At 69.7% G+C, this 56345-nt stretch carries 47 protein-coding genes and 1 other RNA gene (1 of these 48 cut by a window edge); 19 read left to right on the top strand and 29 right to left on the bottom strand.

The window, feature by feature from the left end; all coding sequences use genetic code 11:
- Positions 1–132 precede the first annotated feature (132 nt).
- The 5 genes from ACT54R_RS11055 to murD form a co-directional block, all read right to left on the bottom strand.
- Positions 133–2613: a DNA translocase FtsK gene (locus tag ACT54R_RS11055; protein ID WP_476326184.1), complete on the bottom strand. Its 2481-nt coding sequence runs from the start codon at positions 2611–2613 to the stop codon at positions 133–135.
- Positions 2614–2627: 14 nt separating this feature from the next.
- Complete coding sequence (locus ACT54R_RS11050) at positions 2628–3878, bottom strand: aminotransferase class I/II-fold pyridoxal phosphate-dependent enzyme (RefSeq protein ID WP_476326182.1); 1251 nt, start codon at positions 3876–3878, stop codon at positions 2628–2630.
- A 56-nt stretch (positions 3879–3934) separates the two neighbouring features.
- Positions 3935–4888, bottom strand: coding sequence for a bifunctional riboflavin kinase/FAD synthetase (locus tag ACT54R_RS11045; RefSeq protein ID WP_476326180.1), 954 nt, complete (start codon positions 4886–4888; stop codon positions 3935–3937).
- 133 nt (positions 4889–5021) lie between these two features.
- A complete protein-coding gene (locus tag ACT54R_RS11040; protein ID WP_168458665.1) occupies positions 5022–5915 on the bottom strand; it encodes a TIGR01459 family HAD-type hydrolase in 894 nt (297 codons plus the stop codon).
- A gap of 107 nt (positions 5916–6022) precedes the next feature.
- Positions 6023–7579, bottom strand: coding sequence for a UDP-N-acetylmuramoyl-L-alanine--D-glutamate ligase (gene murD, locus ACT54R_RS11035; protein ID WP_476326178.1), 1557 nt, complete (start codon positions 7577–7579; stop codon positions 6023–6025).
- 227 nt (positions 7580–7806) lie between these two features.
- On the opposite strand from murD, the gene ACT54R_RS11030 reads away from it, so the two are divergent.
- Positions 7807–8028, top strand: a complete 222-nt coding sequence (locus tag ACT54R_RS11030) for a YgaP family membrane protein (RefSeq protein WP_476326176.1) — start codon at positions 7807–7809, stop codon at positions 8026–8028.
- Positions 8029–8096: 68 nt separating this feature from the next.
- Here ACT54R_RS11030 and mraY read toward each other — a convergent pair whose 3' ends face one another.
- The 7 genes from mraY to ACT54R_RS10995 form a co-directional block, all read right to left on the bottom strand.
- Positions 8097–9182 carry a phospho-N-acetylmuramoyl-pentapeptide-transferase gene (gene mraY, locus ACT54R_RS11025; RefSeq protein ID WP_168458660.1) on the bottom strand — a complete coding sequence of 362 codons (1086 nt, stop codon included), beginning with the start codon at positions 9180–9182 and terminating at the stop codon, positions 8097–8099.
- Positions 9183–9189: 7 nt separating this feature from the next.
- Positions 9190–10638 (bottom strand): UDP-N-acetylmuramoylalanyl-D-glutamyl-2,6-diaminopimelate--D-alanyl-D-alanine ligase, encoded by a 1449-nt coding sequence (locus ACT54R_RS11020; protein ID WP_476326173.1) that lies wholly within the window; start codon positions 10636–10638, stop codon positions 9190–9192.
- Positions 10635–12113 (bottom strand): UDP-N-acetylmuramoyl-L-alanyl-D-glutamate--2,6-diaminopimelate ligase, encoded by a 1479-nt coding sequence (locus ACT54R_RS11015; RefSeq protein WP_476326171.1) that lies wholly within the window; start codon positions 12111–12113, stop codon positions 10635–10637. The genes ACT54R_RS11020 and ACT54R_RS11015 overlap by 4 nt, the downstream gene beginning before the upstream one ends.
- 90 nt (positions 12114–12203) lie before the next feature.
- On the bottom strand, positions 12204–14150 hold the full coding sequence (locus ACT54R_RS11010) for a peptidoglycan D,D-transpeptidase FtsI family protein (RefSeq protein WP_476326169.1): 1947 nt from the start codon (positions 14148–14150) through the stop codon (positions 12204–12206).
- Between the two features lie 11 nt (positions 14151–14161).
- Entirely contained in the window at positions 14162–14770 is a 609-nt protein-coding gene (gene ftsL / locus ACT54R_RS11005; RefSeq protein WP_168458657.1) for a cell division protein FtsL, read from the bottom strand.
- A 5-nt stretch (positions 14771–14775) separates the two neighbouring features.
- The gene (gene rsmH / locus ACT54R_RS11000; RefSeq protein WP_476326167.1) at positions 14776–15813 is read right to left on the bottom strand and encodes a 16S rRNA (cytosine(1402)-N(4))-methyltransferase RsmH; all 1038 of its coding nucleotides are present in this window, start codon (positions 15811–15813) and stop codon (positions 14776–14778) included.
- A complete protein-coding gene (locus tag ACT54R_RS10995; protein WP_476326165.1) occupies positions 15810–16283 on the bottom strand; it encodes a division/cell wall cluster transcriptional repressor MraZ in 474 nt (157 codons plus the stop codon). The genes rsmH and ACT54R_RS10995 overlap by 4 nt, the downstream gene beginning before the upstream one ends.
- A 323-nt stretch (positions 16284–16606) precedes the next feature.
- Here ACT54R_RS10995 and ACT54R_RS10990 point away from each other — a divergent pair, with 323 nt between their 5' ends.
- Positions 16607–17626 (top strand): SPFH domain-containing protein, encoded by a 1020-nt coding sequence (locus ACT54R_RS10990; protein ID WP_476326163.1) that lies wholly within the window; start codon positions 16607–16609, stop codon positions 17624–17626.
- 4 nt (positions 17627–17630) lie between these two features.
- Positions 17631–18077: an NfeD family protein gene (locus ACT54R_RS10985; protein WP_168458653.1), complete on the top strand. Its 447-nt coding sequence runs from the start codon at positions 17631–17633 to the stop codon at positions 18075–18077.
- 9 nt (positions 18078–18086) lie between these two features.
- On the opposite strand, the gene ACT54R_RS10980 is transcribed toward ACT54R_RS10985, so the two are convergent.
- From ACT54R_RS10980 to ACT54R_RS10970, 3 genes are all read right to left on the bottom strand, one after another.
- Positions 18087–20738 (bottom strand): TIGR02302 family protein, encoded by a 2652-nt coding sequence (locus tag ACT54R_RS10980; protein ID WP_476326160.1) that lies wholly within the window; start codon positions 20736–20738, stop codon positions 18087–18089.
- A gap of 92 nt (positions 20739–20830) precedes the next feature.
- Positions 20831–21622 (bottom strand): RluA family pseudouridine synthase, encoded by a 792-nt coding sequence (locus ACT54R_RS10975; protein ID WP_476326158.1) that lies wholly within the window; start codon positions 21620–21622, stop codon positions 20831–20833.
- Positions 21582–22151 (bottom strand): O-acetyl-ADP-ribose deacetylase, encoded by a 570-nt coding sequence (locus tag ACT54R_RS10970; RefSeq protein ID WP_476326156.1) that lies wholly within the window; start codon positions 22149–22151, stop codon positions 21582–21584. Before ACT54R_RS10970 ends, ACT54R_RS10975 begins: the two co-directional genes overlap by 41 nt.
- An 85-nt stretch (positions 22152–22236) precedes the next feature.
- Between ACT54R_RS10970 and ACT54R_RS10965 the strand changes: the two genes are divergently transcribed.
- The gene (locus ACT54R_RS10965) at positions 22237–22764 is read left to right on the top strand and encodes a hypothetical protein (RefSeq protein WP_476326154.1); all 528 of its coding nucleotides are present in this window, start codon (positions 22237–22239) and stop codon (positions 22762–22764) included.
- Positions 22765–22816: 52 nt separating this feature from the next.
- Here ACT54R_RS10965 and ACT54R_RS10960 read toward each other — a convergent pair whose 3' ends face one another.
- Both ACT54R_RS10960 and ACT54R_RS10955 read right to left on the bottom strand, forming a co-directional pair.
- On the bottom strand, positions 22817–23857 hold the full coding sequence (locus ACT54R_RS10960) for a patatin-like phospholipase family protein (RefSeq protein WP_476326152.1): 1041 nt from the start codon (positions 23855–23857) through the stop codon (positions 22817–22819).
- Between the two features lie 16 nt (positions 23858–23873).
- Entirely contained in the window at positions 23874–24656 is a 783-nt protein-coding gene (locus ACT54R_RS10955; protein WP_476326150.1) for a 3-hydroxybutyrate dehydrogenase, read from the bottom strand.
- A gap of 310 nt (positions 24657–24966) precedes the next feature.
- On the opposite strand from ACT54R_RS10955, the gene ACT54R_RS10950 reads away from it, so the two are divergent.
- From ACT54R_RS10950 to ACT54R_RS10935, 4 genes are all read left to right on the top strand, one after another.
- Positions 24967–25458 carry a Fur family transcriptional regulator gene (locus ACT54R_RS10950; RefSeq protein ID WP_476326458.1) on the top strand — a complete coding sequence of 164 codons (492 nt, stop codon included), beginning with the start codon at positions 24967–24969 and terminating at the stop codon, positions 25456–25458.
- Between the two features lie 116 nt (positions 25459–25574).
- Entirely contained in the window at positions 25575–26900 is a 1326-nt protein-coding gene (ispG, locus tag ACT54R_RS10945; RefSeq protein ID WP_476326148.1) for a flavodoxin-dependent (E)-4-hydroxy-3-methylbut-2-enyl-diphosphate synthase, read from the top strand.
- Between the two features lie 104 nt (positions 26901–27004).
- Positions 27005–27892: a DUF2076 domain-containing protein gene (locus ACT54R_RS10940; RefSeq protein ID WP_476326146.1), complete on the top strand. Its 888-nt coding sequence runs from the start codon at positions 27005–27007 to the stop codon at positions 27890–27892.
- A gap of 181 nt (positions 27893–28073) precedes the next feature.
- Positions 28074–28439: a helix-turn-helix transcriptional regulator gene (locus tag ACT54R_RS10935; RefSeq protein ID WP_168458644.1), complete on the top strand. Its 366-nt coding sequence runs from the start codon at positions 28074–28076 to the stop codon at positions 28437–28439.
- 105 nt (positions 28440–28544) lie between these two features.
- Here ACT54R_RS10935 and ACT54R_RS10930 read toward each other — a convergent pair whose 3' ends face one another.
- The 8 genes from ACT54R_RS10930 to ACT54R_RS10895 form a co-directional block, all read right to left on the bottom strand.
- A complete protein-coding gene (locus tag ACT54R_RS10930) occupies positions 28545–28991 on the bottom strand; it encodes a hypothetical protein (RefSeq protein WP_476326144.1) in 447 nt (148 codons plus the stop codon).
- 136 nt (positions 28992–29127) lie between these two features.
- The gene (locus ACT54R_RS10925) at positions 29128–29571 is read right to left on the bottom strand and encodes a Crp/Fnr family transcriptional regulator (RefSeq protein WP_476326143.1); all 444 of its coding nucleotides are present in this window, start codon (positions 29569–29571) and stop codon (positions 29128–29130) included.
- Between the two features lie 21 nt (positions 29572–29592).
- Positions 29593–32241, bottom strand: a complete 2649-nt coding sequence (locus tag ACT54R_RS10920) for an ABC transporter ATP-binding protein (protein ID WP_476326141.1) — start codon at positions 32239–32241, stop codon at positions 29593–29595.
- A gap of 62 nt (positions 32242–32303) precedes the next feature.
- Positions 32304–34490 (bottom strand): CHASE2 domain-containing protein, encoded by a 2187-nt coding sequence (locus tag ACT54R_RS10915; protein WP_476326139.1) that lies wholly within the window; start codon positions 34488–34490, stop codon positions 32304–32306.
- Positions 34491–34733: 243 nt separating this feature from the next.
- The gene (locus ACT54R_RS10910; RefSeq protein WP_476326137.1) at positions 34734–35747 is read right to left on the bottom strand and encodes an esterase-like activity of phytase family protein; all 1014 of its coding nucleotides are present in this window, start codon (positions 35745–35747) and stop codon (positions 34734–34736) included.
- A complete protein-coding gene (cobT, locus tag ACT54R_RS10905; protein ID WP_168458638.1) occupies positions 35744–37642 on the bottom strand; it encodes a cobaltochelatase subunit CobT in 1899 nt (632 codons plus the stop codon). Before cobT ends, ACT54R_RS10910 begins: the two co-directional genes overlap by 4 nt.
- 124 nt (positions 37643–37766) lie before the next feature.
- On the bottom strand, positions 37767–38750 hold the full coding sequence (gene cobS / locus ACT54R_RS10900) for a cobaltochelatase subunit CobS (protein WP_476326134.1): 984 nt from the start codon (positions 38748–38750) through the stop codon (positions 37767–37769).
- A gap of 104 nt (positions 38751–38854) precedes the next feature.
- On the bottom strand, positions 38855–39466 hold the full coding sequence (locus ACT54R_RS10895; protein WP_476326132.1) for a J domain-containing protein: 612 nt from the start codon (positions 39464–39466) through the stop codon (positions 38855–38857).
- Between the two features lie 253 nt (positions 39467–39719).
- Between ACT54R_RS10895 and ACT54R_RS10890 the strand changes: the two genes are divergently transcribed.
- The 3 genes from ACT54R_RS10890 (at position 39720) to gyrB (ending at position 43313) form a co-directional block, all read left to right on the top strand.
- Positions 39720–40019 carry a BolA family protein gene (locus ACT54R_RS10890; RefSeq protein WP_476326130.1) on the top strand — a complete coding sequence of 100 codons (300 nt, stop codon included), beginning with the start codon at positions 39720–39722 and terminating at the stop codon, positions 40017–40019.
- Between the two features lie 30 nt (positions 40020–40049).
- Complete coding sequence (queC, locus tag ACT54R_RS10885) at positions 40050–40766, top strand: 7-cyano-7-deazaguanine synthase QueC (RefSeq protein ID WP_476326128.1); 717 nt, start codon at positions 40050–40052, stop codon at positions 40764–40766.
- A gap of 120 nt (positions 40767–40886) precedes the next feature.
- Positions 40887–43313 carry a DNA topoisomerase (ATP-hydrolyzing) subunit B gene (gene gyrB / locus ACT54R_RS10880; protein ID WP_476326126.1) on the top strand — a complete coding sequence of 809 codons (2427 nt, stop codon included), beginning with the start codon at positions 40887–40889 and terminating at the stop codon, positions 43311–43313.
- A gap of 45 nt (positions 43314–43358) precedes the next feature.
- Here the strand turns inward: gyrB and rnpB are convergent.
- Positions 43359–43727, bottom strand: an RNA gene (rnpB, locus tag ACT54R_RS10875) — RNase P RNA component class A.
- Between the two features lie 60 nt (positions 43728–43787).
- Positions 43788–45926: an NAD-dependent DNA ligase LigA gene (ligA, locus tag ACT54R_RS10870; protein WP_476326124.1), complete on the bottom strand. Its 2139-nt coding sequence runs from the start codon at positions 45924–45926 to the stop codon at positions 43788–43790.
- 140 nt (positions 45927–46066) lie between these two features.
- On the opposite strand from ligA, the gene ACT54R_RS10865 reads away from it, so the two are divergent.
- Positions 46067–48097 carry a c-type cytochrome gene (locus ACT54R_RS10865; RefSeq protein WP_476326122.1) on the top strand — a complete coding sequence of 677 codons (2031 nt, stop codon included), beginning with the start codon at positions 46067–46069 and terminating at the stop codon, positions 48095–48097.
- A 183-nt stretch (positions 48098–48280) separates the two neighbouring features.
- On the opposite strand, the gene ACT54R_RS10860 is transcribed toward ACT54R_RS10865, so the two are convergent.
- Together ACT54R_RS10860 and ACT54R_RS10855 are read right to left on the bottom strand one after the other, a co-directional pair.
- A complete protein-coding gene (locus ACT54R_RS10860) occupies positions 48281–48583 on the bottom strand; it encodes a hypothetical protein (protein WP_168458631.1) in 303 nt (100 codons plus the stop codon).
- A gap of 163 nt (positions 48584–48746) precedes the next feature.
- Positions 48747–49472 carry an arylesterase gene (locus tag ACT54R_RS10855; RefSeq protein ID WP_476326120.1) on the bottom strand — a complete coding sequence of 242 codons (726 nt, stop codon included), beginning with the start codon at positions 49470–49472 and terminating at the stop codon, positions 48747–48749.
- Here ACT54R_RS10855 and ACT54R_RS10850 point away from each other — a divergent pair.
- The 7 genes from ACT54R_RS10850 to ACT54R_RS10820 all read left to right on the top strand — a co-directional run.
- Positions 49471–50190 carry an ABC transporter ATP-binding protein gene (locus ACT54R_RS10850; RefSeq protein ID WP_168458629.1) on the top strand — a complete coding sequence of 240 codons (720 nt, stop codon included), beginning with the start codon at positions 49471–49473 and terminating at the stop codon, positions 50188–50190. The two genes, ACT54R_RS10855 and ACT54R_RS10850, sit on opposite strands and share 2 nt — an antisense overlap.
- Positions 50187–52733 (top strand): ABC transporter permease, encoded by a 2547-nt coding sequence (locus tag ACT54R_RS10845; RefSeq protein WP_476326117.1) that lies wholly within the window; start codon positions 50187–50189, stop codon positions 52731–52733. Before ACT54R_RS10850 ends, ACT54R_RS10845 begins: the two co-directional genes overlap by 4 nt.
- Positions 52734–52923: 190 nt before the next feature.
- On the top strand, positions 52924–53424 hold the full coding sequence (locus ACT54R_RS10840; RefSeq protein WP_168458627.1) for a Spy/CpxP family protein refolding chaperone: 501 nt from the start codon (positions 52924–52926) through the stop codon (positions 53422–53424).
- On the top strand, positions 53424–53714 hold the full coding sequence (locus ACT54R_RS10835; RefSeq protein ID WP_476326115.1) for a GCG_CRPN prefix-to-repeats domain-containing protein: 291 nt from the start codon (positions 53424–53426) through the stop codon (positions 53712–53714). The genes ACT54R_RS10840 and ACT54R_RS10835 overlap by 1 nt, the downstream gene beginning before the upstream one ends.
- Positions 53715–53822: 108 nt before the next feature.
- Positions 53823–54077: a GCG_CRPN prefix-to-repeats domain-containing protein gene (locus tag ACT54R_RS10830; RefSeq protein WP_168458625.1), complete on the top strand. Its 255-nt coding sequence runs from the start codon at positions 53823–53825 to the stop codon at positions 54075–54077.
- A gap of 134 nt (positions 54078–54211) precedes the next feature.
- Positions 54212–55555, top strand: a complete 1344-nt coding sequence (locus ACT54R_RS10825; RefSeq protein ID WP_476326113.1) for a DUF3422 family protein — start codon at positions 54212–54214, stop codon at positions 55553–55555.
- A gap of 36 nt (positions 55556–55591) precedes the next feature.
- Positions 55592–56345, top strand: partial view of an alpha/beta hydrolase gene (locus ACT54R_RS10820; RefSeq protein WP_476326111.1) — the 5' portion only. 77 nt of this gene lie beyond the right edge of the window; the window shows 754 of its 831 coding nt (coding positions 1–754); the start codon lies at positions 55592–55594; its stop codon lies beyond the right edge, outside the window.

The following is a 56345-nucleotide window of genomic DNA, read 5'->3' as shown; positions in this document are numbered from 1 at the left end:
CGGCCGGGCTATGGCGAACCTGTGGCCTTGCCGGCGCCCGGGGGAAACCGCCCAGCACCGCTTCTGTTCCGGTTCGGCCGAAGCTTCAACCGGAACCGGGAACCGCTCAGGCAGGACGATGACGCGGCACGCTCATTCGGCTGCCTGCTCGGGCAGCAGGATCTCGCGCTTGCCGGCGTGGTTGGGCGAGCCGACGAGGCCCTCCTTCTCCATGCGTTCGACCAGCGAAGCCGCGCGATTATAGCCGATCTGGAGCCGGCGCTGGATATAGGAGGTGGAGCATTTGCGGTCGCGCATCACCACAGCCACGGCCTGCGAATAGAGGTCCATGCCCTCGTCGCCCATGCCGCTTTTGTCGAACACGGCGCCGTCGCCGTCCTCGTCCTCCGCATCCTCGGCGGTCACCGCCTCCACATAGGCGGGGGCGCCCTGGGCCTTGAGGTGCTTCACCACGCTCTCCACCTCCTCGTCGGAGACAAAGGGACCGTGGACGCGGCTGATGCGTCCGCCGCCGGCCATGTAGAGCATGTCGCCCTGGCCCAGCAGTTGTTCGGCCCCCATCTCGCCGAGGATGGTGCGGCTGTCGATCTTCGAGGTCACCTGGAAGGAGATGCGGGTGGGGAAGTTCGCCTTGATGGTGCCGGTGATGACGTCCACGGACGGGCGCTGCGTCGCCATCACCAGATGGATGCCGGCGGCGCGGGCCATCTGCGCGAGGCGCTGGATAGCACCCTCGATGTCCTTGCCGGCGACGAGCATCAGGTCGGCCATCTCGTCCACGATGACAACGATGTAGGGCAGCGGTTCGAGGTTCATCTCCTCGCGCTCGTAGATGGCTTCGCCCGTCTCATGGTCGAAACCGGTCTGCACGGTGCGGGCGATGGATTCACCCTTCTCGCTGGCGTCCTTCACCCGGGCGTTGAAGCCGTCGATGTTGCGCACGCCGAGCTTCGACATCTTCTTGTAGCGGTCTTCCATCTCCTTCACCGCCCACTTCAGCGCCACCACCGCCTTCTTCGGATCGGTGACGACCGGGGCAAGAAGATGAGGGATGCCGTCATAGACGGACAGTTCCAGCATCTTGGGATCGACCATGATGAGCCGGCACTGTTCCGGCTTCAGCCGGTAAAGCAGGCTCAGGATCATGGTATTGATGGCCACCGACTTGCCCGAGCCGGTGGTGCCCGCCACCAGCAGATGCGGCATGCGGGCGAGATCGACGATTACCGGATCGCCGCCGATGGTTTTGCCCAGCGCGATGGCGAGCTTGTGCCCGGTATCGCCGAAATCCTTGGTGGCGATCAGCTCGCGCAGCAGCACCTTCTCGCGCCTCTGGTTCGGCAGCTCGATGCCGATGGCATTGCGGCCCGGCACCACGGCGACGCGGGCGGAGATGGCGCTCATGGAACGGGCGATGTCGTCGGCAAGGCCGATCACGCGGGACGACTTGATGCCCGGCGCCGGCTCCAGCTCGTAGAGCGTCACCACGGGACCGGGGCGCACCTGGCCGATCTCGCCGCGCACGCCGAAGTCCTGCAGCGTCGCCTCCAGTTCGCGCGCGGTCCCGGAGAGCGCCTCCGGGCTCAGGGCCGGGGCCTTGGCGGGGGGCGCGGGCGTCAGCAGGTCGAGGGAGGGATGCTGGTAGCCAGGGCGGCGGCCACCCCGGCGCGCCGCACGGCGACGGGCGGCGGCGCTTTCGGGGGCGACATCCAGCGGGATGTCGCTGGCGTCGTGTGTCGGTGGCGCGCCGGCACCCTCCAGACGCGGTTCCTGCCGCGGGCCCGGCCCTTCCGTAGGAACGGCCGAAGCTACGGCGGGTCCGGCCCGGCGGGCGAGCCCGGCGCCGGAGAGGCGCGCCTTCCACGACAGGAAGGTGTGGGTGAGGGCGCCGAGGGAAACGGCGGTGCCGTCATCCTCCTCGTCTTCGTCGCCCACCTCTCCGGGTAGCTCGGAGGCGGGGGCGAGCTTCAGCGGCGTGCGCCGGCCGCCGCTCAGGGCGAAGAACAGGCCTGCGGCCCCGATCGCGAGGCCGGCCGCGCCGATCAGCATGGAATCAAGGGCCGCAAGCGCGCCGCCGCGCATCACGCCGAAGGCGCGGGGAAAGAGATCGCCCAAAGCGCCGCCGAGGCCGGTGAGCCCCGGCCAGTGGTCCGGCTGTGGAATGGCGCCGAGGAAGGCCGTCGTACCCAGCACTCCGATGAGCCAGCAGGTGATGCGCAGCCGCTCGCGGGCGAACGGTCGGTGGGTCAAGAGCCGCCAGCCGGCATAGAGCGGCGGCAGCAGGACCGCGAGCGCCGCGAGGCCGAACAACTGGACCAGCAGGTCGGCGATGATCGCGCCGGGCCGGCCCAGGAGGTTCGTGACCGGAGCGTGGGTGGCGTTGGAGAGGCTGGGGTCGGCCGCGGACCAGGTGCCGAGTGCTACGAAGGAGGTCAGCGTTGCCAGGATGAGTCCGGTGCCGACGATCTCCCGCCCGCGCCGGCGCACCACGAGGCGGATGCTCTCCGGGATCAGTTCGAGGCGCGGCACCTGATGGGGATGGGCGTCCATCCGGCTGTTGATGACGGCATCGGCGGTGGCGGCAGCCTTCGGGCGTCGGCGGGCCATGGGCATGGGCGCGGCTCCCTTCAGAGGGCCGCGACGAGGCGCTTCAGCACCTCCTCGCAGGTGGGCAGATCCTGGACCAGCGCGACGCGCAGGAAGCCGGCGGAGGGGTTGGCGCCGGTGAGGTCGCGGCGCGCGAGATAGCCCCCCGGCACCGTGCGCAAGCCCTGCTCGCGCCACAGCTTCACCGCCGCCGCCTCGCCGCCGGTGAGGCGGTCGTCAGCGAGGTGGGACACGTCGAGCCAGAGGAAGAAGCCGCCGCCGGGCCGCTCATAGCCGAAGCGGCCGGCGAGCATGCGGTCGGCGAGGTCGAACTTCGCGGCATAAAGGTCGCGGGAGCGGGTGACGTGGGCCTCGTCCCCCAGCGCCGCGACGGCCACCGCCTGCAAGGGCTCCGGCACCTGTGGCGCGGCCACCCAGCGGAAGGCGAGGAAATCCTTCAGGAAGGCGGGATCGCCGGCGCAGAAGCCGCAGCGCAGGCCGGGCAGGGACGAGCGCTTGGACAGGGAGTTGAACGCCACCACGCGCGAGAGGTCTGTGCCGGCCACCTCGAGGATGCCGGCCGGCTTCTCCGCACCCAGATAGATTTCCGAATAGCATTCGTCCGAAAACAGGAACGCCCCGTTGCCCCGCGCCAGCTCCAGTGCCTTGCCGAGATAGTCGGCCGAGGCGATGGCGCCCTGCGGATTGGCAGGCGAGGCGATGTAGATCGCGACCGTCCGCTTCAGCAGGTCCGCGTCGAGTGCGTCGAGGTCAGGCAGCCAGCCGCTTTCCTTGGTGGTCGGCACGACCACGGCCTCGCAGCCGGCGGCCTCCGCGCCCGCGGCATAGGCGGCGTAGAAAGGATTGGGCAGCAGCATGGCCGGCTTGCCGTTCGCCCCCTTCGCCGGATCGGCGAGGCGCTGGGCGACGATGGCGGCGGAGAACAGGCCCTCGCGGGAGCCGTTCAGCGCCAGCACCTCGCGGTCCGCATCGAGCGGCTTCGCGAGCTTGTAGCGCTGCGCCAGCCAGCGGGCGGCGGCGGCGCGGAAGGTGGGCGTGCCTTCGGCGCGCGGATAGCGGCCGAAACCCGAAAGATTGCTGGTGAGAACCGGGCCGACGAAATCCGGCATGGCGTGCTGCGGCTCGCCCACGGCGGCGCTCAGCGGCTGGCGCCCCGGCTCGATCCCCGCAAGGAGGTCGGCCAGCCGGATGAAGGGCGAGCGGCGGTCTTCCGGGGGAGCGGCGGGAGCGGATGGCACGGCTTTGCGGTCTTCTCTGGCGGCTTTCGTCATCCGCTCCAGAATGGGACCAGCCGGTTAAGGTGTGGCTAACTTAACCCGGCGATCCGTCAGACTTCGCGCAGCAGCACCTCGCGCGCCTGCCGCGCATCGGCCTTTATCTGCGCGACGAGCGCATCGATGCCGTCGAACTTCAGCTCCGGCCGGATGTAGGCGTGGAATTCCACCTCGATGGACTGGCCATAGAGATCGCCGGAGAAATCGAACAGGTGGACTTCCAGCAGCGCCCGGCCATTGTCGAAGGTGGGGCGCCGGCCATAGTTCGCCACGCCGTCGAACCGTCCGGCCGGCGTCACGGCACGCACCGCATAGATGCCGAAGGCCAGTTCCAGATCCTGCGGCAACGCGAGGTTGGCGGTGGGGAAGCCGATGGTGCGGCCACGCTTGTCGCCGTGGATCACCTCGGCCGTCACCGCGAAGGGCCGCCCCAGCATATGGGCGGCATGGCCCACCTGTCCCGAAGCCAGCGCCCGGCGCACGGCGGTGGAGGAAATCGCGTCGTTCTCGTCGCGCATGGGCTCGACCACGGTGACGGCGAAGCCGTGCCGTTCTCCCGCCTCCTTGAGAAAGGCGGGCGATCCGGCGCGCTGGCGTCCGAAGTGGAAATCGAAGCCCACCGCCACGCCGGCAACGCCGTAGCGGCCGACCAGCACCTCGCGCACGAAGTCCTCCGCTTCCATGGCCGCGAGGGCGGCGTCGAAATTGAGCACGATGGCGCCCTGAAGGCCGCTGTCGGCGATGTGACGCAGCTTCTCCATTGCCGGAGTCAGGCGGAAGGGGGCGGTGGCGGGATTGAAGAAGGTGCGCGGGTGCGGCTCGAAGGTGAGAGCCAGGGCCGGCCCTCCTGCCTCGGCCGCCATGGTCCGCGCCGCCGCGAACACCGCCTGATGGCCGCGATGCACGCCGTCGAAATTGCCGATGGCGATGACGGGCCGCGCCAGCGCCGGGGGCAGGGGCTCGGGGCCGCGGACCAGCACGAAATCAGGGGGAAGGGAAACGGTCATCGGCGGGCGCAGGCCTTGCCTTGGTGTTCGGCGGAATGCCCGGAACCTCGACGGCACCGGGACAGGATATTCGGCCTTCGAGATCGGTCAAACCACGGGCAAATTCAAGGAACCGAATGTCGCCCGGATGCACCTACCACGCGAGGCGGGGCATGACGCCACGCGGGTGGGCATGGCCGGTGAAGAGATCGGCGAGGGATTCGGTGTCGGGAATGGCGCCGTCGATGGATTTCAGCTCCTGCGCATGGATGCCGCCGGAGATGAACAGGCTGTCGAAACCGGCATCGTTGGCGCCGGCGATATCGGTACGCAGCGCGTCGCCGATGCCGAGCACGCGGGAGCGCTCCACCGCCTCGCCACGGATCACCTCGGCGCGGGCGAAGGCGGTGTCGTAAATGGGGCGGTATGGCTTGCCGCACCAATAGGCCTTGCCGCCGATCTGCTCATAGGCCTGGGCGATGGCCCCGGCGCAGAAGATGAGCTTGTCGCCGCGCTCCACCACGAGGTCCGGATTGGCGCAGATGAACGGCAGTTCCCGCGCCTTCATGGCGGCGAGGGCGTCGGCGTAGTCCTCCGGCGTCTCCACGTCGTCGTCGAGGAGGCCGGTGCAGACCACGAGGTCCGCGTCTTCAAGGCCGGTGAGGGTGAGGTCCAGCCCGTCGAACGTGCCCACGTCCCGCGCAGGACCCAGGTGATAGACGCGAGCGCCCGGCCGCGCCTCCAGCATGTCGCGCGTCACGTCGCCGGAGGTGACGATGGCGTCATAGGCGGTGCGTGGCACGCCGAGGCCGTCGAGCATGCCCATGATGAAGCGGTTGGGCCGCGGCGCATTGGACACCAGCACCACCGTGGCGCCGCCCGCCCGCACCTTCGTCAGTGCCTCGCAGGCGGAGGGAAAGGACGCGACGCCGTTGTGCAGCACGCCCCAGACGTCGCAGAGGATCAGGTCGTAGGCGCCGGCGAAGGCGGAGAGGCCTTCCACCAGCGGCGGGGCGTGCAGGGGCGTGCGGGTGCCGGTCTCGGCCATCGATCTCTCCATTGTGCGGCGCACAAATGCCACGGAAGGCCTTGAATCACAAGGCCAGCCGCCGGCTCGGGGTGGATTGGGGGCGGCGGACGAAGCCGGGGCGGGGGTCAGGGATGCCCCTTGCCGGGATGGCCTCCGGGATGTCCGCCCATGTGGCCTCCCGCACCATGGGGGTGTCCACCGCCATGCGGGTTGCCATGGGGATTGCCGTGCGGATGGCCGCCGCCCTTGGGCGGCTCCTTCTGCGCCGCCGGCGTAGTGGACCGGGTGCGGGCCTCGATGCCCGGCAGCGCCTGCACCAGCGTGCGGAACGCGTCGCCGCGGACCTCGAAATTGGGATATTGGTCGAAGCTGGCGCAGGCCGGCGAGAGCAGCACCACCGCATCCGGGCGCCCGGCCGCTTCGGCGTCCCGCGCGGCGGCTTCCACCGCCTTGTCGAGGGTGCCGACGATCTCGTGGGGCACCGTGTCCCCCAGCGTCGCGGCGAAATCCTGCGCCGCCTCGCCGATCAGATAGGCCTTGGCGACACGATCGAAGAAGGGCGCGAGCGGCGCGATGCCGCCGGCCTTCGGCTTGCCGCCGGCAATCCAGAAGATGTCGGTAAAGCTCGTCAGCGCCCGCTCGGCGGCGTCCGCATTGGTCGCCTTGGAATCGTTGACGAACAGCACCTTGCCCTTGTTGCCCACCTCTTCCATGCGGTGGGCGAGGCCGGGGAAGCGCTTCATGGCCACCGCGATGACCTCCGGCGCGACGCCGAGCGCACGGCAGGCGGCATAGGCGGCGGCAGCGTTCTGGGCATTGTGCGCCCCGCGCAGGGAGCCGATGCCGCCCAGCGGCAGGCGGAAGACCTCGGCTCCGCCTTCGGACACCACCAGGCTCTCGCCCTCGCGCCAGATGCCGTCCGGCAGCGGCCGCCGAACCGAGATTCGCACCACATGCTTGCCGGCGCGCTCTGCCCGGTCGGCCATGGCGGCGGAGAAATCGTCGTCCACGCCGACCACGACGGTGCCGGTCTGCTCGACCCCGGTGACGAGGCGTTCCTTGACCGCTGCGTAGTTCTCGATGGTGCCGTGGCGGTCGAGATGGTCCGGCGTGATGTTGAGCATCACCCCCACGGAGGGGTCGAGGCCGGGGGCAAGGTCGATCTGGTAGGAGGAGCACTCCACCACATGCACGCGGCCGGGCTTCGGCGGGGCGAGGGAGAGGATGGCGGTGCCGATGTTGCCGCCCATCTGCACGTCGCGTCCGGCAATGCGCAGGATGTGGGTGATGAGCGCCGTGGTGGTGGACTTGCCGTTGGTGCCGGTGATGGCGATGAACGGCGAGCGGCGCGCGATGGCCTGCCGCTCGCGGCAGAACAGTTCGATGTCGCCTATGATCTCGACGCCCGCCGCCTGCGCCAGCTTCACCGACCAGTGCGGCTCGGGATGGGTGAGCGGCACGCCGGGGGCGAGGATCAGCGCCTGGACGATGGTCCAGTCGATGTCGTGGAGATCCTGCACGAGGATACCCGCCTCGCCGGCCTTGCGGCGGGAGGCTTCGGAATCGTCATAGGCGACAACGGTGGCGCCGCCGGCCTTGAGCGCCTCTGCGGTGGCAAGGCCCGAGCCACCCAGCCCGAAAAGGGCGACGGTTGCATCCTTGAAGACGGTGACGGGGATCATGGCGGTAAAATCGTCCGTTGCGGCAATGCAGTCCGGGCTTCCGTCTAGAGCATGATGCGAAAAAGTGCGAACCCCTTTCGTAGGCAGAGGCCGGCGCGGCGCGCCTTAAGGGAAATCCCCTGCTTGCCCGTTTCGACATTCATATTATTGAATGTAGCTGGCGGGATCGCTTGCGTGCTGCGCTGGATTCGCCCGCTGAACCTGGATGCCGGAATCGGGAGAGTGAGATGGTCGCGAACGTTGGTGGGATCGACCGGGTGCTGCGCTTCGTTGTCGGGGTCGTGCTGATCCTGGCGCCCTTCGTGGCTCCCTCCGTGCCGGCGCTGGCCGGGCTCGGGCATTGGACGTGGCTGATCGGCGCTGTAGGCGTGGTAATGCTCCTCACCGCCGCGTTCCGCTTCTGCCCGGCCTATCCGCTGCTGGGCATCAATACGTGCGGGCGAGGGTGAGGTAGGCAGGCGCATGAAAAAGGCCCGCAGATCGCTCCGGCGGGCCTTTTCATTGAGCAATAGCGTCCTCACCGCAGCTTGAGCGTCGCGAGGCCCGCGAGCGCCAGCACCACGGCGACGATCCAGAAGCGGATCACCACCTGCGGCTCGGTCCAGCCGAGCTGCTCGAAATGGTGGTGGATGGGTGCCATCTTGAACACCCGCTTGCCGGTGAGCTTGAACGACGCCACCTGCACGATCACCGAGACCGCCTCCAGCACGAACAGGCCGCCCACCACCGCGAGCACGATCTCGTGCTTGGTGGCTACCGCGACCGTGCCGAGCAAGCCGCCCAGCGCCAGCGAGCCGGTGTCGCCCATGAACACCTGGGCGGGCGGGGCGTTGAACCACAGGAAGCCGAGGCCGGCTCCCATCACCGCGCCGCAGACCACCGCCAGCTCGCCGGCGCCGGCGACATAGTGGATCTGCAGGTAATCGGCGAACCGCACGTTGCCGGACAGATAGGCGATGAGGCCGAAGGTGCCGGCCGCGATCATCACCGGCACGATGGCGAGGCCATCGAGCCCGTCGGTGAGGTTCACCGCATTGCCCGCGGCGACGATGACGAACACGCCGAACACCGCGAAGAAAACGCCGAGGTTGAGCAGCAGGTCCTTGAAGAAGGGGAAGGCCACGGAGGTCGAGAGGCCCGACTTGCCCATGGTCATGATGATGACCACGGCAACGCCGGAGATCACCGCCTCGATGGCAAGGCGCGTCTTGCCGGAGAGGCCGTTGTGGGTCTGCTTCGTCACCTTCAGGTAATCGTCATAGAACCCGATCATGCCGAAGCCGATCATCACGAGCAGAACGGCCCAGACGTAGACGTTGAAGAGGTTCGCCCACAGGAGCGTCGCCACCGTGATGCCGGCGAGGATCATCAGCCCGCCCATGGTGGGCGTGCCCTTCTTGGTGAGCAGATGCGACTGCGGCCCGTCGGTGCGGATGGGCTGGCCCTTGCCCTGCTTCAGCCGCAGCATGGAAATCATCGCCGGGCCGAACAGGAAGACGAACAGCAGCGCCGTCACCACGGCCCCGCCAGTGCGGAAGGTGATGTAGCGGAAGACGTTGAAGGCCGTGAAGGACTGGTGGAGATCGGCAAGCCACTGGAGCATCTGAATTCTATCCTTCGAGCAGCGCATCCTCGGCGGCGCGGAAGCGCTCGGCGAGGCTCTTGACCAGCGGTCCCATGCGGCTGCCGTTGGAACCCTTGACCATCAACGTGTCACCGCCCCGGATGGCGGACGCCACCATGGGCTCGAGGTGGGAGGCGTGGATCGCATAGCCGCCCCGCCGTTCCGAGGGGAGGGCCTGCCAGAGCGCATGCATCTGCGGTCCGCAGCAGAACACCACATCGATCTTCGCCGCGCGGATCGCCTCGGCGAGTTCGGCATGGTGCGCCTCGCCGTCGGGCCCCAGTTCCAGCATGTCGCCGAGCACCGCGATGCGGCGGCCGCGCGGGCCCACCGGGGTGCGGCTGAGCACGTCGAGGGCGGCGCGCATGGAGGCGGGGTTGGCGTTGTAGCTCTCGTCCAGCAGTGTCGCCTGCCCGCCCTTCACCTGCAGGCGCAGCGCGACGCCGCGGCCGGGGGGCGCCTTCATCTGCGACAGCGCGAGGCCCACCAGCGCGAGATCAGCGCCGACGAGCTTCGCCGCGGCGAGCACTGCCAGCATGTTCTGCACGATGTGGCGGCCCGGCATGCCCACCTTGAAGGTCACCGGCGTGCCCATCACGTCCGCCACGCCCACCGAGCAGTAAGATTGCAGCGCGGCCTCCTTCAGCCGCACGTCGGCGCCCGCTGTCTCGCCGAAGGTGACGATGCGGTCGATGCCCAGCGCCTCGGCGGCGGCCTTGAGGCGGGGGAAGAGGGGATTGTCGAGGTTCAACACCACCGCGCCGCCCGCCTCCAGCCCCTGGAAGATTTCCGCCTTGGCGTCGGCGATCTCCTCGATCCCCGAGAACTGGGCGATGTGAACCGGCTCCACGGTGGTGATGATGGCGACCTGCGGGCGCACCAGCTTCACCAACGGCGTGATCTCGCCGGGATGGTTCATGCCGATCTCGAAGACGCCGTAGCGCGCCTCGCGCGGCAGGCGGGCGAGGGAAAGGGGCACGCCCCAGTGATTGTTGTAGGAAGCGGCGGAGGCGTGGGTCTCGCCATCGGCGCCGAGCGCGATGCGCAGCGCCTCCTTGGTGGTGGTCTTGCCCACCGATCCCGTCACCGCGACGATGCCCGCCTGCGAGCGCGCGCGGCTGGCGCGGGCGAGGTCGGTCAGGGCAGCAAGCACGTCGTCCACTACGAAGAGGGGGGCGTCGGCGGGGAGTTGCGCCAGCTTGTCGCGCGCCACGACGCAGGCCGAGGCGCCGGCCTCCAGCGCCTTGCCCACATAGGCGTGGCCGTCGCTGTTCTCTCCGGCGATGGCGAAGAACGCGTCGCCGGTCGCCAGTGAGCGGCTGTCGATGGAGATGCCGGTGGCGTCGCGCGGCGTGCCGCGCACCTCAGCCCCCATGGCCGCCGCCATTTCCGCGACGGAGTGGAGGACCCGGCCTTCCGTTTCGCCCGCATTCATGCCGCGACCTCCTTGAGGGCGGCGAGGACTTCCGCCGCATCCGAGAATGGATATGTCCGGTCGCCGATGATTTGGCCCGTTTCGTGACCCTTGCCGGCAACCAGCAGCGCATCCCCGCTTTCGATGAGGGCAACGCCGGCCCGGATGGCCTCCGCCCGGTCGCCGATCTCGCGCACATTGTCCCGGCCGGCGCCGCGGGCGCCTTCCAGGACCTCGGCGCGAATCGCCGCCGGGTCCTCGCTGCGCGGGTTGTCGTCGGTCACGATCACCGTGTCCGCCTTCATCGCGGCGATGGCCCCCATGATGGGCCGCTTGCCCCGGTCGCGGTCACCGCCGCAGCCGACCACCACCACCAGTCGGCCGGGGATGGCGGCGCGCAGGGTGTCGAGCACGGTGGCGAGGGCTTCCGGCTTGTGGGCGTAGTCCACGAACACCGGGCGGCGCGGGTCGTCGCCCATGCGCTCCAGCCGCCCCGGAACGCCCTTGAGGTGGGCGAGGGCAGCGAACGCCTCGGCGCGATCCGCCCCGCAGGCGATGGCGAGGCCGGCGGCGAGCAAGGCGTTGTCCAGCTGGAAACGCCCGACCAGCGGCACGACGGCGCTGGAGCCATCCGCGAACATCACCTTCTGCCCGGCTGGCGAGCCCGTCGCGGCGGCAATGTCGATGCCGTCCGCCCGTCCCTCGCCGATGGGCAGGAGCCGGAGGCCGCGCGTCTGCGCCCACGCGAGCGCGGTCGCGGCGAAGGGGGCGGAGGTGACGGCCACGGCGGCGGCGTCCGGCGGCATCACCTCGGTGAAGAGGCGGAGCTTGGCGCGGAAATAGGCGTCTATCGTGGGGTGGTAGTCGAGATGGTCGCGGCCGAGATTGGTGAAGCCGCCGGCGGCAAGGCGCACGCCGTCAAGCCGCTTCTGGTCGAGGCCGTGGGAGGAGGCCTCGAGCGCCATGTGGGTGACGCCCTCTCCCGCCAGCGCATCCAGGGTGGCGTGCAGCTCCACCGGATCGGGCGTGGTGAGGCTGCCATAGGTCGCGCCGTCCGGCTTCACCAGCCCGATGGTGCCGAGATACGCCGCGCGATGGCCGAGCCGCTCCCAGATCTGCCGCAGGAAGAAGGCGACCGAGGTCTTGCCCGCGGTGCCGGTTATGGCGGCGATGGTCTGCGGCTGGCGCGGATAGACGCGAGCGGCGGCCAGCGACAGGGAGCGCCGGGCGTCCAGCGTGAAGGCGAGGGCCACCTGCGGCGGCAGGATGGGGGCCGGCGCGGTCGGCTCCATCAGCACGGCGGCGGCACCGCGCGCGATGGCGTCGGCGATGAAGCGGGTCCCGTCCGCATGGGTGCCGGGGATGGCGACGAACAGGTCGCCGGGCGTGATGCGGCGGCTGTCCGAGGACAGGCCGGTAATGGGCTCTTGCGCGCCGTCGGGCGTCAGGATGCGGGCGTGGCCGTCGAGGATCTGTCCGAGGGAATGTATGGTCATCGGACCCCTTTCTGGCATTCGCCCGCCCCGGTTGTCACCCCGCGCGGGCTGCCGCTGCGGTGGCGGTAACGCGATCCCGCAGCGGTGACTTCAATGGCGGTCGGCAACCTTGAGCGGCATGCGGAGCAGCTGTTCCGCATCGGGCAGGTTCTGGCGCGGCGCGATGTTGAGCATGGGGGCAATCCGCTCGACGATCTTGCCGGCCGTGGGTGCGGCGTTCCAGCCCGAGGTTGCGAAGCCGTAGGTCTCCGACGTCGCCTTAGGCTCGTCCAGCATGACCAGAACGAGGTAGCGCGGCTTGTCCATGGGGAAGATCGCGGTGAAGGACGTGAGCAGCTTGTTGTGCGCATAGCGCCCGTTCACCACCTTCTCGGCGGTGCCGGTCTTGCCGCCGACGAGGAAGCCGGGCACCTCGGCCTTTTTGGCCGAGCCCTTCTCGGCATTGAGGCGCATGACGTAGCGCATCTTGTCCGAGGTCTCGGGCTTCAGCACGCGCACCGCCAGCTTCTGCGCCTCTTCCGGCGTGCGCTTGATGAAGGTGGGCGGAATGAGGAAGCCGCCGTTGACCATGGAATTCACCGCCATCACGGCCTGCAGCGGGGCGACGGAGAGACCGTGGCCGAAGGCGATGGTGGCCGAGTTCAGTTCACCCCAGCGCTTCGGCACGATGGGTTCGGAGCTTTCCGGCAGCTCGGTCTTGAGCCGGTCGAGCTGGCCCATCTTCTTCAGGAACGCCTTGTGCGCTTCCACGCCGAGGGAGAGCACCATCTTCGCGGTACCCACGTTGGACGAGACGAGGAAGATCTCGGGCACCGTGAGGACGCGGTTCTCGGCGTGGTAGTCGTGGATGGCGAACTTGCCGAAATGCAGCGGCGCACGGGCATCGAAGGTCGAGTTCAGGCCGATCTTGCCCGAATCGAGCGCCATGGCGAACGACAGCGCCTTGAAGGTCGAGCCCATCTCGTAGACGCCGGTGGTCAGCCGGTTGAGATAGGCGTCGTCCTTGGGGTTGCCGGAGCTGTTGGGGTCGAAATCGGGGATCGACACCAGCGAGATGATCTCGCCGGTATTCACATCGGTGACCACGCCCATGGCGTGCAGCGCCTGGAACTTGTTCTTCGCCTTCACCAGCTCGTCGCGCACGGCGTGCTGCACGCGCACGTCCATGGCGAGCTGAACCGGCTCCTGCTGGCGGTCAGTGGCGAAGCCGGCGAGGTGCAGCTCGGCGAGGCCCCGGCTGTCGATCCACTTCTCGATGCCGGAAATGCCCTGGTTGTCCACGTTCACCCCGCCCATCACGTGGGAGATGATCGGGCCGTCGGGATAGATGCGGCGGTTTTCCTTCAGGAAGCCGATGCCGGGAAAGCCGAGGCGGTGGATGGCGCGCATCTGCGCCGGCGTGATCTCGCGCTTCAGCCAGGCGAAGCCCTTGCCGGAATTGAGGCGCTTGCGCGCTTCCTCCACGTCGAGGTCGGGCAGCACCTTGAGCAGGCCTTCCAGCGCCTCGTCGGGATCGATGAGGCGGCGCGGCTCGGCGAAGAGGGACGGGGACTTCACGTCGATGGCGACGATGTCGCCGTTGCGGTCGATGATGTCGGGGCGGGCGGAGGCCACCGCATCCGAGCCGCGCCCGCGTCCGCCGCCGCCGTCCGCGGTCATGGCGAGGTGGGAGAGCTGCATCGCGATGGCGACGAACAGGCAGCAGAAGGCGGCCATCACCAGCTTGATGCGCCCGCGCGCCACCGTATCGGGATCGGTGCGGTCGAGGCCGAAAAGCCCGCGCACCACATGACGGACGCCGCGCCAGGCGAGGTGGCCGAGATGCACCGTGAACGGCCACAGCACGTTCCAGCTTGCGACGGCGGCCCGCGCGGAGCCGCGTGCGGTTGCGCGGCCGGCGGCCTTGCTGCCGGCGCCGAGACGATCGAGCAGCACCGCGCAGGAGGCGTCGGCATCCCGGAGCACGGGGCCGACGGCGGCGACGATGCCGGCCCACATGCGGGCGAGGCGGGCGGAGATGGAAGACAGATCAGCCATTTCGGACCTCGTCAGCGGAAACCGGCCAGGAATCCGGAGAGCTTTTCGAGGGGATTGGTGGGCTCCGGGGGCGGCGCGGGTGCCGGTGCGGCGGCGGCCGGCGCGGGCTGCATGGGGGGCAGGGGCCGCGGAGCGGTGGGACGGGGTGTGGCGGACGCGCTCGCGGCTGGCTTCGACACCGGCGCATTGGCCGGGCGCAGCGCCGAAGTGGCCGGCACCGTGGCGCCACCCGAGCTCGTGGGGGCCGTGGTAGAGGCCGAGGGCTTCGAGCCGGCGGAAGACGTGACGAGCGGGGCGTCCACCAGCGCCTCGATCATGCCGCCGATGCCGTCGCCGCTGGAGGCGGGCTTGGCGGGCAGGTCGTCGAGGCTGGAAATCGAATCGACATCCAGCCGCTTCATGTCGAGATGGCGCTCGGCGAGGCCCTGGATGTAGATGGGCGAGGTGCGGCGCGCCCATTCCGCCCGCATCAGGGCGATGGAATCACGCTCCTTGCGGATCTGGGTGCGCAGGGTGGCGAGCCGCTCGGCCTCGGCGGTGGACGAGACCTTGAGCTGGTAGACCACCGCGGCGGTCACCAGAAGCGCGACGACCATCACGACATTGGCGACCCGAAACATCTCGACTAGCGTCTCCGCCCTGGGCGTTGCGGTGATGGGGGCGGAAGCAGCCCCATCAGGTCACCGCCCGGATGCGCCGGGGCGTCCGTGCGCTCGGCCGCGCGAAGCTTCGCGGACCTTGAGCGCGGGTTGCCTGCCACTTCGTCGGGACCGGGCTCTATGGCTCCCTTCGCCACGAGGCGGAAGGAGGGCTCCGGCCCTTCCGCTTGCGGCTGGTGGCGCGAGGCGGACGGTGCCTTTGACCGGTGTGACAGAAAAGTCTTAACGATCCTGTCCTCTAGGGAATGGAAGGTGACGACCACCAGCCGCCCCCCCGGCCTGAGCGCCCGCTCGGCGGCGGCGAGAGCGTCCACAAGCTCCTGCAATTCCTCGTTCACGGCGATGCGCAGGGCCTGAAACGTGCGGGTGGCGGGATGCACCTCGCCCGGCTTCGCCCAGACCACGCGCGAGACGATCTCGGCAAGTTGTGCCGTGCGGGTGATGGGCGCCTCTTCCCGCGCCTTCACGATGGCCTTGGCGATGGCGCGCGAATGCCGCTCCTCGCCGAAGGTCCAGATGATGTGGGCGAGGCGGACTTCATCGAGCGTGGCGCAGAGGTCGGCCGCCGAAAGGCCGTCCGCGCCCATGCGCATGTCGAGCGGCCCGTCGCGGCGGAAGGAGAAGCCGCGTTCCGCCTCGTCGAGCTGCATGGAGGAGACGCCGATGTCCAGCACCACCCCGTCGAGCGGTCCGAAATCCTGCTCGGCCGCGATCTCGTCGAGCCTTGAGAAACGGTCCTGCACGAGGAGAAGGCGCTTGCCAGAGGCTTCCACCAGCGTCTGCCCGGCGGCGATGGCCGTGGGGTCGCGGTCGATGGCGAGGACTTGGCAGTCCGCCGCGGCGAGGATGGCGGAGGTGTAACCTCCCGCGCCGAAGGTGCCATCCACATAGTGGCCGGCGTCCTTCGGCGCGAGGTGCGCGAGAACCTCGCGGAGCATCACCGGCAGATGACGGGCCGGTCCGCCAGCGGCGTCGGCGGGGCCGACCCCGTGGCCCGTCGTCATGTCCGTTCGCCCCTCGGGTTCTCCGCTCGGGAGCCGATGGCCTGGCGCAGCTCGCGCACCCTTCGGGTGGCCTCCGCGAGATGTGCCTTCAGCCGCTCCGGTTCCCAGATCCGGAACTTGTGTCCCATGCCCACGAACGCCACCTGGTCGGTGATCGCCGCATGGGCCTTCAACGTCTCCGTCAGCACCACCCGGCCCTCCGGATCGATGCGCAGGGTCTCGCTGGTGCCGTAGAGGGCGGCGGCCAGCTCTTCGCGCGCCTCGGAATAGGGCGGGTAGCTGTCGATCAGCGCGTCGATCTCGCCGACCAGACGGTTACCGCCGGCATCCAGCGCCGGTTCCGCAAGGCTCGGATGGCAATAGAGGCCGTCCGTGCCGTCCTTCATCAGCACCGTCCGATAGGGCGCGGGGATGGAGACCCGGCCCTTGGCGTCAAGGCGCATCGTGTAGGTGGACACGAAGCGGTCCATGGCGCCCGGGTGCCCTCGTGTTGCAACGGGCGCCGTTCAAGGCCGCCCGCGTGACGGTCGAGACCGTCCATCCTGTTTATGGGTATCTATGGGTTATCATGGGCTGACATGGGCCGTCAATGAAACGGCATGGGTGCCGCTGTCCCGGAATGGGACCTTCTCGGCGCTCCACGGAGAACATGGCGCGAACGAATCGCGTGCGAATCGGAGGAGGTCGTCTCTTCTCCTTCCGTTCCCGCCCGCCGGCGGCCGCCTTGCCCCCGCCCCCTTGCCCATGGCCATATGCGCCACCGGCCGCAGGGGGCCGGCCATAGGGGCGTCCCATGATCGAGATCGGTCCCAACCTGTTCGTGCTGGTGCTGCTGGTGCTGGCGGTGGCGGTGGTCTTCTCCGGCGTGAAGACGGTGCCGCAGGGCTACCAGTACACGGTGGAGCGCTTCCGCCGGTACACCAAGACGCTGATGCCCGGCCTCAACCTCATCGTTCCGTTCATCGATCGCATCGGCAACCGCGTGAACGTGATGGAGCAGGTGATCGACGTTCCGAGCCAGGAGGTCATCACCAAGGACAATGCCACCGTGACGGTGGACGGCGTGGTGTTCTTCCAGGTGTTCGATGCCGCCCGCGCCTCCTACGAGGTCGCGCGGCTCGACACTGCAATCCTCGCGCTCACCATGACCAACATCCGCACGGTCATGGGTTCCATGGACCTCGACCAGCTCCTGTCACACCGTGACGAGATCAACGTGCGCCTGCTGGCGGTGGTGGATGCGGCGGCCTCGCCCTGGGGCATCAAGATGACCCGCATCGAGATCAAGGACATCGTGCCGCCCCGCGATCTGGTGAACGCCATGGCCCGCCAGATGAAGGCCGAGCGCGAGAAGCGCGCCGTGATCCTCGAGGCCGAGGGCCAGCGCCAGTCGGCCATCCTGAAGGCGGAAGGGCAGAAGCAGGGGCAGATCCTGCAGGCCGAGGGCCGCCGCGAGGCCGCCTTCCGCGATGCCGAGGCGCGCGAGCGGCTGGCGCAGGCCGACGCCAAGGCCACCGAAATGCTGTCGGTCGCGGTGGCGAGCGGCGATCCGGCGGCGCTCAACTATTACATCGCCGAGAAATACGTGAAGGCGTTCGAGACGATGGGTGCCGCGCCCAACCAGAAGGTGGTCCTAATGCCCTATGAGGGAACGGCGCTGCTCTCCTCCCTCGCCGGCATCGGCGAGATTGCCAAGGGCGCGTTTGGAGGGGGCGCGTTCGGACCCGGTGTTGCGGCGACCTCCGCCGGGCCGGAGCGCCCGGCCAGCCGGCGGCCCACCGGCCCCGCGACCCTGCCGCCCCGGGAGGATTGAGCCCATGCCGCTCCTCACCCATCTCGGGCCCTGGGCCTGGTTCGTCCTCGGCGGCGTGCTGCTGGTGGCGGAGATCGCGGCGCCGGGCGCCTTCCTGCTGTGGCTCGGCCTTGCCGCGCTGGTCACCGGCGCCATCGCCTATGGGGTCGCGCTCGCGTGGCAGGCCGAGGTGCTGGTGTTCGCCGCGCTGGCGGTGGTGGCGGTCCTCGTCGGCCGACGCATCAGCCCGGCGCCGGGCAAGGCCTCCGACAGGCCGTTTCTCAACCGGCGCGCGGAAGGGTTCGTCGGCCGGGTGTTCACGCTGGATGCCCCCATCCTCGGCGGGGTGGGGCGGGTGCGCATCGGCGATACGGTGTGGCGGGTCGAGGGCCCCGACGTGGCCGCGGGGCATGATGTGCGCGTGGTCAGCGCCGACGGCGCGACGCTGAAGGTGGAGCGGGCGGAGGGGTAAGTCTCCGCCTCAGTTCAGCCCGCGCAGCAGGCGCTCCAGATAGTCGAGCTCGATCTGCGGACGCTCCGGCTGCTCCAGCCGGCGACGCAGCTCTTCCAGCACGCGGCGGGCGCGCTGGGCGTCCACCTCGTCCGGCACCTTCACGGTGAAATCGTCGCCATAGTCCTGGCTGCGCAGCGGGCGGCCGAGGGGATCAGTGCGCTGCGCGCTCTCCTCGCCGGGACCGCCGGGGCCTTGGCCGTTCTGGTTGCCCTGCTGCGCTTCGGCCATGGCCTGCGCCCCCTGGCGGAGCGACTGGAGGGCACGGCCCTCGGCGTCAAGCGCGCCCTGTCCCTCGCCGCGGCCGAGGGCTTCCTCCGCCTCGCGCATGGCCTGTTCCGCCCGGCCCATGGCCTCGCCGGCCCGGCCCATGGCGTCGCCTTCCCCGCCTTCGCCGTTCTGGCCCTGCTGACCCTGTCCCTGCTGGCCTTGCCCCTGTCCCTCTTGCATCCGGCGCATCTGGTCGAGCATGCGGCCAAGGCGCTTGCGCAGCTCCTGCTGGCCCTGCTGCAAGTCCGAGAAGCCGTTCTCGCCGGGCTGCTGGCCCTGACCCTGCTGCCCTTGTTGACCTTGCTGCCCCTGCTGGCCGCGCTGTCCTTGCTGACCCTGTTGCCCTTGCTGACCTTCCCGGTTCTGGCGCCAGGTGCGGTCGCGCAGGCGCTGCTGCTCCTGGATCATCTTGCCGATTTCGCTCTGCTGCTGCTGGCCCTGCTGCTGGCGGCCGGCCTGACGGTTGCCGGGGCGCATGTTCTCCATCATGGCCTGGAGCTGGTCGAGCAGTTCCCGGGCGGCGTCCTTGTTGCCGGAGCGGGCGAGATTCTCGATGCGATCGAGCATCTTCTGCAGGTCCTGCGGACGGACGATGCGGGTGTTGGGATCGAGCGGGCGGGCGTCGGTGCCGCTGTCGCGGCGCGATTCCTCGGCCAGTTGCCGCATCATCTTTTCCATGGCCGCACGCAGATCCTGCGTGAGGCGCTTGATCTCCTCGTCGCTGGCGCCGCGCTCCAGCGCCTCTCGCAGCGCTTCCTGGGCGGCGCGCAGCTCGCGCTCGGCATCGGAGAGGGTGCCGTCCTCGATCAGGACCGCGACCTCCCAGAGATAGTCCACCAGCGCGCGCAGATCGTCATCGTTGCGGGCGTTCTTGGCGCGCGCCAGCGCGGTGCGCAGGCCGAGATATTCGCCGGCGCCGGGCGTGAACTGCGCCGGGGCAATGGTGAGGCCTTCCAGCACCGCCACCAGCCTGCGGCGGTTGCTGGCATCGAAGGCGAGGCGGCGGCGCTCGTCGATGAGCGCCTTGGCGAGGGGCTTCGAGAAGGCGCGCGCCGGCAGGCGCACCACCTTCGTCTCGCTGACGCCCTCGTTGCCGGCCTCGTCGCGGGCCATGAGGTGGACCTCCACGCGGGCACCGGCCCACGGATGGGCGACGAGATCCTTCGAGGTCTGCGCGGCTCCGGTGCGCCCGCCGGCCGGCAGGGTCAGCTTGAAGTCGGGCGGCGGCACCAGCGGCTGCGCCATCTTGCGCGGGGATGCGCCGGGGCGGGGGAACAGTGGCGGTTCGGGCGGCAGCGGCGCGAACAGCGCCTCCGCTTCCTTGACGCCGTAGTCGTCCTCCATGCGGTAGGCCAGCACGAGCGTGTTGCGCTGGCCGGGCTGCGGATCCTTGGCGAAGCTGATGGTGGGCTTCTGGTCCGCCAGCACCTTGAAATGCCACGAGACGCGGCGCTGGTCGGGGCCGAGGAAGGTGACGTCCGCATCCTCTCGGATCGCATAGCGCTTCTCGCCGGCCGCCGTCGGCGCGTCAGCCTCGGGCTTCACCTCCGTGATGCCGCCGTCGAGCTTGAGAGCGGCGGTGTCGATGCCGGATCCACGTACCACCAGCGTGCTGCCCGCCGGCACCTGCAGCGCGGCGGCGTTCAGCGACGTGGGGTCGTCCGAACGCAGGCCCGGAAGCACCACGGGGGGGCGGCCGGTATAAGCGGGCGGATCGATCCAGGCGTCGAGCCGGTAGGGCGGGGGCGGGACGATGGTCTTCCAGTCGAAGGCCGCGCCGATGCGGGAAAGATGCTGCCCCGGTGCCATGAAGACCGTGGCCGCCAGCGCCAGTACTGCCAGCGCGCGGAGAGCGCGCGGGTCCAGCCGCGCGAGGCCGGGCGATGGCGTGCCGGCCTTCAGAGCGCGGGCGGCTGCGAGTGCGCGGGCAAGGTGGGCGCGCCACAGGGCCGCGCCTACCGGATCGTCCGGGCGGGTGGCGAGGCTGTCGGAAATGGCGGTGGCGGGGCGGTGGGCGAGGGCGCTCTTGGCGTCGAGGCGCGCCACCGCCTCCTCCCGGCTTGGCCAGCGCAAGGCGAGGAGCGGGCGGGCCGCGAACAGGAGGGCGAGGGCGAACAGGACGACGCCGGCGATGCGCGCCCACACGGGCGCCGACACCCAGACACCGGCGAAGGATACGGCCAGGAACAGCGCCAGCGGAACGCCGGCCCGGGCGAGGGCGGGCCAGGCCCGCTCCCAGAACACGGCATAGCGGGCGCGGGCGATGGCGCGCTCGAGCAGGTCACGCGCGTGTTCTTCCGGCGTGCGGTCCTCGGGCCTGCGCGGGCGTTTTCCGTCGCGAGATGCGCTCACACCCTCTCCCTTTCCTGCCCCTTCATTGGTCAGCTTAGCATGCAGCAAGTTCCGGGCCAGATTGCCCTTGCGGAAGGCGCTTCACAAATGGGTCAGGCCTTGCGCACAGCCGTCTCCAATTTGGCGAAGGCGACCTCATCGGCGGCGAAGCCCACGGCGGCCGGATCGAGGCCGAGGAGAGAAAGCGTCTCGCACATATGCGGCGGCAAAGGGGCGCTCACGTCCACCGGTGCCCCCGACTTGAGCGGCACCACCACCCGTCGCGAATGCAGATGCAGCTTCGGCCCGCCCGGCAGGCGGGAGGCGCCGCCATAGATGGCATCGCCGAGGATGGGCGTGCCGAGGTGCGAGAGATGCGCGCGCAGCTGATGGGTGCGCCCCGTGACCGGCGACAGGGCGATGACGGCGAGGTCGCCGGCCCGGTGCAGCACCTGATAGTCGGTGATCGCCTCCTGCGCGCCGGGCGATCCCTTGGGAACCGCCTGCATCCACCAGCCGCGATGCGGCGAGCGCTTGGCCAAGGGCTGGTCGATCCGCCCCGCCTCCGCCGACGGGGCGCCGAGGGTGACGGCCACGTAGGTTTTCCCCACGGCGCCGCTGGCGAACAGCTTTCCGAGCTGCGCCAGTGCTTTGGTGTGGCGGCCGAGCACGAGGCAGCCGGAGGTGTCCTTGTCCAGCCGGTGGGCCAGCTCCGGCGCGCGGGGCAGGCCGAAGCGCAAAGCATCGAGATGATCGGTCAGCGTCTCCCCGCCCTTCGGCCCGGCATGGACCGGCAGGCCGTAAGGCTTGTCGATGATGAGCATCAGCCCGTCGCGGTGGAGGAGCGGAAGATCCCGCCCGCTGTCAGGGGCGGGGTGCGATGCCGTGGGCGCGGAGGACGTCATGATGAAGGTCGGCGGAGCCTTGAGAGAAGCAACAGAAGACCACGCGGGTCACGCTGCCGGGGCCGACAAGATGGGCGAGGACGGCGCCGACCGCCAGTGGGGCGGCGCGCTCGGGCGGGAATCCATAGATGCCCGTGGAGATGGCGGGGAAAGCGATGGACGTGAGGCCGGCTTCGTCGGCGCGCCGGAGGCTCTCCCGGTAGCATGAGGCCAGCAGGGCCTCCTCGTTCGCGCCGCCGCCGCGCCAGACGGGCCCGACCGTGTGGATGACGTGGCGTGCCGGCAGATGGAAGCCGGGTGTGAGGCGTGCCTCGCCGGTCGGGCAGCCGCCCAATGTGCGGCAATACGCCAGCAAATCGGGTCCGGCCGCCCGGTGGATGGCGCCGTCCACCCCGCCGCCGCCGAGCAGGGAGCTGTTGGCGGCGTTCACGATGGCGTCAGAGGCGAGGCGCGTGATGTCGGCGACGATCACCGCGCAGCTCCATGCGCCGCGGTGCTCGGCGGACTCAGGGACGGGCGTTTCGTTCATGGCAGGCCGTGCTCTCGCAGTCTTACAATCCACATAATCGGCGGCGTAGCCATAAGGGTCGGAAAACAAGAAGGAGACCCGCCCCATGGCCCATCCCCGCAAGACGGAACGCCGCCTTCTCACGGATGCGGAAGTGGAACTGGTGGAGAAGTCCCGCCAGCCCGTGGTGACCGCCCTCGGCGACAGCGAGGTGAATGATCTCGTCGCCCAGCTGCGCGAGCGCCGCGACCGTGCCCTCACCATCGCCAACAACCAGCGGCGCGCGTTGCGCGGCAAGGGTGGTCGCGGTGAGGTGACGTTCGAGAAGGCCGATTCCGGCAACCGCCAGAAGGCCTCCGTGCTCACCGATGCGCTCACCCGGGCGCGCCGCGAGCAGAGCCGCCGCCGCACCCAGGCGGCCCGGGCCGAGCTGGTGGAGAATGCCCACAAGGCGCTGGAGCTGAAGCGGGATTCCAAGCGCGCCAAGCGCCCGGCGAACCTGCCGCGCCCCAACACGGGCATGACCCCCAAGGAACGCACGCGCCTACAGCGCATCGGCTCCGCCTCCGGCGAGGCCGGCCGCGTCACCAAGTTCGTGGCGGTGGCGCAGGCCAAGAAGGATTCGCGCGGTTAAGCTCTCGCGCAGCTAAGGACGCTTTCGGCAGGCCCGCCCTGGCGGGCTCGCCTCAGTCTGCCAGTTCCAGCCTCAGATCCAGCGTCGAGCGGCGGCCGAGGTCGTCGAAATGCTCGGCGAGGAAGGTCTCCGCCGCCGCCCGGCCGAGGTCGCGCAGGTGCTGGAGGAAGGACCATTCCGCATTGAGCTTGGAGGTGGCGTCGAGCGCTGCCAATTGATGTTCGCCGCCGATGCGGTGCAGCCGCACCCGGCGGAAGGGCGAGCCGCCCAGCGTCCAGCGGGTGATCAGCCCCTGCTCGATCAGCTTCGCCGCGTGGTCGACGGCGCGCAGCTGGGCGAGCAGCGAGGCGTTGAAGGTGATCTCGTTGATCCGGTTCTGGATTTCGCTGGCGGTGCGGGGCGTCGTCTCGCGCACCACCGGGTTGATCTGGACCAGAAGGATGTCGTCCGCGTCCGCCATCTCGTAGAGCGGGAAGAGCGGCGGATTGCCCATGTAGCCGCCGTCCCAATAGGGCACGCCGTCGATCTCCACCGCCTGGAACAGGAAGGGCAGGCAGGCGGAGGCCATCACCGCGTCCGCCGTCATCTCCTCGTGCCCGAAGATGCGGGCGCGACCGGTATGGACGTTGGTGGCGGAGATATAGACCTTCACCTGCGAGCGGCGGATCGCCTCGAAATCCACGTGTGCTTCAAGGATCTCGCGCAGCGGGTTGATGTTCAGCGGATTGAAGTCGTAGGGCGACAGGAAGCGCGAGGCGATCTCGAAGGCGAGATAGACCGGGTTCTTGGCGAGCGACCAGTTGCCCATGAGCCGGTCGAAGGCCGAACGCTGGATGGGCGACATGCGCCCGTCCCGCGACACGTCCTTCCAGAACTGCGCGAGGGCGTGGCGCGCCTCCTCCGGGTCGCCCTTGGCGAGCCCGGCCGCGAGCACCACCGCGTTCATGGCGCCCGCGCTGGTGCCGGTGATGCCGGCGATGGCGATGCGCTCGTCCTGGAGCAGGCGATCCAGCACGCCCCAGGTGAAGGCGCCATGGGCGCCTCCCCCCTGGAGCGCGAGGCTGAGCGGCTTGACGCCGTCGCGCCGGGTCACGGCCGGTGCTCCGGCGTCACTCCGCGACCCAGCCGCCGTCGATCTGCTGCATGGAGCCGGTGATGGAGCGGGCGTTGTCCGAGCACAGGAACACCGCCAGCGCCGCCACTTCCTCGACCGTCACGAATTCCTTGGTGGGCTGAGCGGCGAGAAGCACGTTCTTCTTCACTTCTTCCTCGGTCATGCCGCGCGCCTTGGCGGTGTCCGGGATCTGCTTCTCAACGAGAGGGGTCCAGACGTAGCCGGGGCAGATCGCGTTGACGGTGATGCCGAAGGTCGCGGTCTCGAGCGCGGCGGTCTTGGTGAAGCCGGCGATGCCGTGCTTGGCCGAGACGTAGGCCGACTTGAAGGGCGAGGCGACCAGAGCGTGGGCCGAAGCGGTGTTGATGATGCGGCCCCACTTCTTCGCCTTCATGCCGGGGATGGCGGCGCGGGTGGCGATGAAGGCCGCCGTCAGGTTGATAGCGATGATGGTGTTCCAGGTGTCGATCGGGAATTCCTCGATCGGCGCCACGTGCTGGATGCCGGCGTTGTTCACCAGGATGTCACAGGCGCCAAGCTCGGTCTCGGCGAGCTTCACCATGCCTTCGATCTCGTCCGCCTTCAGCATGTTGGCCGGCGAATAGAGCGCCTTCACGCCGAAATCGCTCTCGATGGCGGCACGCTCCTTCTCGATGGCGGCAGCGTCGCCGAGGCCATTGATGACGACGTTCGCGCCTTCCTTGGCGAAGGCCCGGGCGTAGGCGAGCCCGATTCCGCTGGTGGACCCGGTGACGACGGCGACCTTCCCCTTGAGCATGGCTATTCCCCGAAAAGGCGGCACGGCCCCTGCGGGGCCGGCGGCACGGTGTAGCGGAACGGTGTGACGCTGCTGTCACGCGGCGCCTGAACGCCGCATTGGCCCGCAAGATCATCACACGCAGGCGTGCCTGCGGCCGGCACATTGCAACGCCGTCCGCTGCGGTGCAATCCGGCGAGCGGGAGTTCCTGTCATGCTTGGCGTCGTCGGCACCGTGGCGAAACCGGCCGACATCCACTAGATTTGCCGGGTGACCCGCTCCGACGCCCATACCAAGGACCACGACCACGGCCAATGCGTGGCAGGCGCCATGTCGCGCGTGGAGGAGTGCTGCGCGCGCAAGGGCCTGCGCATTACCCCGCTGCGCCGCAATGTCATGAAGGCCCTCGCCGAGAGCCATGTCCCGCTCGGCGCCTACGAAATCGTCCAGAAGCTCTCGGACGCCGGCGACGGGGCGCCGCCCATGTCGGTCTACCGCGTGCTCGACTTCCTGGTGGCGGAGGGTCTCGCCCACCGCATCGAGAGCCGCAACGCCTTTCTCGCCTGCGCCCATCCCCACGATGATACCGACGTGGTGGTCTTCCTGATCTGCGAGCGCTGCGGCCTGACGCGGGAGGTGGCCTCCCACGCCATCGGCCGCGACCTCGCCTGGGCGGCGCGGGCCGCCGGCTTCGAGCCGCGCCAAAGGGTGCTGGAGGTGGCAGGCACCTGTGCCGATTGCCGGGACGCGACCTCTGCCGCACCGGCGCCTGCGGCCAAGGACCCGACCAGGCTCGCAGCCAAGGAAACCGCCGGCGGTTGATTCTTTCCCGCCCCCGGCCTACTCGAAACCCTGCCGCATAGACGTCCGTAATGCGGTCCACGCCTGCCCCGGCACCGTACACCTTGCGGACCGCCCGTCGTTCGAGGACCAGACCCATGACCAGCGCCGAAACCCTCGCCAGCGCCGCGCCCGTGGTTCCCGTCGAGCTGCTTGAGGCCGGTCCGGCCCGGCGGCGTGTGACGGTGGGCGTCCCGGTCGGCCGCGTGATGGTCGGCGGCGGGGCGCCGGTGGTGGTCCAGTCCATGACCAACACCGACACGGCCGACATCGCGGGCACCGTGCGGCAGGTCGCGGCGCTGGCCCGTGCCGGTTCCGAGATCGTGCGCATCACGGTGGACCGTGACGAGGCGGCGGCCGCCGTGCCGCACATCCACGAGAAGCTGCTGGCGCAGGGCATCGACGTGCCGCTCGTGGGCGATTTCCATTACATCGGCCACAAGCTCCTGGCCGATCATCCGGCCTGCGCGGAAGCCCTCGCCAAGTACCGCATCAATCCCGGCAACGTGGGCTTCGGCGACAAGAAGGACCGGCAGTTCGCCGCCATCGTCGAAACCGCCATCAGGCACGACAAGCCGGTGCGCATCGGCGCCAACTGGGGTTCGCTGGATGGCGAATTGCTCACCCGCCTGATGGACGAGAACGCCCGCCTGCCCCAGCCCGCAGAGGCGCGGGCGGTGACGCGGGAGGCGCTGGTGCGCTCGGCCCTGCTCTCGGCGGCGCTGGCGGAGGAGATCGGCCTCGGCCGCGACCGCATCATCCTCTCCGCCAAGGTCTCGGCGGTGCAGGACCTGATCGCGGTCTATTCGGAGCTGGCGCGCCGTTCGGACTACGCGCTCCACCTCGGCCTCACCGAGGCGGGCATGGGCTCGAAGGGCATCGTCGCCTCCACGGCGGCCATGGGCGTGGTGCTCCAGCAGGGCATCGGCGACACCATCCGCGTGTCGCTGACCCCCGAGCCCAACGGCGACCGTACCCGCGAGGTGCAGGTGGCGCAGGAAATCCTGCAGACCATGGGCCTGCGCACCTTCGTGCCGCTGGTGGCCGCCTGCCCCGGCTGCGGGCGCACCACGAGCACGGTGTTCCAGGAGCTGGCGCAGTCGGTACAGGACATGATCCGCACCCGGATGCCGGTGTGGAAGGCGCAATATCCCGGCGTCGAGACGCTGAATGTGGCGGTCATGGGCTGCATCGTGAACGGGCCGGGCGAGAGCAAGCACGCCGATATCGGCATCTCACTGCCCGGCACCGGCGAGACGCCGTCCGCCCCCGTCTTCATCGACGGCAGGAAGGTCGCGACCCTGCGCGGCGCCAACATCCAGGAAGAGTTCCGCCAGATGGTGGAAGCCTATGTGGAGAAGCGCTTCGGCCTCGGCGGGTCGAGCGTGGCCGACAGCGGCACCCCGGCCGACGCGGCGGAATAAACCCTGCTCCGCTACCGCGGCGTTACAAAAATTTCATGCGGGGAGCCCTTCCCCGGCCACGCTCGTCTGCTCATATCCTCGCCATCCACTCACCGGAGGCGGAAATGACCCCCGAGGAACGTGCCCTGATCGACGGCCTGTTCGATCGCATGCGCAGTGTTGCCAGCCAGCCGCGCGATGCGGAGGCCGAGGCGCTCATCGCGCGCCGTGTCGCCGAGGCACCCCACGCCACCTATGCCCTCGCCCAGAGCGTCCTGGTTCAGGAGCACGCTTTGCAGCAGGCCTATGGGCACATCCAGGATCTGGAAGCCCAGCTCGCCGACGCCGAGGCACGCGCGGCGGAAGCGCAGCAGCGCCAGTCGGGCTCCGGCGGCTTTCTCGGCGGCCTGTTCGGCGGCGGTCGTTCATCCGTTCCCGCCGCGGGAGCGCGGGATAATGGCCAGTATGCGAGCCAGCCCGCCGGTCAGCCTTGGGGGCAGTCTTCCAGCCAGCAGCCCGGCCAGCCCATGGGACTGCCCGCCGGCTATGGCCAGCAGGGCTACTCGCAGCAGAGCGGGTATCCGCAGCAAGGCTATCCCCAGCAGGGTGGATATGCCCAGCAGGGCGGACCCTGGGGCCAGCAGGCCGCGCCCCAGCCGCAGCGCAGCGGCGGCGGCTTCCTGCAGGGGGCGCTCGCCACGGCGGCGGGTGTCGCCGGTGGCGCGCTGCTCTATGACGGTATCAAGAACATGATGACCGGCGGTGGCGGCGCGGTGGCCCATGCTGCGGCTGCCGAGCTCGGCAAGCCCGAGACCCCCGGCACCGGCAATCTCGGCCAGGATGCGCAGGCGGCGCTGGGCGGGCAGAACGCGGGCACGGATAATTTCTGGAACGGCTCGAGCCAGCAGGAGGCCGGCTATGAAGAGGCCGGCCCCGAAGACGCCGGCTATGACGATATCGGCGACGAGGCCGGCTGGGATGACGGCGGCGGCGACGACAGCAGCTGGACCTGACGGCCCGACGAGATCTATCGATGACGGACGGCGGCGCCCTGCGCCGCCGTTTTCGTTTGCCGGGCAGGCTTCCCCCCATGGACTTGCCGCCCGTGATGGCGCTATCCGGGTGATGTGCGGGGCGCGGCCTTCCGGCCTGCCCGCGCGCCACGAAAACGGGTGGAACCACAAGGACCTCGGCATGACGCCCTTCGGACGCCGGGTGCGCGACCTGCGCGCCGAGCGCGGCGTAACCCTCACCGAGATGGCGCGGGCCATCGGCGTCACGCCCACCTATCTGTCCGCGCTGGAGACCGGCAAGCGCGGCAAGCCGACCTGGGCGCTCACCCAGCGCATCATCGCCTATTTCAACGTGATCTGGGACGAGGCGGAGGATCTCCAGCGCCTGGCCGAGCTGTCGCAGCCGCGGGTGGTGGTCGATACCGCCGACCTGTCGCCGCAGGCCACCGAGCTTGCCAACCTGCTGGCCCGCGAGATCGGCCACCTGCCGACGGAGGCGGTGGCCGAGCTTCTGGGGCGCCTCAAGATCCTGCGGCGCCGGGGGTAGCGCATTTTCAAGCGAAGTGGATTTCGGTTCACGTGAAGAAAATGCGTATCATCAAAGCTCGGAGCATGACTGCCGAACATGCTCCAGGCGGACGACGTCGCGACCTCACGGCTTGAGGCAGACCGCCACCACCTGCTTCACCGGATGCAGGCATTCCACCTCGGTCTTGTCGCCGCGGGCCGAGAAGACGGCGATGTGCTGCATGCCGCGGTCCACGTTCACGCAATAGCCGCCGATGACGCTCTCCCCCGTCTCGCAGGAGGCGAGGCAGCCCGCCTCGGGGCAGGCGGCGGCGCGCAGCGTGATGTTGGCCGCGCCCGGCGCGCCGGCGGCACCGGCCGGGCCGGCCGGACCTTGCGCACCCTGAGTGCCGGCCGGGCCAGCGGGACCGGCGGGACCCGCCGCACCAGCAGGACCCGCGGGCCCGGCAACGCCGGCAGGACCCTGTGCGCCCGCCGCACCGGCGGGGCCGGCCGGGCCAGGCTTGCCCTCGAAGCAGGCGGTGAGGCTCAGGGCCAAGGCGAGACCCACCACGGCTTTCATCATTCGCATGTGCGCACCCCCCAGGGACTTTCTGATTGGTGCTCCATGGTGGCGCCTTACCTTGCGGGATGCAAGCGGCGAAAGCGCCGGCGTGGCGGTAAAAGATGATCCGGCTCAGAGGTTTGGCGGGCACTGCGCTTCCGAGTCAGCCGCGCGCCTTCACCAGCGCGCGCGTGGTCTCCTGAAGGCGCAGCGCGAGGTCGCGCAGCACGGAGCGGGCGAGGGAGGGCGTCTTGTCCAGCAGCGCCAGGAACAGGTCGGACTCCATGCGCAGCACGCTCATGGGCGCGCCGGCGCGCACCGTGGCGCTGCGCGCCTCGCCGGTCAGCACGCCCATCTCGCCCACCACCGTATCCTTGGTAAGGCGGGTGATCTCGTGGGTGGTGCCGCCCGCCGTTACCTCGATGACCGCGGTGCCGTCCAGGATGACATAGGCGGCGTCCGGCGCTTCGCCCTGATGGAACAGCACGTCGCCCGGCGCCACATCCAGCCGTGTCGCGGAGAAGGCGAGCAGCCTGAGCTGGCTCGGCTCCAGATCGCGGAACATGGGAATGCGGGAGAGGACGCGGGCCTCGTCTTCAATGCTCATGACCTGATCCTTGTCGGCCCCTTACGTACCGGTGGCGGAGAGTTCCGCTCCCTCGATGCGCTCGATCTGCCCGTGGGCGAGCACGATCACCTGCGCGAACAATTCGAGCGGTTCGGCGGCATCCAGCACCACCAGCGTCGTGCGCCCCGCGCGGCGTTCGAGCACGGTCTCGATCAGCCGGCTCTGGTCGGACGGCGCCAGCGGGGCCAGGGCGTCGTCGATGATGAGAAGATCGGGCTCCGCCACGAGGCAGCGGGCGAGGGTGAGCTTGCCGCGTTCGGCAGCCGAGAGGGGCAGTCCGCCTTCGCCCAAGGCCACGTCGAGGCTCAGACGTTCCACCTGGACGATGAAGCCGTCCTGCTTCAGGCAGTCGCGCACCAGTTCGTCCACCATGGCGGCGGCGCCGGCGCGGTCGGCTGCGATGCGCCCGAACAGGAGATTGTCGCGCACGGTCAGCGCCCGGCAGTAGCTGTCCGGCTGGTAGCGGGCGAGCGGCGTGCCGGACACCGCCTTGAGGTAGGCGAGCTGCGCGCGGGCGGCGAGGGCTCGCTGCTGCCAGTCCTCGTCGATGAGGCCGAAGCGGTGGCGCGGCTCGCAATAGCGGCCGGCGACGCGCAGCAGCAGCGCGCGCTCCTCCGGGGCCAATCCGACGCCGGTGCCGGCATGGGCGAGGAGGGTGCGCGCGCTGGTCATCTCCTCCGCGCGCAGCAGGCCCTTGGTATCGATGTCGGCGATCGCGTCCTGCCCGCCGGCCAGCTCTGCGAGGGTGCGCAGGGTGCTGAGGCCGAGGGCGGTCAGATCGTCGGCGACGCCGAGCCGCTCCAGCTCGGGCATCAGGCCCGGATCGGAGAGGAGCGAGGCGGCGCCGCGCGTGTCGTTCAGCGGTGCCGCGAACAGGATGTTTTCCGCCAGCGTCATGAAGCGGTTGAAGGCGGCGAAGCGGAACGGTTCGATCAGCACGCGTCCCGTCTCCTGCTGGCGGCGGGAGATGGCGTCGGTGACGGCGGCGCGGGCGGTCACGATGCGTTCCGCCAGCGCCGGGCTCGCCTCCGGGTCGAGCCGGCGTTCGAGGCCGAGGCGCACCACGAGGTCGCCCAGCCCCGCGAGGCCGAGGGCGGCGAGGATCGACCGGTCGAGCTGGACGGCGTCGTCGAGGCCCGAGGGCTCGGGCTCGGTGGCGCCGGGCGCCGGCCGGCCGGGGTGGCGCTCCAGCGCGCACAGCATGTTCTCGCGCAGGGACGCGTTGAGCACGATGGGATCGCCGCCGGCATAGGCGACATGCCGGCCGATGACGGATTCGGGGACGCTCGCCAGATCGTGCCCGCCGATGCGCACCGTGCCGCTGTAGAGCGAAATGGCGCGGCCGCAGACGCGCGCCACCGCGTGCTTGCCGCCGGCATCCGGCCCCTTGAGCGCCACCGCCGTGCCGGCGGGTACATCGAAGCTCACCCCGTCGAGGATTAGGCTGCCCGCCGGGTCCACCACCCCGAGGTCTGCGATCTTCAGCGCGCCGTCGAAGGGCACGCCCTCCCAGCCGGTGTCGTCCTGTGAGCCCTTGGGCCAGACTTCCTGCGTCTCGAGGTAATAGCGGGCGAAATCGTAGCGCACCTGGGCGACGACGCGCTTCTCGTCCCAGTCGATCAGCTCTTTCAGCGGCTCGGGAATCTGGCCATAGGCCGCCACCACCGCCACCAGCTGGCCGATGTTGATGGCCCCCGTCAGCGCCAGCCAGCCGCCGACGAAATAGAACACCAGCGTCGGCACGTCCGACATGAGCAGGTTCAGCACACGGTCGGTGAAATTCTGCCGCTTGAGGTCGAGGCTCGCCTCCGACACCACGGCCAGCCGGCCGTCCACCGCGGCACGCTCCCAGGGGCTCGTGGCGAAGCCGTGGACGAGGGGCAGGCGGTCGATGCCCGCCATCACCCGCTTTCCAAGCGCCACCGCCTCGCGCTGATAGACCTGCAGCTTGTGGGCATTGTCGCGCCGCTGGATGCCGAGCAGAACGTAATTGAGCGCGAGGATGCCAAGGGCGCAGCCGCCCAGCGCCGAATTCTGGGTGAAGATGAGGAGCGTCGCCGAGCCGATGAGGCCGGCGGACTTCAGGGGCTGCGCGAAGGCCATGCCGGCAAAGGGGGAGATGGGCCCCACCTCAAACCGCAGCATGTTGCCCACTTCCATCGCCTTGCTCTTCATGGGTGCTTCGGGGCGCAGGCGCTGGATGACGTCGAACAGCTGGCGGCGCAGTCCGACGATGATCCGCTCGCCGAGCCGGGCCTTCGCCATCTCGATGAGGCGCGAGATGTGCTGCTGGATGAGCTGCAGCGCGAACAGCAGCGCCGCAAGGCCGGCGAGGAGCCCGAAGGCCGAGACCTCGAAGCCGGTGAGATCGAGGATCATCCCGCCGCCGAGGAAGTCCGGCCAGGTGAGATCGAAGTCGAACAGCTTGGGGACCGTCCCGCCGATGGAATCGGTGACGCCGTTGACGATGAGCCGCGGCAGTTCCAGCGAGGCGTAGTTGAACGGCAGCAGCAGGAGGACGAGGGCGAACAGCTTGATGTGGGACAGCGGCTCGGCGCGCCACAGATACGTGAGCACATCGCGCGGGAGCGCTTCCCGCGTCGCCGGGGCCGTTCCACCGTTAGGGGAGGCTCGATCCGTGCCGCTCATCACGACTTTTCTGCAGGCGCTCTAGCGTGTTGGCAAGGGGTAACGATTGCCGGACGGCGGGTTCAGCCGGAAGCAGCAGGCGCGGCTGCCGGGTCCGCCGCACCCCGGCACCTCTCGGCATACAGGCCATAGAAGCGCCCGAGCCGCGCCGGGGCGCTCGCCGCCAGTGCCTCCGCAAGGGCTGCCGCCTCTCCGAAGCTGCCGGCGCCGTAAGCGGCCATCAACGCGCCGTGCCGCTCTTCCAGCCGGGAGAAGGCTGCCGACCGCGAGAACTCCGGACCGCCGGCGAGGAGATAGAGCTGGCTCGCCTTGGACTTGCCCTTGAGCATGAGCAGGTCGGCTTCGAGGAAAGCGAGGTCGCCCGCTGCCTCCCGCGTCGCCTCGGAGACGAGGATGTCCACGCGCATCGACTTGGTGGCGCCCTCGATGCGGGAGGCGAGGTTCACGTCGTCGCCGAGGCAGGAGTATTCGAGCCGCTGCGCCGAGCCGAGATTGCCCACGCAGCACGGGCCGGTGGCGAGCCCGATGCCACAGCGCACGGGGTGCCACGGCCGCCCCTCCGCCTCCGCCGCACGGCGCCACTCGTCGTTCAAGGCTTCCAGCCGCGCCGACATGGCGAGCGCGCAGAGCGCGGCGTTGCGGGCGTGGGCGGCATCGTCCACCGGCGCGTTCCAGAAGGCCATGATGGCGTCGCCGATGTATTTGTCGATGGTGCCGCCATGGGCGAGCACCACCTCCGTCATGGGCGTGAGATAGGCGTTCATGAAGCGCGTGAGGGCCTGCGCGTCCATGGTCTCGGACAGGGAGGTGAAGTCGCGCAGGTCGCAGAACAGGATGGTGATCTCGCGGGTCTCGCCGCCGAGCACGAGGCGTTCAGGGTTTTCGGCGAGGCGCTCCACCACCTTGGGCGAGACGAAGCGGCCGAACACCGAGCGCACCCACTTCTTCTGCCGCTGCTCGTCGCGATAGAGTGCGAGCACGCCGAAGCCATAGACTGCGAGGATCGCGGCGCCGGGTCCCATGGGATCGAGCAGCAGATCGAGCCGGGTGAAGGCGAGCCACGCCCCTGCGCCCAGCGTCGCCACCACCGCGAGCCCGAGCACCCCGGCCCCGGGAGCCGAGACGCGGGGCAGCACCAGCGCGAGCAGCAGCCCGAGCAGGCCGGTGAGCACGATCTCGGCCCCGCGCGCCCAGTCCGGCCGCACGAGGCGGGCACCGGCGACGATGTGCTCGATGAGCTGGGCCTGGATTTCCACACCGGGCACGGCGGCATCGAGGGGCGTCGCGCGCGTGTCCATCAGCCCCGGCGCGCTGGAGCCGACGAGGAGGATGCGTCCCTCCACTTCGGCGGACGGCACCTTGCCGTCCAGCACGTCGGCGGCGGAGAGGAAACGGCGGGGATCGGTGGCGGTGAAGCGCACCCGCACCTCACCCGAGGCGTCCGTGGGCACGTCGAGGGCGCCGATCTTCACCGCCGTGATGCCTGTCTTGGTGCCGAAGGCCTGGTCGCCGCTGGCGTTGGAGGCGCGCACCACATAGGTGGACGCGCCCTGCGCCACCCTTAGCGCCTCCGCCGACAGGCTCGGCACCAGCTTGCCGTCGAGGCCGAGCAGGATGGGCACGCGGCGCACCACCTGGTCGCGGTCCGGCAGCCAGTTCAGCGCGCCGATGCCGCGCGCGGCAGCGGCCAGCGCCGGCAAGGGCGCGACGGCGCCGGAGAAGCCCGGTACGAAGCCGCGCGGATCGTCGCCCGCGCTGGCCATGCCCCATTTCTCGGGATAGGCGCCGCCCGTGCCGTGGGTGAGGATGGCGCCGAGGACCGAAGGCGCTGCCATGAGCGTCGCGGCCAGCTGTTGGTCGGAACTGTCGCGGCCGGCGAGCGCCGCCTCGGCCGGGGCGCGGGCCTCGGCGGGCAGCAGCTTCACCACGGCGGCGGGATCGAGTCGGTCCGGCTCGGAAAACACCATGTCGAAGGCGATGGCCGCCGCGCCGAGGTTCGCGAGCTTCTGCGTCAGTTCGGCCACCGTGGTGCGCGGCCACGGCCACTGGCCCACGCGGGCGAGGGAGGCATCGTCCACGTCCACCACCCGCACCGGCAGGTCGGGGTCATACGGGCGGGGCGCGGCGCGCTGGTAGAGGTCGAACAGGCCGTTGCGCAGGTCCACGAGCGGCGCCGGATTGGCTCCCATCACCAGAAGGCCGGCGGCAAGGGGGCCGCCGACGGCGAGCCAATAGAGGCGGGACCACATGCGGCAGGCGAATTCCGTTGCGACGGCGGGAGCCTAGCGTATTTTCAAGCGAAGTGGATTCCAGGGTGCTGGCGGCAAGGGGCAGAGCGGATGCCCCCTCTCCCCTTGTGGGAGAGGGTCGGGGTGAGGGGTGTGGGCCCTTTGTCCGAACGGTTGAGCAAGCGGAACCAGCCCCCTCACCCCCGGCCCCTCTCCCGCGAGGGGAGAGGGGAGTCACCTGGCTGGTGGGGGCGCAGGTCTGCCTCAATCCTCCGATACCGCGAAGCGCAGCAGGATCGTGCGCTGAAGCGGGCTGAAATTGTCGTCGGAAATCATGGTCAGCAGGATCTCGCCGGCGGCGCTGCGGGTGACGCCGAGGCCTTCCATGTTGTCGATCTCGTATCCCATGTCGAAGCGGCCCAGCACCTCACCGGTGATGCGCGCCCCCGGCTTCACCTCGCTCGCGGGGAAGCGGCGGAGCTGCATGCTCACGCCCTCCAGCGGGGTGTAATGCCGCTCCAGAAGGTAGAAATTGCCGTCCGGCCCCAGCGCGAGGTCGGTGGCGTCGAAGGGGCCGCTCTTGGTCACGGTAAAGGTGCCGGGGGCGGGACCGCCGATGATGAAGCCGGGCAGGTCGTCCGCCTTCTTCGCCCCTTCCTCCCCGATGGCGACGAGCGCGCCCTTGAGCGGGCCGGAAGGCATATAGGCGAGGCTTTCGAGGCCGGTGTTGCGCCTCAGCCCCTTGATCGCCGGCGCCGGCACGAGCGTGCCACGCCTGCCGAGGGGATCGCGCGGGTAGCGCCAGATCTCGTTGATGGTCTCCATCGCCACATAGGCGGCATCCGGCGCGAGCGTGACGGATTCCACGTCCTCGCGCGCATTGTCCGCCTGCACCCGGCCCTCGGCGTCGAGCAGCGCCGCCGCCTTGACGTCGGCGAGGCCGGTGGGGCGCTCATTCTCGGTAACGAGGCGGCCGGAAAGGAACAGGCCGGCATCGGTGATGGCGACGAAGTGCCCGTCCTGCTCAAGCGCGAAGCCGGAGATGCCGCCGAAGCCGGGAAAGGACGAGGTCAGCACGAGCCCGCCGAGGAAGGTCAGCGGCCCGAACTTCGTGAGTTCGTCCCCCCGCTTGAAGGTGGCGACGGGCTGCGCGGCGACCGTGATGGCCACCGGCTCGGGCGGCAGCGCGCCCGGCTTGGAGAAGGCGAAACTGAACAGCAGCGCGCCGCCGAGCGCCCCGGCGGCGACAAAGCCTGCGGCGCGCAGGCGCCGTCTCAATGCAGGCGGCCGCCGCGCGGCGCTCCCCTGCCGCCGCCTCCGGGCGTTTCCTCGAACAGCTCGGCGAGCTTCTCGGTCATCACCCCGCCCAGCTCCTCGGCGTCCACGATGGTGACGGCGCGGCGGTAGTAGCGCGTCACGTCGTGGCCGATGCCGATGGCGATCAGCTCCACCGGCGAGCGGGTCTCGATCTCGGTGATGATGTGGCGCAGGTGGCGTTCCAGATAATTGCCGGCGTTTACCGAGAGCGTGGAATCATCCACCGGCGCGCCGTCGGAGATCATCATCAGGATGCGCCGCGCCTCGGTGCGGGCGAGCAGGCGCTTGTGCGCCCAGTCCAGCGCCTCGCCGTCGATATTTTCCTTGAGCAGGCCCTCGCGCATCATCAGGCCGAGGTTGCGGCGCGCCCGGCGCCAGGGGGCGTCGGCGGACTTGTAGATGATGTGCCTGAGATCATTGAGGCGGCCGGGCGCGGCGGGCTTGCCGGCCGCGAGCCAGGCCTCGCGGGACTGGCCGCCCTTCCAGGCGCGCGTGGTGAAGCCCAGCACCTCCACCTTCACGCCGCAGCGCTCCAGCGTGCGGGCGAGGATGTCGGCGCAGGTAGCGGCCACCGTGATGGGCCGGCCGCGCATGGAGCCGGAATTGTCGATGAGCAGCGTCACCACCGTGTCGCGGAAGTCGGTGTCGCGCTCGCGCTTGAAGGAGAGCGCGGCCATGGGGTCCATGATGACGCGTGGCAGGCGCGCGGGATCGAGCACGCCCTCCTCGAGGTCGAACTCCCAGGCGCGGTTCTGCTGCGCCAGCAGCTTGCGCTGCAGGCGGTTAGCGAGGCGCGCCACGACGCCCTGGAGGTTGGCGAGCTGCTTGTCGAGATAGGAGCGGAGCCGCGTCAGTTCCTCCGGGTCGCAGAGGTCCTCGGCGGAGGTCTCCTCGTCGAACTTGGTGGTGAAGGCGTGGTATTCCGGCCCGCGATTGTCGTGCGTCATCGGCGGGCGGGGCGACCACGGCTCGGCCGGCTCCTCGCTGTCGCCCATCTCGGTGCCGTCGGGCACGTCGGCGGGGGGCGCGGCCTCGCTCTGGGCGGCGGAGTCGGGCATTTCCTCTTCGGAAAGCTCGGCCTCCATCTCGGTGGCGCCCTGCTGGCTGTCGTCCTCGCGGCTCTCGCCGTTCTCGCCACCCTGCTCCTCGGCGCCGCCCTCGTTCTCGGCCTCCTCGGGCTCCTGCTCGGTGTCGAGGCCGCTTTCCTCGCCCATATCGAGGGAGGCGAGGAGATCGCGGGCGATCTCGCCGAACTTCTTCTGGTTCTCGATGCTGTCGAGGAGCCGGGCGAGGTCGCCCTCGGCCCGTTCCTCGATGAAGGGGCGCCACAGGTCGACGACCCGGCGGGCGTCGGGGGGCGGGGGCTCGCCGGTCAGGCGCTCGCGCACCATCAGGGCCACCGCATCGGCGATGGGCGCCTCGGAGCGCTCGGTGATGTCGGCGAAATTGGCGCGGTGGTAGCGGTCCTGCAGCATGGCCGCGAGGTTGCGCTTCACCCCCGGCATGCGGTTGCCGCCGATGGCTTCCACGCGTGCCTGCTCCACCGCCTCGAACACGCCGCGGGCGACCTCGCCCTGGGGCAGCATCTTGCGGTGGACGCCGGGGTCATGGCAGGCGCGGCGCAGGGCGAGGGAATCCGCATGGCCGCGCACGATGGCGGCATCCTGCAGGGTGAAGCGGCGCGGCGGCTCGGGCAGGCGCACCCGGTCCGGGCCGAGCGCGGGACGCTCGGAGGCGAAGGACACCTCGAACTCGGAGACGCCGGCGATGGCCTTGAAGCAGCCGGTGACGGCGCGCTTGAACGGCTCGGCGGGAGCTTCCTTGGGGGCCTTGCCGGTGGTGCGGTTGGTGGCCATGGCGCGTGCTTCTTCGGCTCTTGCGTCTTGTCGGATGCGCTTCGGGCGAGGCGCGTCCTGCGGGGCGACAGGCCGCGCCGGGGCGCAGCCTGTTCAATGCAAGGCGCGGCTGAGCCGCACCGGTTCAGGAGAGAGCGACGTTCACGGTGCTCTCGGCCAGCTCCTGGCCGAAGCAGCGCTGGTAGAACTCCGCCACCAGCGGGCGCTCCAGCTCGTCGCACTTGTTGAGGAAGGTCACGCGCAGGGCGAAGGCGATGTCGCGGAAGATGTCCGCATTCTCGGCCCAGGTTATGACCGTGCGCGGGCTCATGACGGTGGAGAGATCGCCATTCATGAACGCCTGCCGGGTCAGGTCCGCGAGGCGGACCATGCGGTTGACCGTATCGCGGCCTTCCACGTTCTGGAAGTGCTTCGCCTTGGCGAGGACGATGTCCACTTCCTTGTCGTGGGCGAGATAGTTCAGCGTGGTCACGATGGACCAGCGGTCCATCTGCGCCTGGTTGATCTGCTGGGTGCCGTGATAGAGGCCGGTAGTGTCGCCGAGGCCGATGGTGTTGGCGGTGGCGAACAGCCGGAACGCGCCGTGCGGGCGGATCACGCGGCTCTGATCGAGCAGGGTCAGCCGGCCGGAGGACTCCAGCACGCGCTGGATCACGAACATCACGTCCGGGCGGCCGGCGTCATATTCGTCGAACACGAGGGCGACGTTGTTCTGGTAGGCCCAGGGCAGGATGCCGTCGCGGAATTCGGTGACCTGCAGGCCATCCTTCACCACGATCGCGTCCTTGCCGATGAGGTCGATGCGCGAGATGTGGCTGTCGAGGTTGATGCGCACGCACGGCCAGTTCAGCCGCGCCGCCACCTGCTCGATGTGCGTGGACTTTCCGGTGCCGTGGAAGCCGGTGACCATCACGCGGCGGTTGCGGGCGAAGCCGGCGAGGATGGCGAGGGTGGTCGGCCGATCGAACAGATAGTCCGGGTCCAGCTCGGGCACATGCGGGTCGGCTTCGGAGTAGGCCGGGACCTCCATGTCGATATCGATGCCGAACGTCTGGCGAACCGACACCTTCATGTCCGGCATCGGGGCAGTGGTCTCCAAACCGCTCATAACTCCTCCGTCGGCGCGCCCCGCGCGCCCCTTTTCGTGTTCGTGTCCATCGCGGCGCGGTCCAAGGGGGCCGCCTCCGCGTCGCCGGCGATCCTGAGGACCGCTCAGCAGAAACCTGCCTGCTTGAGGCTGTTATAGGCCTGAATGACGCTGCGCAGGCGATCCTCCGACGACCGGTCGCCGCCGTTCGCGTCGGGGTGGTGCAGCTTCACCAGTTCCTTGTAGCGGGCCTTGATCTCGACCGCGCTGGCCGACATGTCGAGGCCCATCACCTCCAGCGCCCGCCGCTCGGCGGTGCGCACGATCTTCCCGTCGGGCTCCGGCCGGTCGGTGCGGAAGGCGCCGCCCATCTCGGCCGTGAAGCCGAAGGGGTCGCCCATGCCGTCGGTCGCGTCCGCGCCGGCGCGGCGGCCGCCGGCCCCCTTCATGCCCATCTTCCACGTGGGCCGATGGCCGGTCAGCGCATCCTTCTGGTAGGCATACACCGCATCGTCGGTCATGCCCGAGAAATAGTTGTAGGACTGGTTGTACTCGCGCACGTGGTCCAGGCAGTAGGACCAGTACTGGCCTTCCTGGTGCCGCCCCTTGGGCGCCTTGTGCGTGCCCTCCGCCGCGCAGCCCGGCCATTGGCAGCCTGTCAGCGACATCCGGCTGCGGGGCCGGTCGTCGGCGGGCTTGACCCGGATGCGGTCGAAGAGGGGGGAGTCGAGTTTCATGGCTGGTCGATTATGTGCGCCGTTCCGCGACGCGGCAAGGAATTGCGGTGCAGCGCGCGGAGAAAGCGCAGTTCCACAGGGGTAGCAGGGGATGCAGTCGGGGCAGTCAGGTCAGGCACGGAGGCGGCTGAGCCGGTCTCATCGTGGCCGAGGGTGGCAGGCCGCGACAAGCCCCATATAATGCCGCCCACGCGGGAGCGCCATAACCGGCCGTCCCGTTTGGTCCCTTCCATTGCACAGAAGCCCTTTCATCATGTCCGAAACGTCTCTTGCCTCCATCCGCCAGACCCTCGAGGCCGGCCTTACCCCCCTCGCGCTCGAGCTTGAGGACGAAAGTCACAAGCATGCGGGCCATGCCGGCGTGATGCACGATCACAAGGGCGCCAACCGCGGCGACGGCGGCATCACCCACCTTCGGGTGCGGGTGGTCTCCCCGAGCTTCACCGGCAAGAGCCGGGTGGAGCGGCACCGCATCGTCAATGGCCTGCTTCAGGGCGAGATCGCGCGCGGCCTGCATGCCCTCGCCATCGAGGCCAAGGCCCCCGGCGAATGATCTTGAATTCGGTAAAGAGGTCGCCTGCGCATGGCTGAGGCCGCGTTGCATCGGGAGGAGGGCGCGCTCGTCCTCTTCTCCGGCGGGCAGGATTCCGCCACCTGCCTCGCCTATGCGCTGGAGCGCTTCGGACGGGTGGAGACCCTCGGCTTCGACTATGGCCAGCGCCACGCGGTGGAGCTAGAGCGTCGCCCGGTGCTGCGCGCCGCCTTCCGCGGCCTCAATCCGCTGTGGGCTGCGCGGCTCGGCGACGACCATGTGCTGGACCTGCCGGTGCTCGGCCAGATCTCCGACACGGCGCTGACCCGCGACGTCGCCCTCCATATGGAAGCGAACGGCCTGCCGAACACCTTCGTGCCCGGCCGCAACCTCGTCTTCCTCACCTTCGCCGCCGCCCTCGCCTACCGCCGGGGGCTCCGGCACATCGTCGGCGGCATGTGCGAGACGGACTTTTCCGGCTATCCCGACTGCCGGGACGACACCATCAAGGCCATGCAGGTGGCGCTGAACCTCGGCATGGAGAAGCGCTTCGTTCTCCACACGCCGCTTATGTGGATCGATAAGGCCGAGACCTGGCGCCTGGCGGAGCATCTGGGCGGCCGCCCGCTGGTGGATCTCATCGTCGAGGAGACCCACACCTGCTATCTCGGCGATCGGGGCCACCGCCACGCCTGGGGCTATGGCTGCGGCGAGTGCCCCGCCTGCAGGTTGCGAGCAGACGGATTTGCACGCTACAGCGCCGGCTGAATGACCCCTAAATGGCCGTCGAGCCTTGGAAAACGCAGGAAAACAAGCGCGACCGCCACCAAATAGCCGCCGCTTTGCGCTAGATTTGCAACACGTACCAGAACCGAATCGGAAGTTTCCATGGCCGAACCCGTGCCCGCCGCGTCGCCCGACGACTACGGCGCCCAGTCCATCCAGGTGCTCAAGGGCCTCGATGCGGTCCGCAAGCGTCCCGGCATGTACATCGGTGACACGGACGACGGCTCGGGCCTGCATCACATGGTTTACGAGGTGGTGGACAACGCCATCGACGAGGCCCTGGCCGGCTGGGCGAAGGAAGTCACCGTCACGCTGGAGGCCGACGGGTCGGTGACCGTGACCGACGACGGTCGCGGCATTCCCACCGACCTCCACCCGGAGGAGGGGGTCTCCGCCGCCGAGGTCATCATGACCCAGCTGCACGCGGGCGGTAAGTTCAACCAGAATTCCTACAAGGTTTCCGGCGGCCTGCACGGTGTGGGCGTCTCGGTGGTGAACGCGCTCTCGACCACGCTCGACCTCACCATCTGGCGCGACGGCAAGGAGCACTACATGCGCTTCCGCCACGGCGACGCGGAGGCGCCGCTCAAGGTGGTGGGCCCGGCGCCAGCGGGCAAGCGCGGCACCAAGGTGACCTTCCTGCCGAGCCCCGAGACCTTCACCCGCATCGAGTTCGATTACGCCACGCTGGAACATCGCCTGCGTGAGCTGGCCTTCCTCAATTCCGGCGTGCTCATCGTGCTCACCGACGCGCGCGGCGCCGAGCCGAAGCGCGAGGAGCTGCACTACGAGGGCGGCGTCGAGGCCTTCGTGAAGTATCTCGACCGCAACAAGACCGCGCTCATCGCCAAGCCCGTGGTGATCCGCGCCGAGAAGGACGGCATCACGGTGGAGGCCGCGCTCTCGTGGAACGACGGCTACCACGAGAACGTGCTCTGCTTCACCAACAACATCCCCCAGCGTGATCGCGGCACCCACTTCACCGGCTTCGCCGCCGCGCTGACCCGGCAGGTGCTGGGCTATGCCAACACCTCGGGCATCTCCAAGAAGGAGAAGGTGGACCCCACCGGCGAGGATTGCCGCGAGGGCCTGACGGCCGTGCTCTCGGTGAAGGTGCCGGACCCGAAATTCTCCTCCCAGACCAAGGACAAGCTCGTGTCCTCCGAGGTCCGCCCGGTGGTGGAGAACCTCGTCGGCGAGGCGCTCGCCAACTGGTTCGAGGAGAACCCGGTCGAGGCGAAGAGCGTGATCGGCAAGGTGGTGGAAGCCGCCGCCGCCCGCGAGGCCGCCCGCAAGGCGCGCGACCTCACCCGCCGCAAGAGCCCGCTGGACGTGGCTTCGCTCCCCGGCAAGCTCGCAGACTGCCAGGAGAAGGACCCGGCCAAGTCCGAGATCTTCATCGTCGAGGGTGACTCGGCCGGCGGCTCCGCCAAGCAGGGCCGCGACCGCGCCTTCCAGGCGGTGCTGCCGCTGCGCGGCAAGATCCTCAACGTGGAGCGCGCGCGCTTCGACAAGATGCTGTCGTCCGAGCAGATCGGCACGCTCATCACCGCGCTCGGCACTGGCATCGGCCGGGACGATTTCGACATCGCCAAGCTGCGCTACCACAAGATCATCATCATGACGGACGCCGACGTGGACGGCGCCCACATCCGCACCCTGCTGCTGACCTTCTTCTTCCGGCAGATGCCGGAGATCGTGGACGCGGGCCACCTCTTCATCGCCCAGCCGCCGCTCTACAAGGTGGCGCGCGGCAAGTCCGAGACCTACCTCAAGGACGAGAAGGCGCTGGAGGACTACCTCATCACCACCGGCCTTGAGGAAGCCTCGCTCCATCTCGCCTCCGGCGAGGTGCGCACCGGCGCGGATCTCGCCCATGTGGTGGACGTGTCGCGCCAGCTGCGCAGCGCGCTTGCCGGGCTCCATCCCCGCTACAACCGCGCGGTAGCCGAGCAGGCTGCGCTGGCCGGCGCCTTCGCCCCCGCAGCGCTGGAGGACGAGGCCACCGGCACCGCCGCGGCCGCGGAAGTGGCCCGTCGCCTCGATGCGCTGGCGGACGAGACCGAGCGCGGCTGGACCGGCCTCTGCGACGAGACCGGCTATGCCTTCTCCCGCACCGTGCGGGGCGTCGCCGAGGTGGCGCGGCTCGACCACGCCTTCATCGCCTCCCCCGAGGCACGCCGGCTCGACACCCTCGCCCGCGACCTCGACGGCGTGTTCGCCGCCGCCGCGACCCTGAAGCGGCGCAGCGACGAGCAGGTGCTGTTCGGTGCCGTCGACCTGTTCGACGCCGTCACCGATTCCGGCCGCAAGGGCCTCTCGCTCCAGCGCTACAAAGGCCTCGGCGAGATGAATCCCGAGCAGCTGTGGGAAACGACGCTGGACATCAACGCCCGCTCGCTCCTCCAGGTGCGCGTGAAGGAAGTGGACGCCGCCGACGACCTCTTCAACCGCCTGATGGGCGACACGGTGGAACCCCGCCGCGAATTCATCCAGGAGAACGCGCTGCGCGCCAGCGTGGACGTGTGAGGGGACGCGGACGGGCGCCGCGTCACTCTTTCGATTTCTGAGGGAAACACCAGCCGGCCTGTAAGCCGGGTTCTGTACGGCGGGCTTGCACCCGCGTGGCGACCATTCCTCTGGGACGCCGGTTGCCCGGCGCCTCTAGCAGTCAACCCGGACGGCGCCCCGTAGACAGGGGTGGTTGCCCGTGCCGTCCCTATTCGACTTTGCTCCCGGTGGGGTTTGCCGTGCCGCTTCCGTTGCCGGTCGCGCGGTGGGCTCTTACCCCACCGTTTCACCCTGGCCCGTGCACGCACGGGTGGTTTGATTTCTGTGGCACTTTCCCTGGGGTCGCCCCCGCCGGACGTTATCCGGCACCGTGTCTGCGTGGAGCCCGGACTTTCCTCGACACCGAAATGCCGCGGCCGCCCGGCCGGCTGGTGCGGGAGGAATGGGGGTTTCGGGCGGGGGCGTCAAGGGGCGTGAGCCGGCGAAGCGCCCTCACCCCACCAGCTCGAACCACTCATCCTCGGTGATGACCCTCACCCCCAGCGCCTGCGCCTTCTCAAGCTTCGAGCCCGCGCCGGGGCCGGCGACCACGAGGTCGGTCTTGGCGGAGACGGAGCCCGCGACCTTGGCGCCCAGCCGCTCGGCCATGGCTTTCGCCTCGTCGCGGGTCATCTTCTCCAGCGAGCCGGTGAAGACCACGGTCTTGCCGGCCACCGGGCTCTCGGCGGCGATCCGCTCCATGGGGGAGGGCGTCACCTCCGCCAGCAGGGCCGCGACGACCTCGCGGTTGCGCGGCTCGTGGAAGAATTCGATGACCGCTTCCGCCACCACGTCGCCCACGCCGTCGATGGCCAGCATCTCCTGCCAGGCCTCATTGCCCTTGGGGTGTTCCTCGCCCGGGATGACCGCGGCCAGCGCGCCGGCTTCCAGCGCTTCCACGGTGCCGTAATGGCGCATCAGGCGCTTGGCGTTGGTCTCGCCCACATGGCGGATGCCGAGCGCGAAGACGAAGCGGTCCACGGCCACGTTGCGGCGGGACTGGATGGCGGCGAACAGATTGGCCGCCGAGGTCTTGCCCCAGCCCTCGCGGTTTTCCAGCCGCTGGAGGGAGCGAGCGTTGCGGGCTTCCAGCGTGAAGATGTCCGCCGGCGAGGCGATCAGCCCCCAGTCGTAGAAGGCGCGCACCTGCTTTTCGCCCAGCCCCTCGATGTCGAAGGCGTTGCGCGATACGAAGTGGCGCAATCGCTCCACCATCTGCGCCGGGCAGATGAGTCCGCCGGTGCAGCGGCGCACGGCATCCACCTTGCCGGATTTCGTATCCACCTCCCGCACCGCGTGGGAGCCGCAAGCCGGGCAAAGCGTGGGGAATTCATAGGGCTTCGACCCCGCCGGCCGCTTCTCCTCGATCACCCGCACCACCTGCGGGATCACGTCGCCGGCGCGCTGGACCACCACCGTGTCGCCGACGCGGATGTCCTTGCGGGCGATCTCGTCCTCGTTGTGAAGGGTGGCATTGGCGACCACCACGCCGCCCACCGTCACCGGCATCAGCTTGGCGACGGGGGTAAGGGCGCCGGTGCGGCCCACCTGGATGTCGATGGCCTCCAGCACGGTTGTCGCCTGCTCAGCCGGGAATTTGTGGGCGATGGCCCAGCGCGGCGAGCGGGAGACGAAGCCGAGGCGGCGCTGCAGATCGAGCCGGTCCACCTTGTAGACCACGCCGTCGATGTCATAGGGCAGGCTTGCCCGCTGCGCCTCGATGGAGCGGTAATGGGCGATCAGCTCCGCCGCGCTGGTCGCGCGCACCATGAGCGGATTGGTGGAGAAGCCCCAGCGGGCGAAGGCTTCCACCATGCCGTGCTGGGTCTCGGCCGGCAGCGGCGTCGCCTCGCCCCAGGCATAGGCGAAGAATTTCAACGGCCGGGAGGCGGTGATGGCGGGGTCGAGCTGGCGCAGGGAGCCGGCGGCGGCGTTGCGCGGATTGGCGAACACCTTCTCCTCCGCCGCCGCCTGCCGGGCGTTCAGGGCCTCGAAATCGGCCTTCGCCATGTAAATCTCGCCGCGTACGTCGATGACGTCCGGCACACCGGCGCCATGGAGCCGGTTGGGGATGTCGTCGATGGTCCGCACGTTGGCGGTGACATCCTCGCCCTCGGCACCGTCGCCGCGGGTGGCGGCGACTTCGAGGCGGCCGTCCACGTAGCGCAGCGAGCAGGACAGCCCGTCGATCTTGGGCTCGGAGGTGAAGGCGACTTCCTCCTCCGCCCCGAACCCGAGGAAGCGCTTCACCCGCGCTACGAATTCCTCCACCTCCGTGTCGGAGAAGGCGTTCTGCAACGACAGCATGGGCACGCCATGCACCACCTTGCCGAACTTCTCGGACGGCGCTGCGCCCACCTTGGCGGATAAGCTGTCCTCGCCGACGAGGCCGGGGAAACGTGCTTCGATGGCCTCGTAGCGGCGGCGCAGGTCGTCATATTCCGCATCGGAGACGACCGGCGCGTCCTCCCGGTAATAAGCTGCGTCATGGCCCCGGATCTCCTCGGCGAGGGCCGCGTGCTCGGCGGCGGCGTCTGAGGGGGAGAGATCCTCCACCTTGAGGGAGCGCAGGGGCAGGGCGGGCTTGGTCATCGTCGGCGGTTCCCGGAAGGCGTCCGCCGACGCCGGCGGGGGCCTGAGCTATATCCCCTCCGTGTCGTTCCGGATCAATGTCGCGTTCCTGAAAAATGTCTAAGGTACGCCGGACCGCCGAATCGTCCTGGGGGGAGAATATGGTCAGGGTGTCCCGATATTCGCGCCGGCTCGCGGCGCTGGCTGCGGCCACGTTCCTCGGCGCGGCAACGCCCGCCCTGGCCCAGTTCGCCCCGGACCCGTCTGCCGATCCCGCGCTGGTGGCGCGGGGCGAGTATGTCGCCAAGGCGGCCGACTGCATGCCCTGCCATACGGGCGACAAGTCCAAGCCCTTCGCCGGCGGCCTCGCGCTGAACACGCCCTTCGGCGCCATCTACTCGCCCAACATCACCTCCGACCGCACCACCGGCATCGGCCTGTGGACCTACGACCAGTTCGTGAACGCGGTGCGCAACGGCATCCGCAAGGACGGCGCCTATCTCTACCCGGCCATGCCATTCGATGCGTACACGCAGATCACCGACGACGACATGAAGGCCCTGTGGGCCTATGCGCGCGCCATTCCCCCGATCCCCAATACGCCGCCGGACAACCAGCTGGAATTCCCGTTCAACATCCGGCTCGGGATGCTGGCGTGGCGCGAATTGTTCTTCGACCAGGGCCGATTCCATCCGACGGCCGGCAAGAGCGACGAGTGGAACCGCGGCGCCTATCTCGTCAACGCCCTCGGCCATTGCGGCGACTGCCACACCCCGCGCAACCTGATGGGCGCGACCAAGGCCAAGGCCGCCTTCCTCGGCGCCAACATCGACGGCTTCTGGGCGCCGGACATCGATACCGCGTCCCTCAAGAAGACCTGGACGCCGGAGACCCTCGCCACCTTCTTCGCCACCGGCTCCGCGCCGGGCAAGACCTCGGTGTTCGGCCCCATGGCCGAGGTGATCCATGATTCCGTGAGCAAGCTCACGGCGCAGGACCGGGCCGCGCTCGTCACCTATCTGTTCGATGCACCGGCTCCGGCGGACAAGCCGTCGGTGCAGAAAGCCTCGCCGCTGTCGCCCGACGTCTATGCGCGGGCGTCCAAGCTCTACATCGACAATTGCGCCGTCTGCCACATGGACAAGGGTGTGGGCCGCGGTGACAGCGTGCCGGCCCTCAGCGGCAACCCAGCCGTGATCGCGGCCGAGCCTTACAACATCCTCATGGCCGTGCTCGGCGGCCTGCCGGCCGGCGGCACCTATGGCGCGATGCCGTCCTTCGCCGGGCGGCTAAATGACCAGCAGGTGGCGGATCTTGCCAATTACGTGCGCACCTCGTGGGGCAATGCGGCCGCGCCGAACGTGAACGCCTCGATGGTCGCGGCATGGCGCGCCGCCGCCAACGCGCCGGACTACGGCACCCAGGCGGCATCTGCCTTCACCTGCCCGGACGTGGGCGGCGCGCCCGGCTCGGATGGCCCGGATGCGAAGGCGGTTGCGGCCCTTTCCGCCATGATGGCGGGCGGCCAGCGTTCCATTCCCATGATGGTTGACACCTACAAGGCCGCCTCCGGCTCGTCCGGCTCGGGCACGATCGTGGACGCCCTCACCGCCGCCTACTGCCCGGTGGTGGCCAAGAGCAACGCGCCCGACTGGCAAAAGACGGCGGAGCTGCGCCGCTTCACCCTCCAGGCGGCCATGGAAGTGTCGCGCCGCACCGTCACCGGTCCGGTGGACAGCCAATCCATCGCCTGGGCGCTGCCGGTCGGTCCCGGCCTCGTGCTGAAGGAGCCGGCGAGCCTCGCCGACAAGCTCGCCTGCCCGGCCGATGACGGCAAGGCGGTGCCGGCTGACCTCTCGGCGGGGGCGGCCAAGCTTCTCACCGGCGTCACTCCGCCCATGCAGGGCGCGGCCATCGCCTCGGCGGCAACCTCGCTCTACCAGCAGAATCCGAAGGCGCGGCCGTCGGATGTCGCCAATGCGCTCATCGCCTCCTATTGCCGGATCGTGGCGCAGGTGAAGAGCTCGGTGGCGGAGCAGAACTCGCTCCTCAACCAGTTCGCCGGCCAGGCGGTGCAGACGCTCCAGCTTCTGCCGCCGCGCAAGACGGTGGTGGATGCAGCCCCGGCTGCGTCGGCTCCGGCTGCCGCTCCCGCTCCTGCGGTTCCTGCCGCTCCGGCGACCAAGAAGTGAGGTAAGGCCCCGGCACGTCCGGGGCTTTACACACCTCCCCCGGCTGGAGCCTTCGGTCTGAGCAGGACGCGAGAGCTTCAGGGTCCGTTAACCCTGTTTCATGTGAAACGGCCGCTCCGGAAACCGGGGCGGCCGTTCGTTTTTGTGCGGGACAATCAGATCGCCGCCGCGCGGCGCCCGGCCTCAGTCGTGGCTCTGGAGGCCGTCGTGGACCTCGAACACCACATTGCCCTGTCGCCACGCGAACGGGGCGCTGGGATCCTGCACCTTGATCTCGCTCTGGGGGATGAGCTTGTCGCAAAGCATCACCAGAATGTCCTCGAGCGGGGCGCTGGTGTCATTCTCTTCGGTCATGCGATCGATGGAGATTTCGCCGCCTTCCACGCCATCATCCTCAATGTGGACGATGAAGATTTCTTCGTGGCCGTGAATGCCGTGGGCGGTGACGCGGAATGTTTCTCCCTGATACTCAAATTCCCGAACCATTGTTCATTCTCACTGTTGTCATTGAAAAATACGCTGGGACGCAACGGTACAAGCGGGGCAAACCCCCAAAAGCGGCGAAATCTAGAATCGTGACTATGGATTGGTCAAGGGCTGATCTGCGGAGGTCAATCAGCTTAAAAAATAAGCAGATGAGCGCTGCCCGTTATCGCGCCGCCGTCTCGCGGGCACGCGCCACCAGTTGCTCCGCCGTGGGCAGGATGCCGGCGACGATGCGGTCCACGCCTTCCGGGGTGGGATGCAGCCCGTCCGGCAGGTTCAGCGTGCGATCGCCGGCGATGCCCTCCAGAAAGAAGGGATAGAGCAGCACGCCCTCGGCGGCGGCGATGTCCGGGAAGATCTGATCGAACGCCTCCCGGTAGGGCCGGCCCATGTTGGGCGCGGCCTTCATGCCCGCCAGCAGCACCGTGATGCCGCGCTTGCGCAACCGCTGGACGATCTCGGTGAGCGCCTTGCGCGTCACCGCCGGGTCGAGCCCGCGCAGCATGTCGTTGGCGCCCAGTTCCACGATCACGGCGTCCGTGCCCTGCGGTACCGACCAGTCGAGGCGCGCGAGGCCCTGGCTCGCCGTCTCGCCTGAGACGCCGGCATTCTCCACCTTCACGTCCAGCCCCTTCGCCCGCAACGCGGCTTCGAGCCGGGCCGGGAAGGCGGCGGTGCGCGGAATGCCGTAGCCGGCGGTCAGGCTGTCGCCGAAGGCGACGATGCGCAGCTGCGCCGCTTGCGCCCCTGACGCGAACGTGAAGAGGAGGAAAGCGGCGATCAGCCCCGCCAGCGCCTTAAATGCCGGTTCCCATGGAGCAACCGGCAGGTACCGCCTTCTTCCCTGCCCCACCCGACGCAGCACCGGACGCACGGCAAATCCTGGCATGGACGATCTTTCCTCTCCGCTTCGCACCATCGCGCTGAAGCATGTAGACCTTTCCCTCGGTACGGGGGCGGCCCGGGTTCATGTCCTGAAGGACATCTCTGTCGAGATCGGGGCAGGCGAGGCGGTGGGCCTCGTCGGACCGTCCGGGTCCGGCAAATCGACCTTGCTCATGGTGATGGCCGGCCTGGAGCGGGTGGATTCGGGACAGGTGAGCGTCGCTGGCACGGATATCACCCGCCTCGGCGAGGATCCGCTGGCGCGCTTCCGTGGCCGGCATGTGGGCATCGTCTTCCAGTCCTTCCACCTCATCCCCACCATGACCGCGCTGGAGAACGTGGCGGTGCCGCTGGAACTCGCCGGCCGCGCGGACGCCTTCGAGCGGGCCCGGCAGGAACTTGCCAATGTGGGCCTCGCCGAGCGGGCGCAGCATTATCCGGGCCAGCTCTCCGGCGGCGAGCAGCAGCGTGTGGCGCTGGCCCGCGCCCTCGCCCCGGAACCGCCCATCCTCGTCGCCGACGAGCCCACCGGCAATCTGGACGAGGCCACCGGCCGGCAGGTCATGGACCTGATCTTCTCCGTCCACCGCGCGCGCGGCACGACGCTGGTGCTCGTCACCCATGATGCGGCGCTGGCCCGCCGCTGCAGCCGGGTGGTGCGCCTGCGCTCGGGGGTGATCGAGGAGGACAGCAAGTCCGGTCTCGAGGTCGCCGCCCGATGAGCCTCGCCTCCCTGCGGCTTCCCGTGCCGCTGCGTCTCGCCCTGCGTGAACTGCGCGGCGCGCGGCGCGGCTTCGGCATCTTCCTCGGCTGCCTCGTGCTGGGTGTCACCGCGATCGCAGGCATTGGCTCCTTCGCGGGCGCCCTCACGCAGGGGCTGGAGCGCGAGGGCCGCGCCATCCTCGGCGGCGATGCTGGCTTCAGCGTCGTCCAGCGGGAGATGACGGCCGAGGAACACGCCAGCCTCGACCGCAATGGCACCCTCGGACGCGTCGCCCTGCTGCGCGCCATGGCCCGGACCGAGGCGGGCGATGCCTCCCTCGCCGAACTCAAGGCGGTGGATGGCGCCTATCCCCTCGTCGGAACGGTGATGCTCGATCCCCCCATGCCCGTCGCGGATGCCTTGAAGGAAAAGGCCGGCGTGTTCGGTGCTGTCGCCGATCCGGTGCTGCTCGGCCGCCTCGGTGTGAAGACCGGAGATCGCATCCGGGTGGGCGAGGCCACCTTTGAGGTCCGCGCCGCGCTCACCAGCGAGCCGGACAAGCTCTCCTCCGGCGTCGGCCTCGGCGCCCGCCTCCTCGTCTCGCAGGCGGCGCTGCCCGCCACGGGCCTCATCCAGCCCGGCAGTCTCGTGCGCTGGAGCTATCGCCTGCTGCTGGACGACCCCTCGCCGCAGAATCTCAAGGCGGTGATGGACGAGGTGCGCGAGCCCATGGGTCGCGCCGGCTTCGAGGTGCGCACCCGAGACGGCGCGACGCCCCAGCTGGCGCGTAATGTGGGGCGCATCAGCCAGTTCCTCACCCTTGTGGCGCTCACCGCGCTGCTGGTGGGCGGGGTGGGTGTGGCCAACGCAGTTTCGAGCCACCTCGCCGGCAAGCTGGAGGTCATCGCCACGCTGAAGGCGGTGGGCGCGACCCGTCGCGACGTGTTCCTCACCTATGGGGCGGAGATCGGCCTCATCGCCGCTTTCGGCATCGTGATCGGCCTGATGTTGGGCGCGGCGCTGCCCTTCGTCGCCACCGCCGCCATCGGCGCTCTGGTCCCGTTCCCGCTGGAGCCGCAGATCGACTGGCCGGCGCTGGGACGGGCGGCGCTCTATGGGCTGCTGGTGGCCGCCGTGTTCTCGGTGATCCCTCTGGCGCGGGCGCAGGAGGCCCGGGTCTCCGCCCTGTTCCGGGATGCTATCGGCGAGACGCGTCGGCGCATCTCTCTGCCCTATCTGCTGCTCATCGGGGGGCTCGGAGCGGCTCTGGTGGCGCTCGCCCTCCTGACTTCGGACGACAAGCGGGCTGCGGCCGTCTTCCTCGCGGCGGCGGCGGGGGTGTTCGTGCTGCTGCGGCTGGTGGCGTCCGGCCTGATGGCCCTCGCCCGGCGGGCGCCCCGGCCGCGCGATGCGGCGGCCCGGCTCGCGCTCGGAAACATCCACCGGCCCGGCGCGCTCACGCCCTCGGTGGTGCTCTCGCTGGGGCTGGGCCTGTCCTTGCTGGTGGGCGTTTCGCTGGTGGATGCGAGCCTCAACCGAGAGTTGAATGGCCCGGTGCGCGAGAATGCGCCGAGCTTCTTCTTCGTGGATGTGCCCAACAGCGAAGAGCCCGAGTTTCGGGCCTTCCTCGCCGAGCAGGCGCCGGGGGCGGTGGTGAAGTCGGTGCCCATGCTGCGGGGCCGGATCACGCAGGTGAAGGATATTCCCGCCGAGGAGGTGAAGCCGCGCCCCGACGCCGCCTGGGTGCTGCAGAGCGACCGCGGCATCTCGTCTTCCGCCACCGTGCCAGACGGCTCAACCGTGGTCGCCGGAAAATGGTGGACGGGGGAGGAGACCGAGCCCCTCGTTTCCTTCGACAGCGAACTCGCCGCCGGCCTCGGCCTGAAGCTCGGCGACACGGTGACGGTGAGCGTCCTGGGCCGCAGCGTCACCGCCCGCATTTCCAATTTGCGGCAGGTGAAGTGGGAGCGGCTCGGCATCAATTTCGTCATGGTGTTCTCGCCCGCGACCTTCGCCGGTGCGCCCTATACGGTGCTCGCCACCCTTGCCTTTCCCGATGGCGGCGACACGGCACGGGAGATCGCCCTGCTCAAGGCCATGGCCGCCCGCTTTCCCGCCATCACCACGGTCCGGGTGAAGGAGACGCTGGAGGAGGCGCAGAAGATGCTGGACAACCTCTCCCTCGGCATCCGCGCGGCGAGCCTCGTCACCCTCATTACCTCGGTGCTCGTGCTGGCGGGCGCGCTCGCCGCCGGGCGTGAGCGGCGCATCTATGATGCGGTGATCCTCAAGACGCTGGGCGCCACCCGCGGCCGGCTGACCCTGGCCTATGGCCTCGAATATGCCGGGCTCGGCCTGGCCGCCGCCGTGGTTGCCGCTGCGGCGGGCACGGCCGCGGCGTGGGGCGTGGTGACGCAGGTGATGGACATCCCCTTCACCTTCGCGCCACTGGCCGCCTTCGGCGCGATGGCGGCCGCGCTTGCGGTCACGCTGGTGGTCGGGCTTCTCGGCACGCTGCGCGCCCTCTCGACACCGCCCGCGCAGGTTTTGAGGCACCTTTAGGCAAGTATTTGTGAACGCGATATTCTTCGTCGGCTCCACGAAATCTTTACCGGCGTCGGGAGAGGAGTGCTACCAAATTGGGCCCCGCCGACGCCTCGCGAATCGGCGCGGCCCCGGATGCGCGCCGCTTCCGGCACGATCCCGGACAGACCGGCCGGCACCCCGCCGGACCGCACAGGGAGCAAAAGACATGCGCTCTTTCCGTCAGTTCGCCCTCGCCTCGGCGACGGCCGTCGCCCTCGGCACGGTCTTCGCGGGCGGCATCGCTTCCGCCCAGCCGGCGCCCGCCGCTCCCGCCGACGCCGCGCCCTACACGGCTGAGGACGCCGCGGCCGTGCTCGATGCCCGCCTCGCCGCGCTCAAGACCGTGCTGCGCCTCACCCCCGACCAGGAGAAGCTCTGGCCGCCGGTGGAAGCCTCCATCCGTGACGCGGTGAAGGGCGCCATCGAGCGCCGCGAGAAGCGCCTCGCCGCTCCGCCGCCGGCGACCGTGCTGGACGTGCTCGGCAACGTGGCCGCCGCCGAGCAGGCACGCGGCAAGGCGCTCGCCAACTTCGTCGAGGCGGCCAAGCCCTTCGTGGCCGCGCTCACCCCGGCCCAGCGCAATCGCATTCCCACTTTTCTCGGGGTGCATGACAACGGCCAGCAGCCCAACACCTCCGAGCTGTGGATCTTCGAGGAGGAGGAGTGATGCGCGCGCTGACCCTGCTCGCCCTCGCGGCTCCGGCACTGGGCGCGCTCGCCACGCCGGCCGCCGCCTTCCCGCTGCCGCAGGCGCCCCAGGTGGCGACGGTCCAGACCGTGGCCGGCGGCTGCGGCATCGGCTTCCATCGCGGTCCGTGGGGCGGCTGCCGCCCCAACGGCGCGGTCTATGTGGCGCCGCGGCCGGTCGTCGTCGCGCCCGGCCCCGTGGTGGTGGCGCCCGTGCGTCACTGCTGGTGGCGTGCCGGCCCCTATGGTTCGGTCCGCGTCTGCAACTGAGGCGCCGCTGAAGCGTTTGCAGGGCGGCGGCCGTGTCGCCGCCCTGCCTCTTGCGTCAGAAAACGGCGGCGGTCGTGCCGCCTCGCTCTCGGCAACAGGAGAGACATCATGCGCAAACAGATCCTGATCGCCGCTGCCGCCGCCGGCCTCTTCGGGCTCGGCACCGGCGCCGCGGCTGCCTTCCCGGCGCCGCAGCCGCTCGACCGCCTGGCCACCGTCCAGACCGTCGCCGGCGGGTGCGGCATCGGCTGGCACCGCGGCCCCTGGGGCGGCTGCCGCCCGAACTACTGGGGACCGTATTACGGCCCGCGCTACTGCTGGTGGCGTCCCGGCCCGTGGGGTCCCGTACGCGTCTGCCGGTAACGACGGCCGGACGCTGGACAGACGCAGCGTTGACGCCATCCGCCCCGCCCGGTGCGACCACAGGGCGGCCGCCGAACGCTTGATCGGACGGCGCCGCCGTGCCAGCACGGAAAAAACGGCAGGGGAGCGCCATCATGACCAGAGGCGAGGCGGATCTCGTCATCGGCGAGGGGCGGGCGCTCAGCGCCCACCCGCTCAGGGCCGCCGTCCTGAGAGAGCTGCACGCGCGGCCGTTCGTGCCGGTCTCGGCGCCGCGCCGCATGCTCCACGCCGCCTTCCTGCTGGATGCCGCGGGCGCGCAGGCCGACCGCGCCGCGCTCGCGGCCCTCTGCAACGCCCGGGGGCTGCCCGCTCCCGCGCCGGGGGCGAAGTATCACCACGTCTCGTTCGGCGGCGCCGAACTGCGCTGGGAGAGCCACGCCGAGTTCTGCACCTACACCTGGGACCTGCCCTCGCTTGACCTTGCGGAGGGGGGGCTGCCCTTCCAGCCGCCGGCCACGACGCTGGCGAGCCCCTTCGGCGAGGTGCCGCAGCCCGGTCCCCTCTTGGTCGCCATCGATCTCCATCTGTTGCGCGACACCGCCGAGGATTTTTTCCTCGAAAAGGTGTTCGACCGCTCCAGCCTCGCCCGTGCCGACGTGAACGACGGCTTCGCCGAGATCGCCACCGACTTCATGGCCGATCCCTCCGGCTTCGTGCGCATCCTGGTGCGCGACCGTGGCCTCGGGGCGGATGCGTGCGGCGCGCTGGTGCAGCGGGTGCTGGAGATCGAGACCTACCGCACCCTGGCCCTCCTCGGCCTGCCGGAGGCTCAGCGCCTCGCCCCCGAGGTGGCGCGCATCGAGCAGCGCCTCGCCGGCTCGGCCACCGAGATGATGTCGGCCAAGGGCCTGTCCGACAACAACCGCCTGCTGGACGAACTGGTTGCGCTCGCGGCCGAGCTGGAGGCGGGGGCCACCGCCTCGCTGTTCCGGTTCGGCGCCAGCCGCGCCTATATGGAGATCGTGCGGCTGCGTCTCGCCACCATCCGCGAAATGTCGGTGCCGGGCTTCCCGACCTGGCAGCAGTTCCTCGATCGCCGCATGGCGCCGGCCATGCGCACCTGCTTCACGCTGGAGGAGCGGCAGGAGAAGATCGCCCAGAAGCTCGCCAATGCGGCCGATCTGCTGCGCACCCGCGTGGACGTGGAGCTGGAGCAGCAGAACCGCGACCTGCTCACCTCCATGAACGACCGCACCCGCCTGCAGCTGCGCCTGCAGCGGACCGTGGAAGGCCTGTCCGTCGCGGCGATTTCCTATTATGTCGTCAGCCTCGTGCATCACCTCGCGGAGGGCATTCACGAGAGCGGTGTCGACGTGAAGACACTCGGCATCCATCTCGACGTGGGGCTGGTGACCGCCGCCGCCGTGCCGCTGGCGCTGCTGGGCGTGTGGTCCGTGGTGCGGCGCATCCGCAACGCCCACGGCGACGGGGAGTGAGCGGCGAGGATCGAAAAGGGGTTAGGGGGAGCGCCGATGGACCACGAGGTCGAATACAACAACCGCGCCCGCGTGCCGGACCATCCCGCCATCTTTGAGCGCTGGGCCCACAGCTCGGCGGCCATGCGCGGCGCAGCGGTGGCGGCCGACCTCGGCGTTCCCTACGGCTCCGGCCCGCGGCAGATCCTCGACATCATCTGGCCGGGCACCGACCGGCAGGCGCCGGTGGTGCTGTTCATCCACGGCGGCTACTTCCAGTCCCTGCATCCGCGCGATTTCACCTTCGCCGCGGCCGGCTGTCTCGCCCATGGCGTCGCCATGGCGTTCGCCGGCTACGACCTCGCGCCGCTGGTGCCGGTGGGCACCATCCTCGCCCAGGCGCGCGCGGCGGCCATCACGCTCTACCGCCTCGTCGGCCGGCCGCTGGTGGCGTGCGGCCACTCCGCCGGGGGCCACCTCGCCGCGGCGCTGGCCGCCACGTCCTGGCGCGAGATCGACGTGGACACGCCGGACAACCTGATCCCCTCGGGGCTCGGCATCTCCGGCGTCTACGAGCTTGAGCCGCTCGTCCCCACGTCCATGAACAAGGCTTTGCGCCTCGACGAGGGGGAAGCGCAGCGCCTGTCTCCCGCCTTCTGGCCGGTGCCGGCGGGACGCAGCTTCGATGCCTTCGTCGGTGGCGCGGAGAGCGCGGAATTCCTGCGGCAGGCCCATGACCTTGCCGCCAATTGGCGCGCCAAGGGTATTGCCGCACAGGCCTTCGACGTGCCGGGCGCGAACCATTTCACCG

It is taken from the genome of Xanthobacter sp. DMC47 (assembly GCF_056313845.1).
Note: the sequence above shows the minus strand (reverse complement) of the source record. Positions and strands in the feature narration are given on the sequence as shown.

Excerpts from the sequence above, each read along its gene's own strand:
- ACT54R_RS11055 (WP_476326184.1), bottom strand. The coding sequence starts at position 2,613 with ATGCCCATGGCCCGCCGACGCCCGAAGGCTGCCGCCACCGCCGATGCC.
- ACT54R_RS11050 (WP_476326182.1), bottom strand. The coding sequence starts at position 3,878 with ATGACGAAAGCCGCCAGAGAAGACCGCAAAGCCGTGCCATCCGCTCCC.
- ACT54R_RS11045 (WP_476326180.1), bottom strand. The coding sequence starts at position 4,888 with ATGACCGTTTCCCTTCCCCCTGATTTCGTGCTGGTCCGCGGCCCCGAG.
- ACT54R_RS11040 (WP_168458665.1), bottom strand. The coding sequence starts at position 5,915 with ATGGCCGAGACCGGCACCCGCACGCCCCTGCACGCCCCGCCGCTGGTG.
- murD (WP_476326178.1), bottom strand. The coding sequence starts at position 7,579 with ATGATCCCCGTCACCGTCTTCAAGGATGCAACCGTCGCCCTTTTCGGG.
- ACT54R_RS11030 (WP_476326176.1), top strand. The coding sequence starts at position 7,807 with ATGGTCGCGAACGTTGGTGGGATCGACCGGGTGCTGCGCTTCGTTGTC.
- mraY (WP_168458660.1), bottom strand. The coding sequence starts at position 9,182 with ATGCTCCAGTGGCTTGCCGATCTCCACCAGTCCTTCACGGCCTTCAAC.
- ACT54R_RS11020 (WP_476326173.1), bottom strand. The coding sequence starts at position 10,638 with ATGAATGCGGGCGAAACGGAAGGCCGGGTCCTCCACTCCGTCGCGGAA.
- ACT54R_RS11015 (WP_476326171.1), bottom strand. The coding sequence starts at position 12,113 with ATGACCATACATTCCCTCGGACAGATCCTCGACGGCCACGCCCGCATC.
- ACT54R_RS11010 (WP_476326169.1), bottom strand. The coding sequence starts at position 14,150 with ATGGCTGATCTGTCTTCCATCTCCGCCCGCCTCGCCCGCATGTGGGCC.
- ftsL (WP_168458657.1), bottom strand. The coding sequence starts at position 14,770 with ATGTTTCGGGTCGCCAATGTCGTGATGGTCGTCGCGCTTCTGGTGACC.
- rsmH (WP_476326167.1), bottom strand. The coding sequence starts at position 15,813 with ATGACGACGGGCCACGGGGTCGGCCCCGCCGACGCCGCTGGCGGACCG.
- ACT54R_RS10995 (WP_476326165.1), bottom strand. The coding sequence starts at position 16,283 with ATGGACCGCTTCGTGTCCACCTACACGATGCGCCTTGACGCCAAGGGC.
- ACT54R_RS10990 (WP_476326163.1), top strand. The coding sequence starts at position 16,607 with ATGATCGAGATCGGTCCCAACCTGTTCGTGCTGGTGCTGCTGGTGCTG.
- ACT54R_RS10985 (WP_168458653.1), top strand. The coding sequence starts at position 17,631 with ATGCCGCTCCTCACCCATCTCGGGCCCTGGGCCTGGTTCGTCCTCGGC.
- ACT54R_RS10975 (WP_476326158.1), bottom strand. The coding sequence starts at position 21,622 with ATGACGTCCTCCGCGCCCACGGCATCGCACCCCGCCCCTGACAGCGGG.
- ACT54R_RS10970 (WP_476326156.1), bottom strand. The coding sequence starts at position 22,151 with ATGAACGAAACGCCCGTCCCTGAGTCCGCCGAGCACCGCGGCGCATGG.
- ACT54R_RS10965 (WP_476326154.1), top strand. The coding sequence starts at position 22,237 with ATGGCCCATCCCCGCAAGACGGAACGCCGCCTTCTCACGGATGCGGAA.
- ACT54R_RS10955 (WP_476326150.1), bottom strand. The coding sequence starts at position 24,656 with ATGCTCAAGGGGAAGGTCGCCGTCGTCACCGGGTCCACCAGCGGAATC.
- ACT54R_RS10950 (WP_476326458.1), top strand. The coding sequence starts at position 24,967 with ATGTCGCGCGTGGAGGAGTGCTGCGCGCGCAAGGGCCTGCGCATTACC.
- ispG (WP_476326148.1), top strand. The coding sequence starts at position 25,575 with ATGACCAGCGCCGAAACCCTCGCCAGCGCCGCGCCCGTGGTTCCCGTC.
- ACT54R_RS10940 (WP_476326146.1), top strand. The coding sequence starts at position 27,005 with ATGACCCCCGAGGAACGTGCCCTGATCGACGGCCTGTTCGATCGCATG.
- ACT54R_RS10935 (WP_168458644.1), top strand. The coding sequence starts at position 28,074 with ATGACGCCCTTCGGACGCCGGGTGCGCGACCTGCGCGCCGAGCGCGGC.
- ACT54R_RS10930 (WP_476326144.1), bottom strand. The coding sequence starts at position 28,991 with ATGCGAATGATGAAAGCCGTGGTGGGTCTCGCCTTGGCCCTGAGCCTC.
- ACT54R_RS10925 (WP_476326143.1), bottom strand. The coding sequence starts at position 29,571 with ATGAGCATTGAAGACGAGGCCCGCGTCCTCTCCCGCATTCCCATGTTC.
- ACT54R_RS10920 (WP_476326141.1), bottom strand. The coding sequence starts at position 32,241 with ATGAGCGGCACGGATCGAGCCTCCCCTAACGGTGGAACGGCCCCGGCG.
- ACT54R_RS10915 (WP_476326139.1), bottom strand. The coding sequence starts at position 34,490 with ATGTGGTCCCGCCTCTATTGGCTCGCCGTCGGCGGCCCCCTTGCCGCC.
- cobT (WP_168458638.1), bottom strand. The coding sequence starts at position 37,642 with ATGGCCACCAACCGCACCACCGGCAAGGCCCCCAAGGAAGCTCCCGCC.
- cobS (WP_476326134.1), bottom strand. The coding sequence starts at position 38,750 with ATGAGCGGTTTGGAGACCACTGCCCCGATGCCGGACATGAAGGTGTCG.
- ACT54R_RS10895 (WP_476326132.1), bottom strand. The coding sequence starts at position 39,466 with ATGAAACTCGACTCCCCCCTCTTCGACCGCATCCGGGTCAAGCCCGCC.
- ACT54R_RS10890 (WP_476326130.1), top strand. The coding sequence starts at position 39,720 with ATGTCCGAAACGTCTCTTGCCTCCATCCGCCAGACCCTCGAGGCCGGC.
- queC (WP_476326128.1), top strand. The coding sequence starts at position 40,050 with ATGGCTGAGGCCGCGTTGCATCGGGAGGAGGGCGCGCTCGTCCTCTTC.
- gyrB (WP_476326126.1), top strand. The coding sequence starts at position 40,887 with ATGGCCGAACCCGTGCCCGCCGCGTCGCCCGACGACTACGGCGCCCAG.
- ligA (WP_476326124.1), bottom strand. The coding sequence starts at position 45,926 with ATGACCAAGCCCGCCCTGCCCCTGCGCTCCCTCAAGGTGGAGGATCTC.
- ACT54R_RS10865 (WP_476326122.1), top strand. The coding sequence starts at position 46,067 with ATGGTCAGGGTGTCCCGATATTCGCGCCGGCTCGCGGCGCTGGCTGCG.
- ACT54R_RS10860 (WP_168458631.1), bottom strand. The coding sequence starts at position 48,583 with ATGGTTCGGGAATTTGAGTATCAGGGAGAAACATTCCGCGTCACCGCC.
- ACT54R_RS10850 (WP_168458629.1), top strand. The coding sequence starts at position 49,471 with ATGGACGATCTTTCCTCTCCGCTTCGCACCATCGCGCTGAAGCATGTA.
- ACT54R_RS10855 (WP_476326120.1), bottom strand. The coding sequence starts at position 49,472 with ATGCCAGGATTTGCCGTGCGTCCGGTGCTGCGTCGGGTGGGGCAGGGA.
- ACT54R_RS10845 (WP_476326117.1), top strand. The coding sequence starts at position 50,187 with ATGAGCCTCGCCTCCCTGCGGCTTCCCGTGCCGCTGCGTCTCGCCCTG.
- ACT54R_RS10840 (WP_168458627.1), top strand. The coding sequence starts at position 52,924 with ATGCGCTCTTTCCGTCAGTTCGCCCTCGCCTCGGCGACGGCCGTCGCC.
- ACT54R_RS10835 (WP_476326115.1), top strand. The coding sequence starts at position 53,424 with ATGCGCGCGCTGACCCTGCTCGCCCTCGCGGCTCCGGCACTGGGCGCG.
- ACT54R_RS10830 (WP_168458625.1), top strand. The coding sequence starts at position 53,823 with ATGCGCAAACAGATCCTGATCGCCGCTGCCGCCGCCGGCCTCTTCGGG.
- ACT54R_RS10825 (WP_476326113.1), top strand. The coding sequence starts at position 54,212 with ATGACCAGAGGCGAGGCGGATCTCGTCATCGGCGAGGGGCGGGCGCTC.